The 55,779-nt window shown below is 66.4% G+C and carries 54 protein-coding genes (2 of these 54 running past the window's edge); 34 read left to right on the top strand and 20 right to left on the bottom strand.

Annotated features, from left to right (window positions below; translation table 11 throughout):
- Together N5C88_RS11160 and ompR are read right to left on the bottom strand one after the other, a co-directional pair.
- On the bottom strand, positions 1-171 hold the beginning of the coding sequence (locus tag N5C88_RS11160; RefSeq protein ID WP_059374934.1) for an ATP-binding protein. It extends 1,224 nt beyond the left edge of the window; 171 of the gene's 1,395 nt are visible here — the first part of the coding sequence; the start codon lies at positions 169-171; the stop codon falls past the left edge of the window.
- Positions 172-205: 34 nt separating this feature from the next.
- The gene (gene ompR / locus N5C88_RS11155) at positions 206-940 is read right to left on the bottom strand and encodes a two-component system response regulator OmpR (protein ID WP_013392162.1); all 735 of its coding nucleotides are present in this window, start codon (positions 938-940) and stop codon (positions 206-208) included.
- Between the two features lie 142 nt (positions 941-1,082).
- On the opposite strand from ompR, the gene tsaB reads away from it, so the two are divergent.
- Positions 1,083-2,333 carry a tRNA (adenosine(37)-N6)-threonylcarbamoyltransferase complex dimerization subunit type 1 TsaB gene (gene tsaB / locus N5C88_RS11150; protein WP_280015324.1) on the top strand — a complete coding sequence of 417 codons (1,251 nt, stop codon included), beginning with the start codon at positions 1,083-1,085 and terminating at the stop codon, positions 2,331-2,333.
- Positions 2,330-3,313: a uracil-DNA glycosylase gene (locus N5C88_RS11145; RefSeq protein ID WP_118931872.1), complete on the top strand. Its 984-nt coding sequence runs from the start codon at positions 2,330-2,332 to the stop codon at positions 3,311-3,313. Before tsaB ends, N5C88_RS11145 begins: the two co-directional genes overlap by 4 nt.
- A gap of 76 nt (positions 3,314-3,389) precedes the next feature.
- Here the strand turns inward: N5C88_RS11145 and lplT are convergent, their stop codons facing one another.
- Complete coding sequence (gene lplT / locus N5C88_RS11140) at positions 3,390-4,703, bottom strand: lysophospholipid transporter LplT (RefSeq protein WP_280015323.1); 1,314 nt, start codon at positions 4,701-4,703, stop codon at positions 3,390-3,392.
- A gap of 298 nt (positions 4,704-5,001) precedes the next feature.
- Between lplT and smc the strand changes: the two genes are divergently transcribed.
- Genes smc through ligA form a run of 3 tightly spaced genes read left to right on the top strand, consistent with a single transcriptional unit; the run spans position 5,002 to position 11,773 of the window.
- Complete coding sequence (gene smc / locus N5C88_RS11135) at positions 5,002-8,535, top strand: chromosome segregation protein SMC (RefSeq protein WP_251877447.1); 3,534 nt, start codon at positions 5,002-5,004, stop codon at positions 8,533-8,535.
- Positions 8,536-8,581: 46 nt separating this feature from the next.
- Entirely contained in the window at positions 8,582-9,664 is a 1,083-nt protein-coding gene (locus N5C88_RS11130; protein ID WP_280015322.1) for a cell division protein ZipA C-terminal FtsZ-binding domain-containing protein, read from the top strand.
- A complete protein-coding gene (gene ligA / locus N5C88_RS11125; RefSeq protein ID WP_059374912.1) occupies positions 9,665-11,773 on the top strand; it encodes an NAD-dependent DNA ligase LigA in 2,109 nt (702 codons plus the stop codon).
- A gap of 22 nt (positions 11,774-11,795) precedes the next feature.
- Here ligA and N5C88_RS11120 read toward each other — a convergent pair whose 3' ends face one another.
- Positions 11,796-12,590 carry an IclR family transcriptional regulator C-terminal domain-containing protein gene (locus N5C88_RS11120; protein WP_082400663.1) on the bottom strand — a complete coding sequence of 265 codons (795 nt, stop codon included), beginning with the start codon at positions 12,588-12,590 and terminating at the stop codon, positions 11,796-11,798.
- 149 nt (positions 12,591-12,739) lie between these two features.
- On the opposite strand from N5C88_RS11120, the gene N5C88_RS11115 reads away from it, so the two are divergent.
- Genes N5C88_RS11115 through N5C88_RS11100 form a run of 4 tightly spaced genes read left to right on the top strand, consistent with a single transcriptional unit; the run spans position 12,740 to position 16,752 of the window.
- On the top strand, positions 12,740-13,720 hold the full coding sequence (locus N5C88_RS11115) for a tripartite tricarboxylate transporter substrate binding protein (RefSeq protein WP_118931869.1): 981 nt from the start codon (positions 12,740-12,742) through the stop codon (positions 13,718-13,720).
- Between the two features lie 21 nt (positions 13,721-13,741).
- Entirely contained in the window at positions 13,742-14,890 is a 1,149-nt protein-coding gene (locus N5C88_RS11110) for a Xaa-Pro peptidase family protein (protein WP_251877443.1), read from the top strand.
- A gap of 17 nt (positions 14,891-14,907) precedes the next feature.
- Positions 14,908-15,753 (top strand): TauD/TfdA family dioxygenase, encoded by an 846-nt coding sequence (locus N5C88_RS11105; protein ID WP_280015321.1) that lies wholly within the window; start codon positions 14,908-14,910, stop codon positions 15,751-15,753.
- Between the two features lie 9 nt (positions 15,754-15,762).
- A complete protein-coding gene (locus N5C88_RS11100) occupies positions 15,763-16,752 on the top strand; it encodes an alpha/beta fold hydrolase (protein ID WP_280015320.1) in 990 nt (329 codons plus the stop codon).
- A gap of 82 nt (positions 16,753-16,834) precedes the next feature.
- Here N5C88_RS11100 and N5C88_RS11095 read toward each other — a convergent pair whose 3' ends face one another.
- The 4 genes from N5C88_RS11095 to msrB are packed head-to-tail and all read right to left on the bottom strand — an operon-like array spanning position 16,835 to position 18,931.
- The gene (locus N5C88_RS11095) at positions 16,835-17,611 is read right to left on the bottom strand and encodes a peptidylprolyl isomerase (RefSeq protein ID WP_054450534.1); all 777 of its coding nucleotides are present in this window, start codon (positions 17,609-17,611) and stop codon (positions 16,835-16,837) included.
- A gap of 17 nt (positions 17,612-17,628) precedes the next feature.
- Entirely contained in the window at positions 17,629-17,898 is a 270-nt protein-coding gene (locus N5C88_RS11090; protein ID WP_082400667.1) for a BolA family protein, read from the bottom strand.
- Positions 17,899-17,953: 55 nt separating this feature from the next.
- Complete coding sequence (locus N5C88_RS11085) at positions 17,954-18,532, bottom strand: septation protein A (protein WP_280015319.1); 579 nt, start codon at positions 18,530-18,532, stop codon at positions 17,954-17,956.
- Positions 18,533-18,931 carry a peptide-methionine (R)-S-oxide reductase MsrB gene (gene msrB, locus N5C88_RS11080; RefSeq protein ID WP_118931865.1) on the bottom strand — a complete coding sequence of 133 codons (399 nt, stop codon included), beginning with the start codon at positions 18,929-18,931 and terminating at the stop codon, positions 18,533-18,535.
- A 52-nt stretch (positions 18,932-18,983) separates the two neighbouring features.
- Between msrB and N5C88_RS11075 the strand changes: the two genes are divergently transcribed.
- The 7 genes from N5C88_RS11075 (at position 18,984) to N5C88_RS11045 (ending at position 26,039) form a co-directional block, all read left to right on the top strand.
- Positions 18,984-19,661 carry an ABC transporter ATP-binding protein gene (locus tag N5C88_RS11075; protein WP_280015318.1) on the top strand — a complete coding sequence of 226 codons (678 nt, stop codon included), beginning with the start codon at positions 18,984-18,986 and terminating at the stop codon, positions 19,659-19,661.
- Positions 19,658-20,254 (top strand): energy-coupling factor transporter transmembrane protein EcfT, encoded by a 597-nt coding sequence (locus N5C88_RS11070; RefSeq protein WP_059374900.1) that lies wholly within the window; start codon positions 19,658-19,660, stop codon positions 20,252-20,254. The genes N5C88_RS11075 and N5C88_RS11070 overlap by 4 nt, the downstream gene beginning before the upstream one ends.
- 39 nt (positions 20,255-20,293) lie before the next feature.
- Positions 20,294-20,851 carry a biotin transporter BioY gene (locus N5C88_RS11065; protein WP_059374897.1) on the top strand — a complete coding sequence of 186 codons (558 nt, stop codon included), beginning with the start codon at positions 20,294-20,296 and terminating at the stop codon, positions 20,849-20,851.
- 242 nt (positions 20,852-21,093) lie between these two features.
- Positions 21,094-22,257, top strand: coding sequence for an ABC transporter substrate-binding protein (locus tag N5C88_RS11060; RefSeq protein WP_059374895.1), 1,164 nt, complete (start codon positions 21,094-21,096; stop codon positions 22,255-22,257).
- 151 nt (positions 22,258-22,408) lie between these two features.
- The gene (locus N5C88_RS11055; protein WP_059374894.1) at positions 22,409-23,446 is read left to right on the top strand and encodes a branched-chain amino acid ABC transporter permease; all 1,038 of its coding nucleotides are present in this window, start codon (positions 22,409-22,411) and stop codon (positions 23,444-23,446) included.
- A 5-nt stretch (positions 23,447-23,451) separates the two neighbouring features.
- On the top strand, positions 23,452-25,287 hold the full coding sequence (locus N5C88_RS11050; RefSeq protein ID WP_059374892.1) for a branched-chain amino acid ABC transporter ATP-binding protein/permease: 1,836 nt from the start codon (positions 23,452-23,454) through the stop codon (positions 25,285-25,287).
- A complete protein-coding gene (locus N5C88_RS11045) occupies positions 25,287-26,039 on the top strand; it encodes an ABC transporter ATP-binding protein (RefSeq protein WP_054450551.1) in 753 nt (250 codons plus the stop codon). Before N5C88_RS11050 ends, N5C88_RS11045 begins: the two co-directional genes overlap by 1 nt.
- 49 nt (positions 26,040-26,088) lie before the next feature.
- Here N5C88_RS11045 and N5C88_RS11040 read toward each other — a convergent pair whose 3' ends face one another.
- The 5 genes from N5C88_RS11040 to N5C88_RS11020 all read right to left on the bottom strand — a co-directional run bounded on the left by N5C88_RS11040 (position 26,089) and on the right by N5C88_RS11020 (position 31,805).
- Complete coding sequence (locus tag N5C88_RS11040) at positions 26,089-26,487, bottom strand: ASCH domain-containing protein (RefSeq protein WP_059374890.1); 399 nt, start codon at positions 26,485-26,487, stop codon at positions 26,089-26,091.
- On the bottom strand, positions 26,484-28,628 hold the full coding sequence (locus N5C88_RS11035; protein ID WP_280015317.1) for a phospholipase C, phosphocholine-specific: 2,145 nt from the start codon (positions 28,626-28,628) through the stop codon (positions 26,484-26,486). The genes N5C88_RS11040 and N5C88_RS11035 overlap by 4 nt, the downstream gene beginning before the upstream one ends.
- Positions 28,629-28,671: 43 nt before the next feature.
- A complete protein-coding gene (locus tag N5C88_RS11030) occupies positions 28,672-29,388 on the bottom strand; it encodes an IclR family transcriptional regulator C-terminal domain-containing protein (RefSeq protein ID WP_059374886.1) in 717 nt (238 codons plus the stop codon).
- A gap of 18 nt (positions 29,389-29,406) precedes the next feature.
- Entirely contained in the window at positions 29,407-30,303 is an 897-nt protein-coding gene (locus N5C88_RS11025) for an NAD(P)-dependent oxidoreductase (protein WP_280015316.1), read from the bottom strand.
- A 77-nt stretch (positions 30,304-30,380) separates the two neighbouring features.
- On the bottom strand, positions 30,381-31,805 hold the full coding sequence (locus tag N5C88_RS11020; protein ID WP_280015333.1) for an aldehyde dehydrogenase: 1,425 nt from the start codon (positions 31,803-31,805) through the stop codon (positions 30,381-30,383).
- 202 nt (positions 31,806-32,007) lie between these two features.
- Between N5C88_RS11020 and N5C88_RS11015 the strand changes: the two genes are divergently transcribed.
- The 18 genes from N5C88_RS11015 (at position 32,008) to N5C88_RS10930 (ending at position 49,069) form a co-directional block, all read left to right on the top strand.
- Positions 32,008-32,976, top strand: a complete 969-nt coding sequence (locus N5C88_RS11015) for a tripartite tricarboxylate transporter substrate binding protein (RefSeq protein WP_059374874.1) — start codon at positions 32,008-32,010, stop codon at positions 32,974-32,976.
- 74 nt (positions 32,977-33,050) lie between these two features.
- The gene (locus N5C88_RS11010; protein ID WP_059374871.1) at positions 33,051-34,031 is read left to right on the top strand and encodes a tripartite tricarboxylate transporter substrate binding protein; all 981 of its coding nucleotides are present in this window, start codon (positions 33,051-33,053) and stop codon (positions 34,029-34,031) included.
- Positions 34,032-34,078: 47 nt separating this feature from the next.
- The gene (locus N5C88_RS11005) at positions 34,079-35,626 is read left to right on the top strand and encodes a carboxyl transferase domain-containing protein (protein ID WP_251877429.1); all 1,548 of its coding nucleotides are present in this window, start codon (positions 34,079-34,081) and stop codon (positions 35,624-35,626) included.
- A gap of 20 nt (positions 35,627-35,646) precedes the next feature.
- Positions 35,647-37,011 carry a biotin carboxylase N-terminal domain-containing protein gene (locus N5C88_RS11000; RefSeq protein WP_280015315.1) on the top strand — a complete coding sequence of 455 codons (1,365 nt, stop codon included), beginning with the start codon at positions 35,647-35,649 and terminating at the stop codon, positions 37,009-37,011.
- Between the two features lie 15 nt (positions 37,012-37,026).
- The gene (locus tag N5C88_RS10995) at positions 37,027-37,239 is read left to right on the top strand and encodes an acetyl-CoA carboxylase biotin carboxyl carrier protein subunit (RefSeq protein WP_059374865.1); all 213 of its coding nucleotides are present in this window, start codon (positions 37,027-37,029) and stop codon (positions 37,237-37,239) included.
- A gap of 7 nt (positions 37,240-37,246) precedes the next feature.
- The gene (locus N5C88_RS10990; RefSeq protein ID WP_280015314.1) at positions 37,247-39,334 is read left to right on the top strand and encodes a 3-hydroxyacyl-CoA dehydrogenase NAD-binding domain-containing protein; all 2,088 of its coding nucleotides are present in this window, start codon (positions 37,247-37,249) and stop codon (positions 39,332-39,334) included.
- Positions 39,335-39,378: 44 nt separating this feature from the next.
- Positions 39,379-39,783, top strand: a complete 405-nt coding sequence (locus N5C88_RS10985; RefSeq protein ID WP_280015313.1) for a Zn-ribbon domain-containing OB-fold protein — start codon at positions 39,379-39,381, stop codon at positions 39,781-39,783.
- The gene (locus tag N5C88_RS10980) at positions 39,783-40,955 is read left to right on the top strand and encodes a thiolase (RefSeq protein WP_059375343.1); all 1,173 of its coding nucleotides are present in this window, start codon (positions 39,783-39,785) and stop codon (positions 40,953-40,955) included. Before N5C88_RS10985 ends, N5C88_RS10980 begins: the two co-directional genes overlap by 1 nt.
- Before the next feature lie 37 nt (positions 40,956-40,992).
- Complete coding sequence (locus N5C88_RS10975; RefSeq protein ID WP_280015312.1) at positions 40,993-41,685, top strand: 3-oxoacid CoA-transferase subunit A; 693 nt, start codon at positions 40,993-40,995, stop codon at positions 41,683-41,685.
- Entirely contained in the window at positions 41,675-42,346 is a 672-nt protein-coding gene (locus tag N5C88_RS10970) for a 3-oxoacid CoA-transferase subunit B (protein WP_251877421.1), read from the top strand. Before N5C88_RS10975 ends, N5C88_RS10970 begins: the two co-directional genes overlap by 11 nt.
- A gap of 113 nt (positions 42,347-42,459) precedes the next feature.
- On the top strand, positions 42,460-42,846 hold the full coding sequence (locus N5C88_RS10965; protein WP_059374855.1) for a hypothetical protein: 387 nt from the start codon (positions 42,460-42,462) through the stop codon (positions 42,844-42,846).
- Positions 42,843-43,691, top strand: coding sequence for an alpha/beta hydrolase (locus tag N5C88_RS10960; RefSeq protein WP_280015311.1), 849 nt, complete (start codon positions 42,843-42,845; stop codon positions 43,689-43,691). Before N5C88_RS10965 ends, N5C88_RS10960 begins: the two co-directional genes overlap by 4 nt.
- 51 nt (positions 43,692-43,742) lie before the next feature.
- Positions 43,743-44,906: an ABC transporter substrate-binding protein gene (locus N5C88_RS10955; protein WP_059374851.1), complete on the top strand. Its 1,164-nt coding sequence runs from the start codon at positions 43,743-43,745 to the stop codon at positions 44,904-44,906.
- A 22-nt stretch (positions 44,907-44,928) separates the two neighbouring features.
- The gene (locus N5C88_RS10950; protein ID WP_059374849.1) at positions 44,929-45,798 is read left to right on the top strand and encodes a branched-chain amino acid ABC transporter permease; all 870 of its coding nucleotides are present in this window, start codon (positions 44,929-44,931) and stop codon (positions 45,796-45,798) included.
- 3 nt (positions 45,799-45,801) lie between these two features.
- On the top strand, positions 45,802-46,776 hold the full coding sequence (locus tag N5C88_RS10945) for a branched-chain amino acid ABC transporter permease (protein ID WP_059374846.1): 975 nt from the start codon (positions 45,802-45,804) through the stop codon (positions 46,774-46,776).
- Positions 46,773-47,555: an ABC transporter ATP-binding protein gene (locus tag N5C88_RS10940; RefSeq protein WP_280015310.1), complete on the top strand. Its 783-nt coding sequence runs from the start codon at positions 46,773-46,775 to the stop codon at positions 47,553-47,555. Before N5C88_RS10945 ends, N5C88_RS10940 begins: the two co-directional genes overlap by 4 nt.
- Entirely contained in the window at positions 47,542-48,255 is a 714-nt protein-coding gene (locus N5C88_RS10935) for an ABC transporter ATP-binding protein (protein ID WP_280015309.1), read from the top strand. Before N5C88_RS10940 ends, N5C88_RS10935 begins: the two co-directional genes overlap by 14 nt.
- 1 nt (position 48,256) lies before the next feature.
- Positions 48,257-49,069, top strand: a complete 813-nt coding sequence (locus N5C88_RS10930; RefSeq protein WP_280015308.1) for an N-acyl homoserine lactonase family protein — start codon at positions 48,257-48,259, stop codon at positions 49,067-49,069.
- A 39-nt stretch (positions 49,070-49,108) separates the two neighbouring features.
- On the opposite strand, the gene N5C88_RS10925 is transcribed toward N5C88_RS10930, so the two are convergent.
- From N5C88_RS10925 to N5C88_RS10895, 7 genes are all read right to left on the bottom strand, one after another.
- Complete coding sequence (locus N5C88_RS10925; RefSeq protein WP_118931856.1) at positions 49,109-49,954, bottom strand: branched-chain amino acid aminotransferase; 846 nt, start codon at positions 49,952-49,954, stop codon at positions 49,109-49,111.
- Positions 49,955-50,040: 86 nt separating this feature from the next.
- A complete protein-coding gene (locus N5C88_RS10920; RefSeq protein ID WP_280015307.1) occupies positions 50,041-51,066 on the bottom strand; it encodes an ABC transporter substrate-binding protein in 1,026 nt (341 codons plus the stop codon).
- Positions 51,067-51,171: 105 nt separating this feature from the next.
- The gene (locus N5C88_RS10915; protein WP_059374833.1) at positions 51,172-52,155 is read right to left on the bottom strand and encodes a branched-chain amino acid ABC transporter permease; all 984 of its coding nucleotides are present in this window, start codon (positions 52,153-52,155) and stop codon (positions 51,172-51,174) included.
- Positions 52,152-53,039: a branched-chain amino acid ABC transporter permease gene (locus N5C88_RS10910; protein ID WP_118931855.1), complete on the bottom strand. Its 888-nt coding sequence runs from the start codon at positions 53,037-53,039 to the stop codon at positions 52,152-52,154. Before N5C88_RS10910 ends, N5C88_RS10915 begins: the two co-directional genes overlap by 4 nt.
- 114 nt (positions 53,040-53,153) lie before the next feature.
- Positions 53,154-54,368, bottom strand: coding sequence for an ABC transporter substrate-binding protein (locus tag N5C88_RS10905; RefSeq protein ID WP_059374829.1), 1,215 nt, complete (start codon positions 54,366-54,368; stop codon positions 53,154-53,156).
- A 62-nt stretch (positions 54,369-54,430) separates the two neighbouring features.
- Positions 54,431-55,141 carry an ABC transporter ATP-binding protein gene (locus N5C88_RS10900; protein WP_280015306.1) on the bottom strand — a complete coding sequence of 237 codons (711 nt, stop codon included), beginning with the start codon at positions 55,139-55,141 and terminating at the stop codon, positions 54,431-54,433.
- On the bottom strand, positions 55,138-55,779 hold the 3' portion of the coding sequence (locus N5C88_RS10895; protein WP_059374827.1) for an ABC transporter ATP-binding protein. 132 nt of this gene lie beyond the right edge of the window; 642 of the gene's 774 nt are visible here — the last part of the coding sequence; the start codon falls outside the window, past its right edge; its stop codon occupies positions 55,138-55,140. The genes N5C88_RS10900 and N5C88_RS10895 overlap by 4 nt, the downstream gene beginning before the upstream one ends.

The raw sequence follows: 55,779 nt of genomic DNA, 5'->3' as shown, positions 1-55,779 counted from the left end.
CCGCTGCGCCATTTGATTGGCGCGCGGTCCCAGCTCCATGCTGAAGAATACTTGTAGCCACGCGCCCAGGCTGACGAGCATCAGCGCGGCGAGCAACAGGAACGTGCGGCCGAACAAGCCGAGCCGCAAACGTGATGTCAGGTTCCTGAAGGTTCTGCGCAAGCGGGGCACGAGGCTGCGCTCCTGCCCGGGGCGGGCGAGTCGGTCAGCTACCACCGTCCGGCACAAACACGTATCCGAGACCCCAGACGGTCTGGATGAATACGGGCTTGGACGGATTCGGTTCGATCAGCTTGCGCAGGCGCGAGATCTGCACGTCCAGGCTGCGATCGAAGGCTTCGTATTCGCGGCCGCGCGCCAGTTCCATGAGCTTGTCTCGCGACAGCGGGATCTTGGGGTGGCGTGCGAACACCTTCAGCACCGAGAATTCGCCGGTGGTGATGGGCACCTGTTCGCCGTTGCGCGTGAGCGTGCGGGTGGACAGGTTCAGCGTGTAGGGGCCGAAGGCGATGGACTCGTTTTCCTGGCTGGGGGCGCCGGGGTGTTCCTCGGTGCCGCGGCGGCGCAGGATCGCGTTGATCCGCGCCAGCAGTTCCCGGGGGTTGAACGGCTTGGACAGGTAGTCGTCCGCACCCATTTCCAGGCCGACGATGCGGTCGATTTCTTCCGCCTTGGCCGTCAGCATGATGATGGGGGTATTGTCGTGACCACCGCGCAGCCGGCGACAGATGGACAGGCCATCCTCTCCAGGCAGCATCAGATCCAGCACGAGCAGGTCGAAATGCTCGCGTTGCCAGAGTTTGCCCATCTCTTTGGCGTCTTCGGCAACGAAAACGTTGAATCCCTGTTCGGATAAGTACCGACGCAGCAAATCGCGCAAGCGCGGATCATCGTCGACGACGAGGATTTTTCGGGTGGGGGTGGTGTTTTGCGTATTCATGGCCGGAAATGTAACAGTGGCAAGAACCAGCGGCTAGTGGGCGTTCACAAGATATTACACATTGCGAACCATGGTTGAAATCCCCCTCGCATCCCCCTGATAACCGGGGGCGGAGTCGCGGTATTTCGTACAATCTGCATCTATGGAACTAAACCTGCTGGCTTTGGAAACTTCTTCGTCCCGTTGCGGCGTGGCTCTGTTGCGGGCGGTCGATGGCCGCCTGGAGGTCAGCGTCAGGGAACATGAAGGCTCCCAGGAGCACGCGGAACGGCTCCTGCCCATGGCCAACGAGTTGCTGGCGGCGTCCGGACTGGCGCCAGCCGCCTTGCACGCGGTGGCTTTTGGCCAGGGTCCGGGCGGATTCACCGGCCTGCGAGTGGCCTGCGGAGTGGCGCAAGGCATGGGCCTCGGCCTGGGCATCCCCGTTGTTCCCATTGTCTCTCATCAGGCGGTCGCCGCACAGGTGGAGACCACCCCGGCGGGCGCGATCGTGGTTGCGCTGGACGCCCGCATGAACGAGGTCTATCTGGCCGTCTACCGCCAGGCGAACATTTCAGATGGCGAAATCTCTTGGGAAGTCCTGCAGGCGCCCTTGCTGATCGCGGCGGCCGAAGTCGTGCCATGGACCGCACATCACCTGCCGGCCTGGTCGGCGCGCGCGGGCCTGCCGCTGGAACCGGTATTGGCCGGCGATGCCTGGGATGCCTACGCGTCCGAAATGGAATATCCCGGCGCCTGGCGCCGCGCGGACGCCAGGCGCCCGGAAGCGGCCAGCGTCGCCCGTTTGGGGCGGCAGGGCTGGTTGCAGGGCGAGGCCGTGGCGCCCGAGCTGGCTGCGCCGCTCTACGTGCGCGACAAGGTGGCATTCACCACGGCCGAGCGCATGCGCGGCGAAGGCGGTAATCCGAAAGCCCGGCCTTCGCTGGTTCCCTCGGTGCCTCAACCGATGACCGACGCCGACCTGGACGAGGTCGTGGCGCTGGAGGCGCACGTGCAGGCCTTCCCCTGGACGCGCGGCAATTTCGCGGACGCCCTGGCGGCAGGCTACGGCGCCTGGGCGCTGCGGCGCGAAGGCAAGCTGGCGGGGTTTTGCGTGCTCATGTTCGCGCCCGACGTGGCGCACCTGCTGGTGATCGCGGTGGCCAAACCGCTGCACCGCCAGGGCCTGGGCGGCTTGCTGCTGGACTGGTGCGAGCAGCAGGCGCGCGAACGCGGCATGGAGGGCGTGCTGCTGGAGGTGCGCCCCTCCAATGAGTCGGCCATCAGTTTCTACAAACGGCACGGGTATCTGCAAATCGGCGTGCGCCGAGGCTATTACCCGGCCGAGAAAGGCGGCAGGGAAGATGCCCTGGTCATGCAGAAGCGCTTTGCGGCGGATGGAGCGGCGGCATGAGCCAGCCCAACGCAGCGCCGCCGCCGGCCGCGCCCCGGGTCAATCCGCTGCAGCGCATCTGGTTGCGCGAGATCGGCATGGAGCGGCTGTGGCTGCGTCCGGCCCCTGCGCCCAGCAGGCCGACGGCCGAGACGCAAGTCCTTGTTTCGACGCCAGTTTTGCCGGCTGCGGCGCAGATTCCCGTAGCTGAGGCGCCGATTGCGCCGCAGCCTGTTGCGGCTGTCGCGCCGGTCGCTGCCGTCCCGGCGCGCGAGGCAGCGCCCGCCGCCGTAGCGGCGCCTGCGGAACCGACTCCTGGTCGTGCCGGAATACCGACGTCGATCCTGAACCGCAAAGGCCCGCCGCCGCCGCCAGCTCCCAAGGCCGAGGCCGAGGCAGCGCTTCCGCCTCCCGTGCCGGTGGCAGAAGCGATCCGGAATTCCACGCTGGAAGAAATGCACGATCAGGTCGTGGCCTGTTCCGCCTGCGGGCTGTGCAAGGGCCGCCGCAACGCGGTCTTCGGTCACGGCGGCCAGCCCACGCGCTGGCTGGTGGTGGGCGAGGCGCCTGGCGAGCAAGAGGACCGGCAAGGGCAGCCCTTCGTGGGCCGCTCGGGCCAGTTGCTGGACGCCATGCTGTCGTCGGTGTCCATGAGCCGCGAGCGCGACGTGTTCATCACCAACGTCATCAAGTGCCGGCCGCCTGGCAATCGCAATCCCAAGCCCGAGGAAATCGCGGCCTGCAGTCCCTACCTGATGCGCCAGATCGCGCTGCTCAAGCCGGAGCGGATCCTGGTGCTGGGCCGTTTCGCGGCCCAGACGCTGCTGGGCACGGACGCGACCATCGGCAGCCTGCGCGGCCGTATCCACCAGTTGAAGACCGACGAAGGGCGGGAGATTCCGGTGGTCGTCAGCTACCACCCCGCCTACCTGCTGCGCAGCCCCAGCGAGAAGGCGCGCGCCTGGCAGGACCTGCGCCTGGCCGTGGCGCAATTGGCCTGAGCCTGGCTCCATGGTCGTGGGGCAATGAAAAAACCGGGCGCAAGCCCGGTTTTTTCATTGCAGCGGAATTGCGCGCCTAGTGCGTGGAGTCCAGCGCGCGCCCGTGGCCTTCCTGGCCGATCTGGTCGTGCAGTTCGGGATTGGCCTGCAGGTTGCGCTTGCTCCAGCGCATGAAGACCACCATCAGCACCGCGACCACGGTGCCGAAGATCACGATGATGATGTTGATGGGCAACTGCAGCCACAGCAGCAGCGTGTACATGGCCACCATCAGCAGGATGTTGAGCTGTTCGTTGAAGTTCTGCACGGCGATGGAGTGGCCGGCCGACAGCAGCACGTGGCCGCGGTGCTGCAGCAGCGCGTTCATCGGCACCACGAAGAAGCCGGCCAGGCCGCCCGTGATCAGCAGCAGCAGGTAGACGCTCCAGGGCGAGTAGACCAGCGGCATCAGCAGCACGACCAGGCCCATGGCGGCGCCGACCGGCAACACGGCCAGCGCGCGGCGCAGCGGAATGCGGCCCGCCAGGATGGAGCCGACGACGGTGCCCAGCGCGGCCACGCCCATCAGCATTGAGGCCTTGTCCAGTTGGTATCCGAGGTGGCTGCGGCCCCATTCGATGACGATCAACTGCAGCGTGGCGCCCGCGCCCCAGAACAGGGTGGTGACGGCCAGCGAGATCTGGCCCAGCTTGTCTTTCCACAGCACACGGACGTAGCCCCAGAAGGTGCGGATGAGCCGCACCGGGTTCTTCTGCTGCGGCGGGTAGCGCACGTGGGTGTGCGGAATCAGCAGGTTGCACAGCGCCGCCAGCAGGTACACGAAGGCGATGACCAGGATCGCGGCCTCGGCCGGGGTGTGGACCAGCTTGCCGATGAAGGAGTGGCTGAGCAGGGCGGTGGAAACAGAGGACGAGATCAGCAGGCCGCCCAGCACCGTGCCCAGGATGATGGAGAAGACGGTCAGGCCCTCGATCCAGCTATTGCCCTTGACCAGCATGGCCGGGGGCAGCATTTCCGTGACGATGCCGTACTTGGCGGGGGAGTAGGCCGCGGCGCCGATGCCGACGATGCCGTAGGCCGCGCAGACCAGGTAGGTCTGGTACTCGGAGGCGACGCCGATGCTGGCATACGAGAACATCAGCATGCAGCCGGTCACTTTCAGGGCATTGGTGGAGAACATCACGCGGCCCTTGGGGAAGGAGTCCGCCAGCGCCCCGACAAAGGCGGCCAGCACCACATAAGCCAGCGCGAACGACCACTTCATCATGGGCGCCATCCAGTCCGGCCCATGCAGTTCCTGTATCAAGGCGATGGCTGCGATGAACAGCGCGTTGTCCGCCAATGACGAGAAGGCCTGCGCGGCCATGACCAGATAGAAACCACGTTTCAAGAATGTCCCCGTTCTCAGGCCTGGCCCCGGCCAGTCCGCGTGAAAATTTATGTGTCGTGCAAAAAAGTGTCAGGGAGTATAGCCGGACCCCAGGCGGCGGCCATTGAGCGTTTGCCCGCGGGTTGACCGCCGGCAAGCCTTAGGGACAACACGCCTTGACCCTTGCTGACGTTCGGGGACAGACTGCCTGCGGTATCATACGACCCATGTGTAAGCCGGCCCCCCAGGGGCCGGTTTGCAATCTGTGCGGCAGGTCCGTTAACGCCTTTCGTTCAACCCACCCCGTCGTCATCGTATTGTGCGTCTTACTCAGCTAAAACTCGCCGGCTTCAAGTCCTTCGTCGATCCCACCGTGATTCCCGTGCCCAGCCAACTGGTGGGCGTGGTGGGTCCCAATGGCTGCGGAAAATCGAACATCATTGATGCCGTGCGCTGGGTGCTGGGTGAGGCCAAGGCCTCGGAACTGCGCGGCGAGTCCATGCAGGACGTCATTTTCAACGGCTCCGGCAACCGTAAGCCTGCTGCGCGGGCCTCGGTGGAAATGGTGTTCGACAACAGCGAAGGGCGCGCCGCCGGCCAGTGGAGCACCTACGCGGAAATCGCCGTGCGCCGGGTGCTGACCCGCGACGGCACCAGCAGCTACTTCGTCAACAACCAGCAGGTCCGCCGCCGCGACATCCACGACATCTTCCTGGGCACCGGCCTGGGCGCCCGCGGCTACGCCATCATCGGCCAGGGCATGATCAACCGCCTGATCGAGGCGCGTCCCGAAGAACTGCGGGTGTTCCTGGAAGAGGCGGCAGGGGTGTCGCGCTACAAGGAACGGCGCCGCGAGACCGAGAACCGCCTGTCCGACACGCGCGAGAACCTGACCCGCGTCGAAGACATCCTGCGCGAACTCAATAATCAGCTGGAGAAGCTGGAAGCGCAGGCCGAAGTGGCCACGCGCTACCGCGAACTCCAGGCCGACGGCGAAAAGAAGCAGCATGCGTTGTGGTTCCTGAAGGAAACCGGGGCGCGCGAAGAGCGCGCCAAGAAAGCCCAGGAGATGGCGCAGGCCCAGAATGAACTGGAAGCCGCCATCGCCGGCTTGCGGGCGGGCGAAGCCGCGCTGGAGTCCCGCCGCCAGGCCCACTACGCCGCCAGCGATGCAGTGCATACCGCCCAGGGCGGGCTGTACGAGGCCAACGCGCAAGTCAGCCGCCTGGAAGCCGAAATCCGTCACGTGGTGGATTCCCGCAACCGCCTGCAAGCGCGCCGCGATCAGCTGCAGCAGCAGATCGGCGAGTGGACCGCCCAGCGCGAGCATTGCACCGAACAGATCGCCCAGGCCGAGGAAGACCTGGCCGCCGGCGCCGCCCGCACGGAAGAGGCGCGCGCCAAGGCCGAGGACGCCCAGGCCGCGCTGCCGGCCGTGGAGCAGCGCGTGCGCGAAGCCGCCTCCGGGCGCGACGAGATGCGCGCCGCGCTGGCCCGCGTCGAACAGAATCTCGCCCTGGTGGCCCAGTCGCAGCGCGACGCGGACCGCCAGATGCAGGCGCTGGAGCAGCGCCGCGAACGCTTGCAACAGGAACTGCGCGAACTGCACAGTCCCGATCCAGTGCGCCTGGAGCAACTGGCTGGCGACCGCGCCGCCGGCGAGGACCAGCTCGAGGAAGCCCAGGAAGAGCTGGCTACCCTGGAAGGCCGCGTGCCGGAAGCGGATGCCGAGCGCAGCCGCGCCCAGGCCGCCGCCCAGACCGACGTGCAGAACCTGGCGCGCCTGGAAGCCCGCCTGTCGGCCCTGGTGAAGCTGCAGGAAGACGTGCAGAAGCAGGGGGCGCTGGAACCCTGGCTGGCCAAGCATGAACTGGCCGGTCTGTCGCGTTTGTGGCAGAAGCTGCACATCGAACCGGGCTGGGAAACCGCCCTGGAAGCCGCACTGCGCGAGCGCATGGCCTCGATGGAAGTGCGCAACCTGGATTGGGCCCGCGCCTTCGCCGAGGATGCGCCGCCGGCCAGGCTGGCCTTCTACCAGCTGCCGGCCGCCGCGCCGACGCCCGCCGCGCCGGCCGGCCTGACCTCGCTCGCCAGCCTGCTGCGCATCACCGATCCCGACCTGCGTACGCTGCTGAATGAGTGGCTGGGCGGCATCTACACGGCCACCGACGTGACCCAGGCGCTGGCCATGCGCGCCAGCCTGCCCGCGGGCGGGGCCTGCGTGGTCAAGGCCGGCCATCTGGTCGACGCCCACAGCGTGCGTTTCTATGCGCCCGATTCCGAGCAGGCCGGCCTGTTGGCGCGCCAGCAGGAAATCGAGAACCTGCAACGCGAGATCAAGGCCCAGCAACTGATCGCCGACCAGGCGCGCGCCGCGGTCGCCCGCGCCGAGGCCGCCTGGCAACAAGTGTCCCAGGCCATCGCCCCGGCGCGCCAGCGCGTGGCCGAGGTCACCCGCCGGGTGCACGACATCCAGCTGGAACACTCGCGCCTGCAGCAGCAGGCCGAGCAGTCCGGCGAACGCGCCTCGCGCCTGCGCCAGGACCTGGAAGAGATCAAGGTCCAGGAAGAAGACCTGCGCGCCACCCGCGAAGAGGCCGAGGCCCGCTTCGAGGCGCTGGACGAGGAGCTGGCCGAACACCAATCCCGTTTCGCCGACGCCGAGATCGACGGCGAAACCCTGGCGGCCCAGGCTGAAGCGGCCCGCGCCGGCCTGCGCGAACTGGAACGCGCCGCCCAGGAAGCCGAATTTGCCGAACGCGGCATCCAGGTCCGCATTACCGATCTACAGCGCAACCAGCAATTGGCGGCCGACCAAAGCCAGCGCGGCAGCGTCGAACTGGAGCAGCTGATGGTGGACCTGGCCGAGCTGGACGCCTCGGCGTCCCAGGCCGGCCTGCAGGACGCCCTGGAAGCGCGCGCCGAGCGCGAGGAAGCGCTGTCGCGCGCGCGCCAGGAACTGGAAAATCTGGCGGCCCTGCTGCGCGGCGCCGACGAAGACCGCCTGCAGCAGGAACAGACGCTGGAGCCGCGGCGCGCCCGCATCATGGAACTGCAGCTGCAGGAACAGGCCGCCCGCCTGGCCGAAGAGCAGTTCACCGAACAATTGAACGCGCGCGAGGTCGACCGCGAGGCGCTGGCCCAGGATCTGGCCAACCAGCCCGATGAATGGCGCCGCGCCAGCTGGCTGCAGTCCGAAGTCAGCCGCATTTCGCGCCAGATCGAAGCCCTGGGCTCGGTCAACCTGGCGGCGCTGGATGAATTGAACACCTCGCGCGAGCGCAAGGGCTTCCTCGATTCGCAGCACCAGGACCTGATGACCGCCATCGAGACCCTCGAGGACGCCATCCGCAAGATCGACCGCGAAACCCGCGAGCTGCTGCAAGAGACCTTCAACGTCGTCAACGGCCACTTCGGTGAGCTGTTCCCCAAGCTGTTCGGCGGCGGCGAGGCCAAGCTGACCATGACGGGCGAGGAAATTCTCGACGCTGGCGTGCAGGTCATGGCCCAGCCTCCGGGCAAGCGCAACAGCACCATTCACCTGCTGTCCGGCGGCGAAAAGGCCCTGACCGCGACCGCCCTGGTGTTCGCGCTGTTCAAGCTCAACCCTGCGCCGTTCTGCCTGCTGGACGAGGTGGACGCGCCGCTGGACGACGCCAACACGGAGCGCTATGCGAACCTGGTCGCCAACATGAGCGAGCAGACCCAGTTCCTGTTCATCTCGCACAACAAGATCGCGATGCAGATGGCCAAGCAACTGATCGGTGTAACCATGCAAGAGCAAGGGGTTTCGCGTATCGTTGCGGTAGACATAGACTCGGCCGTCCAGATGATGGCCTCCGAAGCGGCATAAACCCAATATTCAGAAGGGCGTCGGGGTTTCGGCGCGGGATTTATACATGAGTGATTTGCAGATCGGGCTGATAGCCCTGGGCGTATTGCTGATACTGCTGGTGCTGGGATTCAACTGGTGGCAGGACCGGCGCGTCCGGCGCAAGATGCAGACCCATTTCCCCTCCACCGAACAGGATCCGCTGTTGGGGGCGGGGGCGGCATCTGCAGGCGCTGCGCCGGCCGCGGGCGCAGCGGCGTCGCGCCGCGAGCCCGGCATGGGCGGCGAGAGCGCCCGTGCCCAGTCCGGTCAGCCGGAGCCGGTCGATGCCGGCAGCGATGCCGACGATACCGAAGAACCCGATCCCGCCTGCGAGGTGGTCATCGAGATCAACTTCGCCGACACCGTGCGCGGCGCCGACCTGCTGCCCTACATGCAGAGCCTGCGCCACGTGGGCCGCAAGCCCATGCGCGTGTTCGCCGAAACCGATCAGCGCCGCCACCGCGCGCGCGTTCACGCCGGCGAATCCTATGCGTCCATGCAGCTGGCCGTGCTGCTGGCCAACCGCAGCGGTCCGCTGACCGCCATCGAATGGTCGCAGGCCTGGGCCCGCGCCCAGGACATGGCCGAGCGTTTCGACGCCACCATCGAAGGCCCGGACCAGCAGGCCGTGCTGGAGCAGGGCGCCCGATTGGACGACACCTGCGCCGCCCTGGACACCCAGGTTGGCCTGACCCTGCTGCTGGGTACGGCCCAGCCCGCCGCCGAAGTCCTGTCCGTGGCGCGCGACCTGGGCTTTGTCGCCGACGGCAGCCGCCTGGCCTGGCCGGCGGACAACGGCATAGCCCGCTTCACGCTGGCGCGCGGCGACGGTGCGGCATTCGATGCCGGCATGGGCGGCATCGAACGCCTGTACCTGCTGCTGGACGTGCCCTGCAGCCCGGCGGACGAGCGCGCTTTCGGCCGCATGGTCGATGTGGGCCGCGATCTGGCTGCCCGTCTGCGCGCGGACCTGGTGGACGACCAGGGCAAGCCGCTGGCCGATGGTTCGGAAACGGTCATCGACGAGCGTCTCCAGGTGCTGTTCGGCCAGCTCGAACAAGCGGGCCTGCCCGCTGGCAGCGAGCGCGCCCTAAGGGTGTTTGCGTAAATGAGCGGCGCGTCTGGCGGTGAAAACGCGGCGCAGGCCGCGGCGCGCTTGCGCGCCGAAATCGAACAGCACAACGTCCGCTACTACGTCTACGACGATCCGTCGATATCGGATGCCGAGTACGACCGGCTGATGCGCGAACTGCAGGCCCTGGAGGCCGAGCATCCGGAGCTGGTGACGCCGGAGTCGCCGACGCAGCGCGTGGGTGCGGCGCCTGTTTCGGCATTTGGCAGCGTGCGTCACGTGGTGCCGATGCTGTCGCTGGGCAACGCCTTCGACGAAGAAGACGTGACGGCCTTCGACCGCCGCGTCACCGACACGCTGCGCGGCGCGGGCCTGCTGGGGCCGGCGCAGCAAGCCGATTACTTCTGCGAGCTCAAGCTGGACGGGCTGGCAATCAGCCTGCGCTACGAAGACGGCCGCCTGGTGCAGGCCGCCACCCGCGGCGACGGCCAGACGGGTGAAGACGTCACCTCCAATATCCGCACCATCAAGGCGATTCCGCTGCAGCTCAAGGGGGCGTACCCCAAGGTGCTGGAAGTCCGCGGCGAAGTCCTGATGAATCGCGCCGACTTTGAAAAGCTGAACCAGGCCCAGGCCAAGCGCGACGAGAAAGTCTTCGTCAATCCGCGCAATGCCGCCGCGGGCAGCCTGCGCCAGCTGGATCCGCGCATCACCGCCAAGCGGCCGCTGCGCTTCTTCGCCTATGGCTGGGGCGAAGTCCAGGGCCTGGCGGGTTCGCAGGGCGGCTTGTTCGCCGAAGCGTCGGCTGGCGTGGCCGAGGCCTCGCAATTGCCCGAGAAATCCCACGGCGCCATGCTGGACTGGCTGGCCTCGCTGGGCCTGCCGGTCAACGTCAAGCACAACCACCGCGCCAGCGGCGCCGAGGGCCTGATGGCTTTCTACGCCAAGGTCGGCGCGCTGCGGCCCGACTTGCCCTACGACATCGACGGCGTGGTCTACAAGGTGGATTCGCTGCCCGCGCAGAAGGTGCTGGGTTTCGTCGCGCGCGCGCCGCGCTTCGCGCTGGCGCACAAGTTCGCCGCCGAGGAAGCCACCACCACCTTGCTCGACATCGAGGTGCAGGTGGGCCGCACCGGCGCCATCACGCCGGTGGCGCGCCTGAAGCCGGTGTTCGTCGGCGGCGTGACCGTCACCAACGCCACGCTGCATAACGAAGACGAGATCCGCCGCAAGGACGTACGCATCGGCGACACGGTCATCGTGCGCCGCGCGGGCGACGTGATTCCGGAAGTACTGGGCCCGGTGCTGGAAAAGCGCCCGGACGACGCCCGCGAATTCGTCATGCCCACGGCCTGTCCGGTTTGCGGCTCCGCCATCGAACGCCTGGAAGACGAGACCATCGCGCGTTGCACCGGCGGTTTGTTCTGCGGCGCGCAGCGCAAGCAGACGCTGTGGCACGCCGCCAGCCGCAAGGCGCTGGACATCGAAGGCCTGGGCGAAAAACTGGTGGATCAGTTGGTCGACAGTGGCCGGGTCAAGACCCTGGCCGACCTGTACAGCCTGCGTCCGCTGGAATTGGTGGGCCTGGACCGCATGGGCCAGAAATCCGCCGACAACCTGGTGGCCGCCATCGACAAGGCGCGCGCGCCCGGCTTGAACCGCCTGCTGTACGCGCTGGGCATCCGCCACGTGGGCGAGACCACGGCGCGCGACGTGGCGCGCCATTTCGGCAGCATCGACGCCATCATGGACGCCGATGAAGACGCCTTGTCCTCCGTACCCGACGTGGGCCCGGTGGTGGCGGCTTCGATCCGCCGTTTCTTCGCCGAGCAGCACAACCGCGACGTGATCGAACAACTGAAGTCGCAGGGCGTGAATCCCGTGGCCGAGGCGGCGCCGCAAGCCACGACGCTGGCCGGCAAGACCTTCGTGTTGACCGGCACGCTGCCCAATTGGACGCGCGAAGAAGCCTCGATGCGCATCCAGGCGGCGGGCGGCAAGGTCAGCGGCTCGGTGTCCAAGAAAACGGCCTATCTGGTGGCCGGCGAGGATTCCGGCAGCAAGCTCGCCAAGGCCCAGGAACTGGGCGTGGCGGTGCTGGACGAGGACGGCCTGAAGGCCTTGCTGGGCGAGCAGGGCGGCTGAGGCCGCCCGGCCAGGCACCGAATCAGATGGTGCTGCGCGGCATCATGTCGCGGATGGCGGCGGCCGCGCGCTGCAAGGCCGGCAGATGCTGTTGCTTCAATTCGTCGGGCTGGCGGGAGCCCAGCACCATGCTGACGCTCAGGCCTGCCACCGCGCGGCCTTCATGGTTGTACAGCGGCACGGCCACGCCCGCGAAACCATCCACCAATTCGCTGACCGAAATGCAGTAGCCGTCCTGGCGCACCTGCCGGATCAGCTTGCGCAGGGCGCTGCGCGACACAGTCGTGTAGGGCGTCAGGCGCTTCAGGTCCGCGCTTTCCAGATAGGCGTCGAGCGCCTCGTCATCCAGGGTCGATAGCAGCGTGCGGCCCAGGGAATGGGCGTAGGCGGGCAGGCGGCTGCCCACCGACAGGTCCAGCTTGAGCAGCTTGGGGCCTTCCTCGCGCGCCAGGAACACGACATGTTGCCGGTCCAGCACGCCCAGCGAGCAGGTTTCCCCCACGGTCTGCGCGACTTCGCGCATGGTCGCGCGGGTCAGCTTGGGCAGGCTCAGCGAAGCGAAATACGCATAGCCCAGGTCCATGACCTTGGGCGTTGGCGAGAAATTCCTGCCGTCCTGCCGCACATAGCCCAGTTTTTCCAGCGTCAGCAAAATGCGCCGCGACGCCGCGCGGGTCACGTCCAGTTGTTCCGCGGCTTCCTGCACGGTCACGCTGGCCACGCCGGTGGCGTAGATCTGCAGCAGTTGCAGGCCGTTGGCCAGGCTGTCGAGAAATTCCTCTTTCCTTTCTTTCGGTTCCGGCAATGTCGTGTCCATGTGTCGGCAGTCTTGTCTTTGGAGGCTCGATTGTAGTTTGACATCCGCGCCAATCTCCATAAAATGCCAATTAGCGAACAATTGTTCGTTAATTAGATGGGTCGGCCAGGGCACCCGCCCGGTACGTCCCGCAATAACGGAGACATGCCATGTGCAGGAGACTATTGCGCGCCTTGGGCGCATGCGCCCTGGCGGCGGGTGTGGCGGCCAGTTCCGCCGCCAGCGCGGCCGAGGCCTATCCCAGCAAACCTATCCGCTTCGTCGTACCCGCCGCGGCTGGCGGGCCCACTGAAATCGTCACCCGGCTGCTGGCCGAACGCATGACGCAGAGCATGGGCGTATCGGTCATCGTCGAGGCCAAGCCCGGGGCGGGCGGCAACATCGGGGCGGACGCCGTGGCCAAGTCGGCCCCGGACGGCTACACGATCCTGATGGGCACGATAGGCACCAACGCCATCAACCAGACCCTCTACAAGTCCATGCCGTTCCAGCCGCTGAAGGACTTCACGGCGGTAACGCAGGTCGTGTCGTATCCGCTGGTGGTGGTGGTCAACCCCAAGCTGCCGATCCACTCGGTGGCGGACCTCATCGCCTATGCCAAGGCCAATCCCGGCAAGCTCAACCGCGCCTCGGGCGGCAGCGGCACGTCCATGCACATGTCGGGCGAGCTGTTCAACGAGATGGCCGGCGTGCAGATGCAGCACATCCCCTACAAGGGCAGCCTGCCCGCGCTCACGGACGTGATCGGCGGACAGGCTGACCTGGCCTTCGACAGCCTGGTCATCGCCCAGCCCCTGATCAAGTCCGGCAAGCTGCGCGCGATCGCCGTGACCGGCCCGGAACGCTCTCCGGCCGCGCCGGATATTCCGACCGTGGCCGAAACCCTGCCGGGCTATGCCATGACGTCCTGGATCGGCGTATTCGCGCCCGCCGGCACGCCGCGTCCCATTGTCGAACGCCTGCAGCAGGAAATCGCCCGGGCGCTGGCCGATCCCCGGGTGCGCGAGCAACTTGTTTCCCAGGCCGCAGATCCGGTGGCCAGCAAGCCCGACGACTTTGCCCGCTTCACAGCGGATGAAACCGAGAAATGGGCGCCGGTCGTCAAGGCCTCCGGCGCATCCGTTTCCTGAATTCCCAAGGAGGAGAGACACATGCAGTCCATCGATTTTCAGGCCCGCCGCAAGCGCGTCGCCCAACACGCGCGCGAACTCGGCTTTGACGCCTACCTGGGTACCCGCCAGGGCGCGCTGCACTACCTGAGCGGCGCATTCATGCCGTGGCGCGGCGCCGTGCTGGTCACGGCGGACGGGCATTGCGAATTCATCTACTGGGCCATGGACGCCTCGCGGGTGCGGGTGGAAGGCCATGAGATGGAGATGTACGAGTTCGAGTTTTCCGATTTTCCGCAACTGATACGCCAGCGCCTGGAGCACCACGGGCTGACGCGGGGCAAGGTGGCGTTGGACCTGTCGCACCCCGGGGCGGCGCAGGTGGCGCCGGGCATGCTGACCGCGGCCGAGTACTTCGATCTCACCAGCCATCTGCCCGACATCCGTTTCGCGAACGGCGTGGACGTGATCGACGACGTCATGCTGATCAAGGACGCCGCCGAGATCGAGCGCCTGCGCCATGCGGCAGAGGTCTCGGATTACGGTTTCGAGCAGGGCATGAACGCAGTGCGGGTCGGAGCGACCGAGAACGAGATCGCCGGCGAAATCGAGCGTGCGATCCGGCAGCGGGGCAGCACCTGGTCCTGGGCCGTGACGGGCGGCACCGAAGTCGGGGCGGGCGAACGCACGGGATTCCTGCGCGGCGTCACCCAGCAGGCCACCGACCGCGCTATCCAGCCGAACGAATTCGTGATCCTGGACCTGCACCCCTTGCTGGACCTCTACATGGCGGATACGGCTTTGCCCGTGTTCCTGGGCAAGCCCGACCCGGCCCAGAGCAAGCTGATCGATTGCTGGGAAGAGACCGTGCAGACCATGCTGGCGTCGTTGACGCCGGGCCGGCTGATAGCGGAGTGCGCCAGCCGCGGCATCGCCGTGTTCGATAAGCACGGCCTGAGCGAGTTCGGCCTGCCTCTGTTCGGCCATGGACTGGGCACCTGCGCGCGCACCCGGCCCTTCATCAACCTGCGCAGCCGCGACGTCGTGACGCCCGGCATGGTGGTGGCGTTGGGCACGCACCTGTACCGCCCGGGCGTGGGCGGCATGCGGCTGGAGTATCCGGTGCTGATCGGGGAGCACGGCGCCGAGCCGCTGGTGCGCACCGAGGCCCGCGTGCACCGTCTTCCCTGAACCTCTGCCGGAGCCTGATGATGAAAGCGATACCCCTGAGCCCGCTGATTGGCGCGGCCGTCCATGGTGTGGATCTGGAAACCCTGGACGACGCGGCCTTCGCGGATGTGAATGCGCTGTTCCTGCGTCACCAGTTGCTGGTCTTCAAGAACCAGCGCCTGTCGCCCGAGGGCCAGTTGCGCTTCAGCCGCCGCCTGGGCGAGCTGGATATCCACGTGCTGGTCCAGTACAACCATCCCGAGTATCCCGAGATATTCGTGCTGTCCAACGAGGTCAAGAACGGCGTGCCGGCGGGCATTGCCGACGGCGGTTCGTACTGGCATTCGGATTTCGCCTTCCGTGAATGTCCCGCCAAGGCCACCATCCTGAATGCGCAGCTGATTCCGCCGGAGGGCGGCAACACCTTGTTCGTCAACATGTACCAGGCCTACGAGGAACTGGACGGCGCCGTGCAAAGCCAGTTGGCTGGCCTTCGGGCGGTGCACCGCTACCGGCGCAAGAACACCAGGGCCGACGAGGGCACCCAGGTGAAGATGGATGCCAGCCAACTGGCCGGCACGCCTGACGTCGAACATCCCATCGTGCGCACCCATCCCGAGACGGGCCGCAAGGCGCTGTACGTGCATCCCGGCATGACGGCCGAGGTGTCCGGCTGGGGCGAGGCGGACAGCCAGGAATTGCTGGATCGCCTGTTCGCGCATTGCACGCAGGAGCAGTACCAGTACGCGCTGCAATGGGAGCCGGGCGACGTGGTCATGTGGGACAACCGCTGCGTGATGCACAAGGCCACCACCCGCGAATTGCCAGCCAGCATGCGGCGCACGATCTATCGCACCACGGTCATGGGCGAGCGTCCGGTCTAGGGGCCGCCGATGTCTGTCCATCAGTCCACGGATCGCGCCGCCGAGGTGACGCAGTTGCAGGCCTTGCCATTGGACGGCGGCGGGACGCTGGCGCCGGTCCGGCTGGCCTGGGCCCGCTACGGTCCGCCGCCGCACCGGGCGCGCGCCGTGGTGTTGCTGCTGCATGGCATATCCGGCAGCCACCAGGCCTTGCGGCCGGCCGAGGGGGCAGTCCATCCCGATGCGGGCTGGGCCAGTCCCTGGCTGGGGCCGGGGGCGGCGCTGGATACGCGCGATACCTGCGTGCTGGCGCCGAACGCGTTGGGTTCCAGTTTCGGCAGCAGCGCGCCGATCGGGGCCCAAGCCAGCGCATTTCCTGACGTTTCGATTGCCGATGGCGTGCGCCTGCAGGGGGAATGGCTGCGCGCGATAGGCGTCAAGCGCCTGGATGCGGTGGTGGGGTATTCCTACGGCGGCTACCAAGCCTTCCAGTGGGCCGTGGCCGCGCCGCTGCCCGTCGGGCGGGTGGTGGCGCTGGCTTCGGCGCCGCGCGGCGGCGGCACCATGGAGGACGCGCAGCGCCTGCGCCGCATCGCCGCCGCCCTCGATGCGGGCGATGCGGATGCCTGGAACGAATGGGTCGAATCGCGCTGCGCAACCTTGCGCCGCTATGGCTACGCGCTATGGCTGGCCGACGTGGGCGAACCCGACGCGGAGCAGCGTTTGCGGGCCGAGGCCCAGGCCTGGGCGGCGCGCTTTTCACCGTGGTCCATGGCGCTGCTCAGGACGTCCGCCTGCCGCTACGATGCGCGCGGCGCGCTGCTGGAAGCCGCCACGCCCGTGCGTTGGCTGCGCTGCGTATCGGACGAGCTCTTTGCACCCGACGATCCAGGCGTGGGCGCGCGGATCGCGTATCCCGCCCATATTGTCCAGACCAGCGTGGCCGGGCGCTACGGCCATCTGTCGCCGCTCCTGGAAGGCCCTCTCTGGGACGCCCATTTGCGGCAGGCGCTGGCTTAACGGGGGAGCCAACCCGGCGCCGAAACAGCCAGGCGAAAAAAATGCCCGCTTGCGCGGGCATTTTTCATCTGTGCGGCAAGGCTTACTGGATCTTGGCCTTTTCGCGCAGTTCCTTCTGGTAGTCGGCCAGGGTTTGCTGGCGCAGCATTTCTTCCAGCTGCGGACGCACCTGGTCGAGCGGCGGGAATTCCACCGGACGGGTGTCGTCGACCACGATGATGTGCCAGCCGTACTGGGTCTGCACCGGCTTGTCGACCATTTCGCCCTTCTTCAGCTGCGTCACGGCTTGCGCGAACGGCTGGACGTAGTTGGTCGGGGGAGCCCAACCCAGGTCGCCGCCCTTGTCGGCGCTGCCGGGGTCCTTGGAGTTCTTCTTGGCCAGGTCGTTGAACTTGCTCTTGTTGCTCTTGATCTGGGCCAGCAGGTCGTTCGCCGTCTTCTCGTCTTCGACGAGGATGTGGCGGACCTTGTATTCCATCTTGCCGGCCTGTTCCTTCTTGATCTTCTCGTATTCGGCCGTGACCTTGGCGTCGGACACCGGGTGCTTGGCCAGGTAGTCGGCCATCAGGGCGCGGACCAGGATGCCTTGGCGGGCCAGTTCGACTTCGGTCTGGACGTCGGCCTGCTTGGCGATGCCGCTGGATTCGGCGGCTTGCACGAAGATCTGGCGGTTGATCATTTCCTGCTTGACCTGTTCGCGCAGTTGCGGCGAATCGGTGGCGCCCTGGCTGACCAGCAGCTTGACGAATTGATCCAGGCTCTTCTGCGAGATGGCCTTGCCGTTGACGGTAGCCACGTTCTGAGCGAAAGCCGGCACGGCGATGACGCAGGCCGCAGCCAGCATGACGATGCGTTTCATGAATATCCTTTTACTTTCTATTTGGGAGCCTGGGCATCTAGCGCAAGCGCATGAATCGGATAAGGGATCAAATCTTGCAAATGATGATACACCAGCCTATGCCGCGCAACGGGCGAGAGCCCCGCGAAGCAAGGCGCTACGATGATCACGCGATAGTGGCCGGCGCCGTTTTTACTGCCTTCGTGGCCGGCATGCAAATGCGAGTCGTCCAGAATGTCGAGGCTGACGGGTTCCAGGGCGGCTAGCCGCTCCCGGATCAGGGAAATGCGGTCGGTGGTGTCTGACATGGGGAGTGAGGTTTGGTTCCGGCGCTACGCGCGCCGGCCAGGGATTCGGAGGGGATCAGGGCTGGCGGGGCGGGGTGTCGGAGGAGGGGGCCTGTTCCTCCGTCTGGATGTGCTTGCCCAGCCAGATCGACTGGCCGATCACGAAGACCACCATCAGGCCCATCAGGCCGAAGGCCTTGAAGCTGACCCATTGCGATTCGGTGAAGTGGCCGGAAAACGCCACATACAGGTTGAGCGCGCCTGCGACCAGGAAGAAGCCGGCCCAGACCAGGTTCAGCCGTTCCCAGGCGGCGTCGGGCAGCTGGATCTGCTTTTCCATCAGGCGGCGGATCAGGTTGCGGCCGAAGAGCAGGCGCGCAAAGACCAGCGCGCCGCCGAACAGCCAGTACAGCACCGTGGGCTTCCATTTGATGAAGATATCGCTGTGCAGCCAGATCGTGGCTCCGCCGAATACCAGGATGACGGTCAGGTTGATCCAGTGCATGGCCTCGGTGGCGCGGCCCGTGGCCTTCAGCCAGACGATCTGCAGCACGGCAGCCGCCATGGCGACGCCGGTGGCGATGAAAATGTCCGTGTACCGATACGCAATGAAGAAAAGGAACAGCGGAAACAGGTCGAACAGGAACTTCTTCATTCAGTCTTCTATGGGTTCAAACGTCATCGACAGGGAATTGATGCAGTAGCGCAGTCCGGTGGGCTCGGGGCCGTCGGGGAAGACGTGTCCCAGATGCGAATCGCAGACGTTGCACAGCACTTCGGTGCGGACCATGCCGTGGGTGGTGTCGCGCTCCTCGCGCACCAGTTCGGGATCCAGCGGCTGGAAGTAGCTGGGCCAGCCGCAGCCGGCGTCGAATTTGGTGTCGGAAGCGAACAGCGCCGTGCCACAGCCCACGCAACGGTAGATGCCATGAGAGAACGTATTCCAGTAACGCCCGGTGAATGCCCGTTCGGTACCCTTTTCACGGGTGACGACGTATTCTTCGGGGGAAAGCTGGGCCCGCCATTCGGCGTCGGATTTTCGTACTTTGTCCATATGAGCTCTTGGAGTCCCGATGCCCGAAATGGTTCGGGCATAATCCCGCCCCATGTTAATCGAGTTTGACCAGGCGGTTGTTTCCACGCCCCAGGCGCAAGTGCTGAATGGGGTGAGCCTGACGCTGGCCGAACGACGCATCGGCATCGTCGGCCCCAATGGCGCCGGCAAGAGCACGCTGGCGCGCCTGATCAACGGGCTGGTCCTGCCCTCTGCCGGTAATGTGCGGGTGGGCGGACTGGACACGCAGCGCGACCTGAAGGCCGTGCGCCGCCAGGTCGGCTTCGTGTTCCAGAACCCTGAAAACCAGATTGTTTTCCCCATCGTCCGCGAGGACCTGGCGTTCGGCCTGAAGCACCTGTCCCCGGACCGCCAGCAACGCGAAGCCCGCATCGATGCGCAGTTGGGCCGCCTGGGCGTTGGTCACCTGGCGGACCGGACCAGCCACACGCTGTCCGGCGGCGAACGCCAACTGGTGGCGCTGGCGGCTGTGCTGGTGATGGAGCCGGCGCTGATCGTGTTTGACGAACCCACGACCCAGCTGGACCTGCGCAATCGCAATCGCGTGCGCGACGCCATCGCGGGCTTGCCCCACGACGCCATCGTCGTCAGCCACGACCTGGAGCTGCTGGAGGATTTCGACCGGGTGGTGGTGGTGCGCGACGGCAACATCGCGGCCGACGACCAGCCGGCCGCCGCGCTGCGCTGGTACCGGGAGCACTGCGCATGATGGAGCCGCTGTATGTCGCGGGCGATACCTTTCTGCACCGCCTGCCCGCCTGGTTGAAGCTGCTGGCGCTGATGGCGGCGGGCGCGGGCCTGTTCCTGCTGCGCGACCCGCGCTGGCTGGCGCCGGCCTTCCTGGCCGCCGCCGCGCTGGTCTGGTCCACGGGCGTGGCCGCGGCTACCGTCTGGCGGCAGGTCAAGGGCTTGGCCTGGGTGCTGCTGGCCGTGGGCCTGTTCACGGCCTGGTTCCAGGGCGGCCTGGAGGCGCTGGCCGTTCTGCTGCGCGTGGGCGCGATGGTGGGGCTGGCCCTGGCCGTCACGCTGGCCACGCGCACATCCGATCTGATTGCCGTCTGCGAAAGGGCATTGATGCCGCTTGAACGCCTGAGGCTGGTCGATGCCGGCAAGGTTGCGCTGGCGTTGGCGCTGGCCCTGCGTTTCGTGCCCGAGATCTGGCGCAACTTCCAGGAAATCCGCGAAGCGCAGGCGGCCCGCGGCCTGGGCGCCAATCCGGTCGCGCTGATCGTGCCCTTGATCGTGCTGACGCTGAAAAGGGCGCAGGAAGTATCCGAAGCGATAGACGCGCGCAGCCACTGAGGCTCGCGCGCCCAGTTCCATCTCCCAAAGGGGAAAACCGTGAAATCCAGTAATACCGTGCTGATTGCGCTGTTCGCGGCGCTGATCGTCGTCCTGAGCCTGATCCCGCCGATTCCGCTGCCCGCCATACCGGTACCGGTAACGCTGCAAACCTTGGGCGCCATGCTGGCGGGTGCAATGCTCGGACCCGTCCGCGGCGCGCTGGCCTGCTTGCTTTACCTGGCGCTGGCGGCAGTCGGGCTGCCCGTGCTGCCGGGCGGCCGGGGCGGGCTGGGCGCCTTTTTCGGGCCTACTGGCGGCTTTCTCGTGGGCCTGGTGGCGGGCGCTTTCGTGACGGGCTGGCTGGCGCGCGGCCTCGCCGGCCGCGCCGCGGGCGGCTGGGCGAAGTTCGCCGGCTACGTGGCGGCATGCGTGGTGGGCGGCATCGCGGTGGTCTACGCCTGCGGCGTGCCCTGGCTGGCCGTCGTGACGAAAATGGGTTTGGCCAAGGCCGCGATGGCGGTGGCGGTGTTCCTGCCCGGCGATCTGGCCAAGGCGGTGGTGGCCGCCTGGGTGGCGTCGCGGGTGGAGCGCGTGTGGCCGATGCTGGGGCGTTGATAGGCGCGCCGCAGTCCAAGGGAATCCCCCAACTGACGGCCGCCAATCTTTTCTAGTACAAGTTCGCCATTAACGAATGCGTTTGCTGAAATGCGTTTTTCGTAGCACATCAGGGAATTACCGGAGTTGCGCATCGTCATCTGATACTGTTTTAACCCTATAATATTTTTTTCTGTATAACTTTAACTAGGCTCGCCCTGCCTCGACCGAGGCGCACAAGAGCCACCACAGGAGACAAAAATATGCGCAAGCACTTCGGCTTGTCCGCGGCGGCTGCCGCCATTGCCCTGGCCCTGCCGCTACTGGCGAACGCCCAGGTCAAGGTTGGCGTGACCGTGTCCAGCACCGGCCCGGCCGCGTCGCTGGGTATCCCCGAGCGCAACACCGTGGCCCTCCTGCCCAAGGAAGTGGCTGGCCAAAAGATCGAATGGATCGTCCTGGACGACGCCACCGACACGACGCAAGCCGTCAAGAACTCGCGCAAGCTGGCCTCCGACGACAAGGTCGACGTGCTCATCGGCACCTCGGTCACGCCGGGCTCGCTCGCCATGGTCGACGTGGCCGCCGAAGCCAAAGTGCCGATGATCAGCGTGGCCGCCAGCGCCAAGATCGTCGAACCCGTGGACGACAAGCGCCGCTGGGTCTTCAAGACCCCGCAGAACGACGCCCTGATGGCCGGCGCCCTGGCTGACGCCATGGCCAAGTCCAAGGTCAAGACCCTGGGCTTCATCGGCTTTGCCGACGCCTACGGCGACGGCTGGCTGGACGTGATGCAGAAGGCCGCCAAGGCCAAGGGCATCGAGATCGTCGCCATCGAAAAATACAGCCGCACCGATACCAGCGTGACGGGCCAGGTGCTCAAGCTGGTCGGCGCCAAGCCCGACGCCATCCTGATCGCCGGCGCCGGCACCCCGTCGGCCCTGCCGCAAAAGGAACTGAAGGCCCGCAACTACGGCGGCACCATCTACCAGACCCACGGCGCCGCCAACAACGACGTGCTGCGCGTGTGCGGCAAGGACTGCGACGGCATGCTGCTGCCGGCCGGCCCGCTGCTGGTCGCGGCCCAGCTGCCGGACAGCAACCCGGTCAAGAAGTCGGCCCTGGCCTATGTGGACGCCTACGAAAAGGCCAACGGCGCCGGTTCGACCAACACGTTCGGCGGCCATATGTGGGACGCCGGCCAGCTGGTCGTGGCCGCGCTGCCCGTGGCGCTGAAGTCGGGCGCCAAGCCCGGCACGCCGGAGTTCCGCGCGGCCATGCGCGACGCGCTGGAAGGCGTGAAGGACCTGGCCGCCTCGCAAGGCGTGTTCAACATGTCGCCGACCGACCACGCCGGCTTTGACGAGCGTTCGCGCGTCATCGTCAAGGTCGAAGGCGGCAAGTGGGTCTACCAGCCCGGCCTGTAATCCTCCTGGATCGCCCGATCCAAGGGTGCGCACAGCGCGGCGGCGCCCGCCGCGCGGCACCCCTGCAATGCTTCGCACCGGCCTTTCCGGCCGGTGTGTCGTATCAGTGTCCCGGGTGCGGCCGGAACACCAGAATAAATAAGGTTGTTAGATGGATTCCTCAATTGCGCTGATCCTGCTGCAAGACGGTGTCGTCAACGGCGCCATCTATGCCCTCCTGGGCATGGCTCTGGTGCTGGTATTCGCCGTTACGCGCGTCATTTTCATTCCCCAGGGCGAGTTCGTGGCGTTCGGCGCCCTGACCCTGGCCATGCTGGTGGACGGCAAAGTGCCGGGCACCGCCTATCTCCTGCCGCTGCTGGGCGTCGTCTGCCTGGCGCTCGAGCTGCTGCGCGCGCTGCGCACCCGCAGCGCAGCCGCCTTGCCCAAGGCCATCGCCACCTGTGTGGTTCTGCCGCTGGCGCTGCTCTGGCTGACCGTGACCTACACCGCACCCGGCAATTCGCTGTGGCTGAACATGCTGCTGACGCTGCTGCTGGTGATCCCGATGGGTCCGATGGTCTACCGCATCGTTTACCAGCCGCTGGCCGAAGCCACCGTGCTGGTGCTGCTGATCGTTTCCGTGGCCGTGCACTTCGCGCTCACCGGCCTGGCGCTGGTGTTCTTCGGCGCCGAAGGCTGGCGCACCCCGGCCTTCGTCAGCGGGCAAGTCGACCTGGGCTTCATGACCTGGTCGGCGCAAAGCCTGTTCGTGGTGGCAACCTGCGCCATCCTGATCATCGGCCTGTGGCTGTTCTTCGGCAAGACGCTGTATGGCCGCGCGCTGCGCGCCACGGCCGTCAATCGCCGCGGCGCCCGCCTGGTCGGCATCAGCACCACCATGTCCGGCAGCCTGACCTTCACGCTGGCGGTCGCCATCGGCGCCATGTCCGGCATGCTGATCGCGCCCATCACCACCGTGTACTACGACACCGGCTTCCTGATCGGCCTGAAGGGCTTCGTCGGCGCCATCATCGGCGGGCTGGCCAGCTACCCCGTGGCGGCCGCGGGCTCGCTGCTGGTGGGCGTGCTGGAATCCTTCTCGTCCTTCTGGGCCAGCGCCTACAAGGAAGTGATTGTCTTCACCTTGATTATCCCGGTTCTGGTCTGGCGTTCGTTCAGCACCCATCACGTGGACGAAGAGGAATAAACGTCATGAACCGCATTTTGCTCGTCCTCTTCCTCGTCGTCCTGGCGGGCCTGCCGATGTTGTCGGTCACGCCCGAATTCTGGGTGACGCAACTCAATTACATCGGGCTGGCCAGCCTGGTGGTGCTGGGCCTCGTGCTCTTGACCGGCGTGGGCGGCCTGACCTCGTTCGGCCAGGCGGCGTTCGTGGGCCTGGGCGCCTACACCACCGCCTACCTGACCACGCAATACGATGTCTCGCCCTGGCTGGCGCTGCCGGCCGGGCTGATCCTGACGGCCGTCGTCGCCTACCTGCTGGGCGCCATCACTCTGCGCCTCTCGGGCCACTACCTGCCGCTGGGCACCATTGCCTGGGGCCTGTCGCTGTACTTCCTGTTCGGCAACATCGACTGGCTGGGCAAGCATGACGGCATCGCCGGCATCGAGCCCATCAGCATCTTCGGCATGTCCCTGGCCAGCGGCCGCCACATCTATTACCTGATCTGGGTGTTCGTGCTGCTGGCGTTGTGGGCCACCCGCAACCTGCTGAACTCGCGTCCCGGCCGCGCCATCCGCGCCCTCAAGAGCGGCGCCGGCATGGCGGAATCGATGGGCGTGAACACCGCCGCCTACAAGGTCGTGATCTTCGTCTGGGCGGCATTGCTGGCCTGCGTGTCCGGCTGGCTCTACGCGCACATGCAGCGCGCCGTCAGTCCCAGCCCCTTCGGCATCAACTACGGCATCGAGTACTTGTTCATGGCGGTGGTCGGCGGCGCCGGCTACGTCTGGGGCGCGCTGCTGGGCTCCAGCGTCATCCTGGTGCTGAAGGACCAGTTGCAGAACCTGCTGCCCAAGCTGCTGGATACCAACGCCAACTTCGAGATGATCGTCTTCGGCGTGCTGCTGATCCTGATGCTGCAATACGCTCGCAACGGCCTGTGGCCGATTCTGGCAGGCTGGTGGGACAGCATTACCGGCGCCGATAGCTCGCGCCGCAATCTGGCGCCGCCCGCGTCTGCGCCGGCCCTGCCGACGCGCGTGCGTCCGCAAGCCGGCCAGGTGGTGCTCGAAGTCGACGCCATCCGCAAGGAATTCGGCGGGCTGGTCGCCGTCAACGATATTTCCTTCAAGGTTGCGTCCGGCGAGATCATGGGCCTGATCGGCCCGAACGGCGCCGGCAAGAGCACGACCTTCAACCTGATCAGCGGCGTGCTGCCGGTGACGCGCGGCAAGGTCACGTTCATGGGCCAGCGCATCGACAGCCGTTCGGCGCGCGATATCGCCAAGCTGGGCGTGGGCCGCACCTTCCAGCACGTGCAACTGCTGCCCGGCATGACCGTGCTGGAGAACGTGGCGCTGGGCGCGCACCTGCGCTCCGACGTCGGCGTGCTGGCCGGCGCCCTGCATTCGGACCGCGCCCGCGAGGCGCAGCTGCTGCACGAAGCCGCCGAACAGATCAAGCGCGTCGGCCTGGGCGAGTACCTGTACGAGCAGGCCGGCAACCTGGCGCTGGGCCAGCAACGCATCCTGGAAATCGCGCGCGCCCTGGCCGCCGATCCGGTGCTGCTGCTGCTGGACGAACCCGCCGCCGGCTTGCGCTACAAGGAAAAGCAGGACCTGGCGCGCGTGCTGGAACAGTTGCGCGCCGAGGGCATGAGCATTCTGCTCGTCGAACACGATATGGATTTTGTGATGCGTCTGACCAACCACCTCGTGGTGATGGATTTCGGCACCAAGCTGGCGGAAGGCGTGCCGGCCGACGTGCAAAAGAACCCGGCGGTGCTGGAAGCCTACCTGGGCGGCATCGATGACGACCTGCCCGAAGCGGATCAGGCCAAGCCCGTGTCGGCAGGAGGCGTGTGATGAGCGCTCCCGTACTCGAAGTCAGCAACCTGTCGGCCCGCTACGGCAAGGTGGGCGCGCTGGTGGGCGCTTCGCTCACCGTGCCCGCCGGCAGCATCGTCACGGTGATCGGCGCCAACGGCGCCGGCAAATCCACCATGCTGAACGCCATGATGGGCTCGTTGCCGCAGACCGGCCACGCGGCCGGCACCGTGCAGTACGCCGGTACCGACGTATCGGGCTGGCAGGTCGAGCGCCGCGTCGCGGCCGGCATGTCGCTGGTGCCGGAGCGCCGCGAACTGTTCGGCACCATGTCGGTGGAAGACAACCTGCTGCTGGGCGGCTTCCGCCGCTACCGCGCCCGCGAAAGCGGCTGGCGCGACACGCTGAACGAAGTCTTCGACCTGTTCCCGCGGTTGCGCGAACGCCGCGCCCAGCAGGCCGGCACCTTGTCGGGCGGCGAACGCCAGATGCTGGCCGTCGGCCGCGCGTTGATGGCCAAGCCCAACCTGCTGATGCTCGACGAGCCCAGCCTGGGCCTGGCGCCGCGCATCGTGCGCGAGATCTTCCACATCATCGCGCGCCTGCGCGAGACCGGCGTGGCGATCCTGCTGGTGGAGCAGAACGCGCGCGCAGCGCTGCAAGTGGCCGACTACGGCTATGTGCTGGAAACCGGCGAAGTCATCCTGCACGGCCCGGCGCGCGAGCTGGCTGGCGACCCGAAGGTCATCGAAAGCTATCTGGGCCTGGGCAAGGGCGGCGAGCAAAGCTGACCGGTCCCGAGCGCATGAAGAGCCGGACGCCGCAAGGCGTCCGGCTTTTTTATCGTTCGAAGACCTCGACCACCCGGAAGCGTTCGCACGCCAGCATCATGTCCGGCGCATAGCCGCCGTTGCGGTCGAAATAAGCGATGTGCCCCTCGCGCCAGGTCTCGTACGGGCCTTCGCCTTCGGCCAGCGCGAACGCTTCGTCCACCTGGTCGAAGCGCTGGATCAGCACGCTGATGGTCTCGATGACGCAAGCCGGGCGGCCCGAGCCGTCCAGTACCACGTCGCGCCGGCCGGCCTCGGGCACGGGTTCCTGTTCATTGAAGTCGCGCAACGCGCCGCAGGTGGCGGTCTTCGTGCCGGCCAGCACCAGGGCGAGCAGCTCATCGGCCAGCTCGGGCGAGTCGCCGAACTGGAAGGTCACGGCGTCTTCATAGGGGGCGGGTGGTTTCATGCCAGGGGTGTCCATTGCAGTATCAGCTCCTGCCCCATCGCGGGGTCGGAAGTGGAGGGCGCGCCAGTTTCGATGCGGCCGGCCAGGCGGCGTGTGTAGGCCGGGTCGCCGCTGTCGCGCACGGTCAGGTCATACCAGCCGGCGCTGCGGGCCATGTCCCAGGACAGGCTGACCGTCGCGCCGGGCGCGAGCGTGGCGCCGCCCTCCGGGGGGTAGCCATAGGCGTTGGCTTCGACCCGGAACGTGTGCGCCTGCGGGGTAGGGTTGCGCAGCGTCAGTTGCAGCGATGCGCCGGGTCCCTGATAGGCGGCCGATACTTCCAGCGAGGGCAGGCCGGCGCGGCCGGTGCAATGGCGATGGAAACCGTTGGGGCCCAGTACCCAGAGATCGTAGCGGCCGTCGTCAGCTGCGGTCTGCCACGCGCCCTCCAGATGCTTGCCGGCCTCCACGGTGTAGCGGCGCGGGCCGCGTTCCAGATGCAGCCGGTCGTAGACGTGCAGCACGGCGCCCGCGGCGCCGCTGTTCTCGAAGCGCAGCGTGACGCTTTCAGCGTCCGCGCGCGCGTGGACCTGCAGCGCATAGGGCAGGGCGCGCGAGGGGCGCATGCCGGCCTGCTGCCGCGCCAGTCCGGGCTGCAGTGGCGCAGGGGGCGTGACCGTGCCGGGCAGCGCCGAAGCCTGTCCGGCGCGTTCGGCGGTGGCCGGAAAGCCGCTGAGCAGGTCCGCACCGTCCGGCGCGGCGAAGTCGAAGATCGAGGTCAGGTCGCCGCAGACCGCGCGCCGCCAGGGCGAGATATTGGGCTCGGCCACGCCGAAGCGCTGCTCGACGAAGCGCAGCACGGACGTGTGGTCGAACACCTGCGAATTGACCCAGCCGCCCTTGGTCCAGGGCGACAGCACATACATGGGCACGCGCGGACCCAGGCCGTAGACGCCGTGCAGATGCGCCGGCGTGTCGTCTTTCTCCGCGCCGGCGACGATCTCGTGATACTCGCCGCGCGTGTCCACGGTGGACGCCCCGGCCGGCGCGCCCGAGGCCTCGCGCGAGGGTGGTGCGGGCGGCGGCATGTGATCGAAGAAACCATCGTTTTCGTCGAACATCAGCAGCAGGACGGTCTTGCTCCAGACCTCGGGGTTGGCCGTCAACGCATCCAGCACCCGGGCCGTGTAGTCGGCGCCTTGCGCCGGGCTGGACGGGCTGGGATGCTCCGAGCCGGCCTTGGTGGCGCAGATCCACGAGACCTGCGGCAGCGTGCCGTCCAGTACGTCCTGGCGCAGCAGATCCAGGTCGCGCGTGGTCAGCGCCTTGTCTTTCAACGCGGCGGCCGATCCCGGCACGCCGTGATAGGCGTCGCGATAGGCCTTGAACCCGGCGGTGGGATTCAAGGAGTAGTTGTCCGCCATGTTCTGGTAGATGCGCCAGCTGACGCCGGCCGCCTCCAGGCGTTCGGGATAGGTCGTCCAGGTGTAGGCGCGCGCCGGATCGCCACCCTTGAGCTTGTTGTAGGTATTGCCCAGCGCCGGACCGTTGCCTTGGCCCAGGCCGTCGTTGGTGCCGGTCCAGACGAACAGCCGGTTGGTGTTGGTGCCGCCGGTGAACGAGCAGTGATAGGCGTCGCAGACCGTGAAGGCGCGCGCCATGGCGTACTGGAACGGCATGTCCTCGTCCGTGAAGTACGCCATCGAATGGTTCTTCTTGGCGGCCGGCCAGTTGCCCATGCGGCCGGCGTCCCAGGCGTCCTGGGCGTTGGACCAGGTGTGCGGCGTGCTGGCCACGCGCAGGGTCTCGAAGGCCTCGCGCGTATCCAGATGGAATGGCAGCACCGTGCGTGGCGCGCCTTCATCGGGTTTGTCGTTGTATTGCGTCCAGACGGTGCGATGGCGCGCAGCGGGGCTGTCCGGCACGGGGATGGGGAATCGGTCGCCAAACCCGCGCACGCCGGCCAGCGCGCCGAAGTAGTGATCGAACGCACGGTTTTCCTGCATGAAGATGACGATGTGCTCGACGTCGCGGATCGTGCCCGTGCGCCGCGCCGCGGGGATCGCGAGCGCGCGGCGGATGGAGGCGGGCAGCAGCGCCAGGGCGCTGGCCGCGCCGGCGAGTGTCGCGCTAGCGCGCAGAAAATTGCGTCTGTTGCGCATCGCTAGTCCTTTTGTCCCGGAAGGCCGGGATGCATGCAGGCGGCTATCTGCCGGTCGGCCAGCGCCCGCCCAGGGATTGCGTGGCGGATGCCGCGGCTTCTTGCGCCAATTTGGACATTTTCTTGATGGCCGCGGGTGAGAAGCGCTCCTTCGGACCGGACAGCGATATGGCTCCGCAGATGTCGCCATCGGGGCCGAACACCGGACTGGCCACGGCCGCGCAATTGGGGTCGCGTTCGCCCATGGACGTCAGCACGAGGCCGGCTTGCGCGGGCGCCTGCTGGTCGACCAGGTAGGCCGTGATCAGCCGGCCCGCCGCGCCTTTGTTCAGCGGCAGCAGGTCTCCCACGCGTATGCGGTCTAGCGTGGAGTGATGCGAATCCACCCGCAACAGGCAGACGCGGGATTGCGCATCGTGGTAGGCGTGGAACGAGGCGCTCTCGGTGCCTTTGTCCACCAGCGCTTGCAGCAGCGGCAGGATGGTCTCGGTCAGGCGGTAGGTGGCCTCATAGGCGCGGCCGAGATGATGCGCGTACGGACCCAGGGCATAGCGGCCATCGGCGCGGCGCACGACCAAGGCTGCTTTCTCAAGCGAGGCAATGAGCCGCAAGAGCGTGCTCTTGTAGAAGCCCGTGGCCCGGGAAAGGTCGGCAAGCGTGATCGGATCGGTGCGTTGCGCGATGGCCCCGACGATGGTCAGGGCGCGTTCGACGGCGGCGACGCCGTCGGTGGAATTGTCCTGAGTAGGGGTACGACTCATTGGATGGCAGGGGAGTGATTAGGAGGTGGTTCCCGACTCCGCATCGATGACCTGGCTGATGATCGGAAAATAGCGGTTGCCGTGTCCCTGGGCGAGCGCGGTGTCGAACCAATGGTCCACGTTGCGCGCGCCTAGCGCCCGTATGCCGGTTTGATCGGCCAGCGCCAGCGCATAGCGCAAATCCTTGCGGGCATAGTCCACGGGGAAGGCTTTTTCGGGAAAGTCTGCGGGCAGAATAGCCTTTAAGCCGTGGTTGCGCAACGCGAAGCTATCGGCCGATCCACGCGTGAAAGTCTCCAGCAGGACCCGTGGATCGACGCCCGAACGGCGCGCGATGGCGCGGGCTTCGGACAGGGCCACCACGGTCTCGAACAGCACCATGTTGTTCAGGATCTTCACGACCTGGCCGCTGCCGACCGGACCGCAGTGCGTGATTTCGTTGGCGAAGGTCGAGACCAGCGGCTTGACTCGGGCGAAGGCTGCGGCGTCGCCGCCGATCATGACCGAGAGCGTGCCGGCTTCCGCTGCCGCGCGCGTGCGGGCGACGGGGGCGTCAATGAAGGTCGCGCCCTTGGCCGCGAACTCCGCCGCCAGTTCGCGCGTTACATCGACCGGCGACGTGCTCAGATCGACGATGAACTGGCCCGCGCGCGCGCCGGCCAGCAGTCCGCCTGCGGCACGCGCCAACTGCGCCACGACTTCGCCGGACGGCAGCGACAGAAACACCACGTCGCAATCGTGCATGATCTGCGCGGCGGTCGCCTCGGTCACGCCATGGGAGGCCAGGCGGCGCAGGGGGGCAGGATCGTTGTCGCAGCCCAGCACCGGCAGTCCGCATTTGACGGCCAGGTTGCGGCAGATGGGTTCGCCCATGACGCCCAGGCCAATGAAGCCGGCACGTTGAAATTCAGCCATTTGGAAAGTCTCCGATAGAAGAAGCAGGGGAGGCCGCTGGCGCGGCCCGGTTCGATGAGGAAAAGGGGCGGCTGTGGCTACATGCCGAAGTAGATGCCCTTGGATTGCTGGTACAGCCGTAGGCCGCTCACGCCTTTTTCACGGCCGATGCCGCTTTGCTTGAAGCCGCCGAACGGGGTCGAAATCGAAAGCTGCTTGTAGGTGTTGATCCACACGCTGCCCGCCTCCAGGCGCTTGGCGATGCGCCAGGCGCGGCGGTAGTCCGCTGTCCAGATGCCGGAGGCCAGGCCGTAGGCGCTGTCGTTGGCCTGATCGACCAGGTCGTCTTCGTCCTCGAACGTCAGCGCGCACAGCACCGGCCCGAAGATCTCCTCGCGCACCACATGCGCGTCACGCGCCAATCCCGCCAGCACGGTAGGAAGATAAAACGCGCCCGTCTGCAGCCCGGCGTCGTCGGGGCGTTGTCCGCCCAGCAGCACCTGGGCGCCTGCGCGGCGGGCAGAGTCCACCATGGCCTCGATCCTGCCGCGATGGCCGAACGATGCGATCGGTCCCATCTGCGCGCCTTCCGCGTCGGGCAGGTCTACCTTGAGTGCGCTGGCGCGGGCGACCAGCTTCGCGATGAAGGACTCGGCGATGCTGCGCTGGACGTAGAGCCGCGAGCCCGCCACGCAAGACTGCCCGCTGCCTTCGAAGATGCCGCCGATGACGCCGTCTATCGCCGCGTCCTGATCCGCGTCCGCGAACACGATGTGCGGCGATTTGCCGCCGAGTTCCAACGCTACCGGCATCAGCTTCTCGGCGGCGGCATGGGCGATGGCGCGGCCGCTGGCGGTGCCGCCGGTGAACGACACCATGCGCACGCCGGGGTGTTCGACCAGGCGGCGGCCCACGGTCGAACCCAGGCCCGTCAGTACGTTGAGGATGCCCGGCGGCAGGCCGGCCTCCAGCGCGATGCGGCCCAGTTCCAGCGCCGGCGACGAGGTGACCTCGGACGGCTTGAGGATGACGGCGTTGCCGGCGGCCAGGGCAGGCGCGATCTTTTGCGCTTCCATCGTAAGCGGTGAATTCCAGGGCGTGATCGCCACCACCACGCCATACGGATCGTATTGCGTCATCGACAGATAGTTGCCGCGCGGCGGCGTGACTTCGGCTCCCAGCGTTTCGCAGACGCCCGCGTAGTAGCGGAAGGTGGCCGCGGCGCTGGCGACCTGGGCCTTGCATTCCGCCCAGACCTTGCCGTTCTCGATCATCTGCAGGCGCGCCAGCAAGGGCGCGTTGGCGTCCATGCCGTCGGCAATGCGTCGCAGGATCGCCGCGCGCTGGTGAGGCAGCATGTCGCGCCAGGCCGCGCGCCGCTGGGCTTGCCAGGCCGCATCCACAGCCTGGTCGACCTGCGCGTCGGACGCGGCGCTGATGAAGTAGTTGCGTGCGCCGGTGGCGGGGTTGATGGACTCGAAAGCATGGTCGCTTTGCGTAGCCCACTCCCCGTCGATCAGCATGGATTTCAGGGTTTCCGGGGTATCGGACATGAAGTTCTGTTCCTCTCTTGATGGCACGCCGCGAATGGGGCCGTGGCGTCGGACGAGCATTTATTCGTTGACATGCTCTGGCCGAAAAAATATAAAATAGAATAAACGTTCTGTCTAGAGGAACGATAAAAATATACCGCACGTCAATCGAAGGACAAGAGGAGACATCACAATGCAACGCAATTGGCTGCGCGCCCTGGCTTGTGCCGCGGCGCTGTTTGCGGGCACGGCACAAGCCGCGTCCTATCCGACCAAACCCGTGACCATGGTCGTGCCCTATCCGGCCGGCGGCGCCACCGATGTGGTGGCGCGCGCGGTGGCGGAAAAACTCACGCAGTCCTGGGGGCAGACCGTCATCGTCGAGAATCGCGCAGGCGCGGGCACGACGATCGGCGCCAGCGCGGTGGCGCGTGCGCAGGGCGACGGCTACACGCTGTTCATGACCACATCGGCGCACACGATCAGCGGCCATCTCTACGCCAAGCTCAACTACGACCCGGTCAAGGACTTTGCGCCGATCACGCTGGTGACCAAGGTGCCGCTGGTGCTGGTGGTCAATCCGTCCATCCCCGCCAAGAATCTGCAGGAATTTCTGGCCTATCTCAAGCGGGATGGCGCTTCGGTCAACTTCGCCTCTCCCGGCAACGGCACGGCCCAGCATCTGAGCGGCGAGCTGTTCAAGATCGCCACGCACTCCTCCATCACGCATGTGCCGTACCGCGGCGACGCGCCGGCCTTCACCGACCTGGCCGGCGGCCAGGTCCAGATGATGCTGGCCACCATCACCTCGGCCCTGCCGCTGATCGAATCCGGCAAGCTGCGCGCGCTGGCGGTGGCCAACGGCAAGCGGGTGCAGGCGCTGCGCGACGTGCCGACCTTCGCCGAGGCGGGCATGCCGGGCTTCGAGGCCGCCACCTGGTTCGGCCTGCTTGCGCCGGCGTCGCTGCCCGCGCCGCAAGCGCAACGCATCTATCAGGACGTATCGAAGATCGTGGCGACACCCGAGATGCAGGCGCGCATCGAAGGCTTGGGTGGAGAAGTGGTCAACAGCACGCCGCAGGCCTTCGCGGCCTTCATGGCGCAAGAGCAGGAGAAGTGGGGCCAGGCCGTCAAGGCTTCCGGCGCCGTCGCCGCGCAATAACGGCGAAGAGGTCCGCAGCCGCGCGTCCATGTAGCGCGCGGCGCGGAATCCGACAACAACGGAGGAGACACATCATGCAAGTTTCGAAATGGCTCGCGGCAGGTTCGTTTGCTTTGCTGGCATTTGGTCCCCAATGGGCAAGCGCCACCGGCTATCCCAACGCGCCGGTGAAATTCGTGGTGGGCTTCAGCCCTGGCAGCACCATCGACACGGTGGCGCGCATCATGGGCGAGGCGCTTTCCGCCCGCATGGGACAAACGTTCGTGGTGGAGAACAAGACCGGCGCCAACGGCATGATCGCCGCCCGTGCCGTGGCGCAGGCCAAGCCTGACGGCTACACCATCCTGGTCAGCAACTCCAGTTCGATCACGGTCAATCCCTTGCTCTACAAGGATATGCAGTACGACCCGCTCAAGGATTTCGCGCCGGTGACCACCGTGGTTTCGGTGCCTTTCATCCTGACGATCAATGCGGAGAATCCGCGCGTGGCCGGCGTGGTCGACGTCAAATCGCTGGTGGACCTGGCGCGCCGCAATCCCAATACCGTCAGCTACGGTTCGGCCGGCAACGGCAACCTGATGCACCTGGCAGGCGCCCAGCTGGCGACCATGTCCGATACGCAGATGCTGCATGTCCCGTACCGGGGCGCGGCGCCGATGGAGGCGGGGTTGATGTCCAAGGAGGTGGATTTCGGCTTCGACACCTTGTCTGGCGTGCCGCTGATCAAGGCGGGCAAGCTGAAGGCGCTTGCCGTGTCCACGGCGCAGCGCTGGCATGACTTGCCTGAGGTGCCGGCAGTGGCGGAGCTGGGCTATCCGGGCTTCGACATTTCCTTCTGGGTCGGCATTTTTTCCCCAGCCGGCACCCCGCCCGAAGTGGTCGAACGGCTGAACAAGGAGATTGCCCTGGCGGTCAAGGATCCCGCCGTGCGCGCACGTCTGGCGCCTCAGGGCAATCCCTTGACGCAATCGCCGCAGGCTTTCCGGCAGAAGATCGCCGATGAACTCAAGCAGAACGAAGCGCTCATCAAGCGCGCCAACATCAAGATCGATTGAGCCGGCGGCAATGGGCCGGTTCGGCAACAGGCAGAAGGGAGCATACGGTGTCCTGGGAAAAAGAACTGCGGGAATTGGCGCTGCGCAAGGAGTTGGCGGCGCGCATGGGCGGCGAGGCGAAAGTGCGCCGGCATCGGGAGGGCGGCAAGCTGCCGGTGCGTGAGCGCATCCAGAAGATGGTCGATGCGGAATCGTTTCGCGAGGTCGGTGCGCTGGCCGGCAGCGGGGAATACGACGATCAAGGCCAGCTGACGGACCTGACGCCGTCGAATCTCGTGATCGGCCGCGCCAAGGTGCAAGGGCGGCCGGTCGTGGTGTGCGCCGACGATTTCACCGTGCGCGGCGGCGCCAATGACGGCGCGGTCGGCGACAAGCTGATGGAGGCCGAGCGCATGGCCCAGGATCTGCGCCTGCCGCTACTGCGGCTGGTGGATGGCACCGGCGGTGGCGGCTCGGTGCGCAACATCGAGATCAAGGGCCACACTTTATTGCCCAAGTTGCGTATGTGGCCGCTGATGACGCAGAACCTGGCCACAGTTCCAGTCGTGTCGCTGGCGCTGGGCTCGGTGGCCGGCCTGGGCGCCGCGCGTGTGGCGGCAAGCCACTATTCCGTCATGGTGCGCGAGACCTCGCAGTTGTTCATCGCGGGGCCTCCCGTGGTGGCCCGTATCGGTCAGACGCTGGACAAGAATGAACTGGGCGGCAGCGACATCCACACCCGCAATGGCGTGGTGGATGACGAGGCCGACTCGGAAGAAGCCGCTTTTGCGATGGCACGGCGCTTCCTGTCCTACTTGCCCCGATCCGTGCACGAACTGTCGCCGCGCGCCGAGGGCGGAAGACGTCCAGGCGGCGGGCAGGACTGGCTGCGCGGCGTCATTCCCGCCGACGCGCGTGCCGTGTACAAGATGCGGCCCATTGTGGACGCGCTGGTGGACGAAGGCTCGTTCATGGAGATTGGCCGCCGCTGGGGGCGCGCGATGATCACGGGCCTGGCTCGCATCGACGGTTGGCCGGTGGCGGTCTTCGCCAGCGATCCCTACCACTATGGCGGAGGCTGGGACGGTCCTTCCGCCGAGAAATTCACCCGGCTGCTGGACCTGGCCGAGACCTTTCATCTGCCGGTCGTCAATCTGGTGGATGTGCCGGGCTTCCAGATCGGCCTGAACGCGGAGAAGGCCGGCGCCATGCGCTATGGCGTGCGCGCGCTGAGCGCGGTGGCGCAGTCCACCGTGCCATGGTGTTCGATCATCGTGCGCAAGGCGTTCGGCGTGGCGGCTGGCGGTCACCAGAGCGCGGGAAGATTCAATTTCCGCTATGCCTGGCCGTCCGCGCAATGGGGGTCGTTGCCGGTCGAAGGTGGATTGGAGGTCGCCTACAAGGCCGAGATCGAGGCCGCGGCGGACCCCGAGGCCAAGATGCGGGAGATCGAGGCGCGGGTACGCGGCCTGACCTCGCCGTTCCGCAGCGCCGAGGCTTTCGTGGTGGAGGACATCATCGACCCGGCCGCCACGCGCAACGTGCTGGAGGAGTTCGTGGAGTTGGTGGCGCCCTTGCGCGAAGCCGGCCCGCGCGCCTTCGGCTACCGGCCTTGATTCGCCACATGGAGCCTCTGATGAAGCGAGTGCTTGTTGCCAACCGGGGGGCTGTTGCCCGCCGCGTCATCCGGGCGCTGCGCACGCTCGGCATCGAATCCGTGGCGGTCTACTCCGAGGCGGACCGGGATTTGCCTTACCTGAGCGAGGCCGATGTCGCGCTCCCCATCGGCCCGGCGCCGGCGTCGCAGAGCTACCTGAACCGTGACACTCTTTTGCGGGTGGCGCGAGAGTGCGGCGCCGATGCCTTGCATCCCGGCTATGGCTTTCTTTCCGAGAACGCGGACTTTGCCGAAGCGGTGGAGCAGGCGGGCATGGTCTTTGTCGGTCCGTCCCCACGCTGGATTCGCATGCTGGGGCACAAGACCCAGGCGCGCGACGCGATGCGGGCGCTGGGCATGCCCATGGCGCCCAGCAGCGCCGTGCTGGGATGCGATCTGGAGGCCGTGCGGCAGGCCGCCGAAACCCTGGGCTATCCGGTGCTGATCAAACCTGCAACGGGCGGGGGCGGTATCGGCATGATTCCCCTGGCCTGCCCGCAGGATGTGGACACCGAATGGGGCCGGGCGCGGCTGATCGCCGAGCGCAGCTTCGGCGGTTCGGAGCTGTACCTGGAGAAGCTGCTGCGCGATCCGCGTCACGTCGAGTTCCAGTTCCTGGCCGACCGCCATGGACAACTGCGCTGCCTGTACGAACGCGATTGCTCGACCCAGCGCCGCCATCAGAAGGTGCTCGAAGAGGCGCCTGCTCCAGGCCTGGAGCGCGCCGCGCTGCAAGACATGGCCGCACGGTTGGAGGCCATGTTATCCGGCATGGGCTACGACGTGATCGGCACGGTCGAAATGCTGTACACGCCCGAAACCGGCTTCTCGTTCCTGGAGATCAATACCCGCCTGCAGGTGGAGCACGCGGTGACCGAGTCGGTGACGGGCGTGGATATCGTCGCCGCGCAGCTGCGGCTGGCTGCCGGCGAGCGCATGGCCGATGTGTTGCCGCTGGTTCCGCCCTTGAGCGGCCACGCCATCGAGGCGCGGGTCTATGCAGAGGATCCGGTGCGCTTCCTGCCTTCGCCGGGCGTGCTTCAGGAGTTTGCTCCGCCCGCGATGGCGGGGGTGCGCATCGAGACAGGCTACGCGACGGGATGCCGCGTTTCCAGTCACTACGACCCCATGCTGGCGAAAGTGATCGCCAGCGCGCAGACCCGCAGACAGGCGCTGGACCTGTTGAAGGCCGCCTTGGCTCAGTTCCGTGTGGGGGGCGTCAAGACCAACATTCCGTTCGTCCTGCGTCTGCTGGACGACCCTGAGTTCCGTGCGGGCCGCGTCTCCACCGGGATGGTGGCACGCATGCTCGAAGAATCGCGCGCGACCGCGCACGCCGCATAAATCAAGGAGATGACGATGTTCAAAGTGGAAACCCCCGTAGTCGGCCGAGTGGTCGCCGTAACCGTCCGACCGGGCCAGCGCGTGGAGGCTGGCGACAGCGTCGCCAAGGTGGAATCGATGAAGATGGAGATCCCAGTCGAGGCCGAGCGCGCGGGTACGGTCGTTCGCGTGCTCGTGGCGGAAGGCGACGAAGTGGACGAAGGCCAGATCGTCGTGGAACTGGAATGAGATGGCCATGTTGATCCATACCGAGCGGATGGAATCGGGGCGCGTGGCGGTATTACTGCTGCGCAATCCACCGGTCAATAGCCTGGGCGCGGAGCTGCGGACGCGATTGCATGCAGCGATCGAAGCCGCGCTGGCGGATGCCAGCGTGCGCGCGCTGGTGTTGGCGGGAGATGGCGACTTCTTCTGCTGCGGCGCCGAGATCCGCGAATTCAATACTCCCATGTCCACGCGCGAACCGACGCTGCGCTCGGTCATTGCGTTGCTGGAGGGCGCGACCAAGCCTGTCGTGGCGGCAATACACGGCGCGGCCCTGGGGGGCGGGTTGGAACTGGCGCTGGGCTGCCACTACCGCGTGGCCCTGGAAGGGACGTCGCTGGGCCTGCCTGAAGTGAAGCTGGGAGTGCTGCCCGGGGCGGGGGGCACGCAAAGGCTTCCGAGAATCGTTGGCGTCGAGCGGGCGTTGACCATGATCGCGCAGGGCGATCCGGTCGATGCGGCCACGGCAAGGGAATGGGGGCTGGTCGACGAGGTCTACGGCGACGCGCTGCTGCCGCGCGCGGCCGCCTATGCGCTGGCGGTCGCCGACGCGCCACTGGCGGATCGCAACGTTGGCGCGCGCCGGGTGCAGGCGCCGCCGGACACGGCAGTCTACGACCGCGCGCGTGCGCAGGCTGCCCGCCGCTACCGCGGCTGCGTGGCGCCGCTGGCTTGCGTGGCCTGCGTGGAATATGCGGCCGGGTCGGCGCTGCCGGACGGGCTGGCCTTCGAGCGCGAGCGCTTCCTGGAACTGGTCAACGGCAGCCAGTCCAAGGCGCAGCGCCACCTGTTCTTCGCGGAACGGGCGGCGCTCAAGCTGCCCGCGGATTGGCAGGCTGGCGGCGGCATCGCCAGGGTGGGCGTGGTGGGCGCCGGCACCATGGGCGGCGGCATAGCCATGAGCCTGGCCAATGCCGGCCTGGATGTGGTGCTGGTCGAACGCGATGAGCAGGCCTTGGATCGCGGGTGGTCGGCCATCAGGAATCACTACGCGGCGACCGTGGTCAAGGGAAAACTGTCGGCTGCGCAGGAGGCCGGACGCCTGGCGCGCATAAGTCGCAGCCTGGACATGGCGGCGCTGTGCGACGTCGACCTGGTGATCGAGGCGGCGTTCGAGGACATGGACGTCAAGCGCCAGATATTTTCCGCGCTGGATCGGATCTGCAAGCCCGGCGCCATACTCGCGTCGAACACGTCGCGGCTGGATATCGACGAGATCGCCGGATACACCAGCCGCCCCGCGCAGGTGCTGGGAACTCATTTCTTCAGCCCCGCCCATGTCATGCGGTTGCTGGAGGTAGTGAAAGGGCGCGCGACCGATGGCGCGGTGGTTGCGACGGTGTTCCGGCTGGCGCGCAAGATGGGCAAGCTGCCCGTGCTGGTAGGCGTCTGCGACGGCTTCGTCGGCAACCGGATGGTCAGCCCCTACACGCGGGAAGCGCATTTCCTGCTGGAGGAGGGCGCGTCGCCGTCGCAGGTGGACGGCGCCTTGCAGCGCTTCGGCCTGGCGATGGGGCCTTTGCGCATGGCGGACATGGCCGGACTGGATATCAGCTGGGCCTTCCGCAAGCGCATGGCGCCCACGCGGCCCGCGCATCTGCGCTACTCGCGCGTGGCCGACCGCCTGTGCGAACAAGGGCGTTTTGGCCAGAAGACGGGTAGCGGGTTTTACCGCTATGAACCCGGCAGTCGGGAGCCACTGGAGGATCCTGCCGTGCATGCGCTTATCGAGGCTTGCGCGCGGCAGGACGGCATCAGCCGGCGGGAGATCTCGGATGACGAGATCGTGCAGCGCACGGTATACGCGCTCGTCAACGAGGCGGCGCACATCCTGGACGAAGGCATCGCCGCAAGAGCGTCGGACATCGATGTGATCTACGTCCATGGCTATGGATTCCCGGCGCACCGGGGCGGTCCCTTGTTCTACGCGGATCAGCAGGGGCTGCCCGCCGTGCTGGCCGCGGTCCGGCGCTTCCACGAACAGCACGGCGAACAGTGGCGGCCGGCTCCCTTGCTGGAGCGGTTGGCGGCCGAGGGGCGGTCCTTCGCGGATTTGTGACGACAGCGGCGCAGCGCCGCGAACAAAGAAGAATGGAGACAAGCATGGTCACCGAAGAGAACGACGGCGCCGCGGCTCGCGGCCCGCAAGAACAGTATTTTTCCAGCCTGGCGCAAGGCCGGTTCCTGATCCAGCGCTGCGCATCTTGCGGCGCGCACCAGTTTTTTCCCCGAGTCCTGTGCATGCATTGCGGCGCCACCGAGCTGGAGTGGACCTCGCCGGCCGGCACGGGCACGGTCTATTCCTACAGCGTCGTGCGCCGCAAGCCGGAGGCCGGCGGCGACTACAACGTGGCGCTGATCGACCTGGAGGAAGGCGTGCGCTTGATGAGCCTGGTCGACGATATCGCGCTGGATCGCCTGCGCATCGGCTTGCCGGTACGTGCGCGGGTGCGGCGCGACGACGGCCAGGTGGCGATGCTGGTGTTCACGCCCGCGGAGGACGCATGATGACGCTGGAGTCGTTGCGTGGCCAGGTCGCGATAGCCGGGGTGGGGCATGCGGGCCTGGGCGAAGCCCATGGGTATACCGAGATGGAGGTACTGGCGCAGGCGGCGACGCGGGCGGTGGCCGATGCGGGCCTGTCGATGCGGGATATCGACGGCCTGGCGACATGCAGTTCGTCGGCCACCATGTGGAGCATGCCCGTAGCGGAGTACCTGGGGCTGCGGCCGCGCTATATCGAAGCCTCAATGTTGGGCGGTTCCAGCTTTGTGTCGCACTTGCTGCCATCCGTGATGGCGCTGGCTTCGGGGCAGTGCGACGCAGTGCTGGTGTGCTACGGCAGTACCCAGAAGACCGCCGTCTTCGGCCGCAAGGAGGGCGTCAAGGCGCGGGCCTTGCTCGATCCGCAGCCTTTCGAGCATCCATATTCGCCAATGCAGCCGGTCACGTCCTACGCCTTGGCAGCCGCCCGCCATATGTATCAGTACGGCACCACGCGGGAACAACTGGCCGAGGTGGCCGTCGCCGCCAGGGCCTGGGCCAGGCTGAATCCCGAAGCCGCGATGCGCGAACCGCTGTCGATCGAGGACGTGTTGCGGTCGCGTCCGGTCTCGGACCCCTTGACGGTGCGCGACTGTTGCCTGGTAAGCGACGGCGGCGGCGCGTATGTGATGGTGCGCGCCGATCGCGCCCGCCATTTGAAGCAGGCGCCCGTCTACGTGCTGGGCAGCGCCACGGCTGTCTGGAACCGGCAGATCTCGTCCATGGAGGACCTGACCGTCACCGCTGCGGCGGAATCGGGCAAGCGGGCGTTGGCCATGGCGGGCCTGGGCATCGCCGACGTGGACGTGGCCGAACTCTATGATGCCTTCACCATCAATACGCTGCTGTTCCTGGAGGACCTGGGCTTTTGCAAGAAAGGCGAGGCCGGTGCCTTCGTGCAGGGAGGCGGCATTGCCCCTGGCGGGCGGCTGCCCGTCAATACCAATGGCGGCGGACTGTCCTGCGTGCATCCTGGCATGTACGGCATCTTCCTGGTGATCGAAGCCGTGCGCCAGCTGCGCGCCCAGGCGGGAGAGCGCCAGGTTCCCGGGGCCGATATCGCGCTGGTGCATGGCAACGGCGGCACGTTGTCCAGCCAATCGACCGCCATTCTTGGCGGCCCGGCCACTCGTTGAGCGGGCCGCCTTCATCATAGGCAGGGAGAAAGAGCCCATGCTGGACAAGATAGTCAATACGCTGGAGGCCGCGGTGGCGGGCGTGCCGGATGGCGCGGTGATCCTGATCGGCGGCTTCGGCGCCTCGGGCGTGCCGACGGAGCTGGTGTGCGCGCTGCTGGACCAGGGCGCGCGTGAACTCACCATTGTCAACAACAACGCCGGCAATGGCCCAAGGGGCCTGAGCCAGCTGGTGGAAGCGGGACGCGTGCGCAAGATGATCTGTTCCTTCGCGCGTTCCTCCGACCGGAAGAACCCGAATGCGGCGGCTTTCGCGGACGCCTACCGCGCCGGGAGAATCGAGCTGGAGTGCGTGCCCCAGGGCACCATGGCCGAGCGCATGCGCGCCGCGGGCGCCGGGCTGGGACCGTTTTTCACGCCCACCGCCTACGGCACGCCGCTGGCGGCCGGCAAGGAGACGCGCGTCATAGATGGCGTGGGCTATGTGCTGGAAGCGCCTTTGAAAGGGGACTATGCCTTCGTCAAGGCCCGCATCGCGGACCGTTGGGGCAACCTGATGTACCGCTACGCGGGCCGCAATTTTTCCCCGGTCATGTGCATGGCCGCCGCCACCACGGTGGCGCAGGTCGACGACATCGTGGACCTGGGCGGCATTGCGCCCGAGCACGTCATGACGCCGGGCATCTTCGTCAAGCGGGTGGTGCGGACAGGAGCTGGCCATGGCATTTGAAAAACTCACGCGGCAGCAGATCGCGCGGCTGGTCGCGGCCGATATCGAGGATGGCGCCTACGTCAATCTGGGCATCGGCATCCCCACGCTGGTGTCGGCGTTTCTACCGCCCGGCCGCGACGTGATCCTGCATACCGAGAACGGCATTGTGGGCATGGGGCCGGGCGACGCCGAGGCGCCGCTGGACCTGGATCTGATCAACGCCAGCAAAGAGCCTGTCACCCTGCTGCCGGGAGCGTCCATCACCGATCACGTGGTGTCGTTCGCCATGATGCGTGGCGGCCATCTGGATTTGACGGTGCTGGGGGCATTTCAGGTGTCGGAGCGGGGCGATCTGGCCAACTGGGACACGGGCGCGCCGGGCACGATACCCGCCGTGGGCGGCGCGATGGACCTGGTGGCGGGCGCCCGGCAGGTCTACATCACCATGGAACACGTCACCAAGGACGGCCAGCCCAAGATAGTCCGCGAATGCTCCTATCCGCTGACGGGCACAGGGGTGGTGGATCGCATCTATTCCGATCTGGCGATCATCGACGTTTCGCCTGCCGGGCTGTCGGTGAGGGCGATGGTGGCGGGCCTGGATTTCGAGGTCTTGCAGGGACTGACCGGATGCCCGCTGAGGCTGGCCGCTGATTGCCGGACGCTGACGGTCAGATAGGCATTTCTCCGGATTCTCGCCATGTTGACACCGGGACTTTTCAATATATAGAATGTTCTTACAGAAAGAATAAATGTTCTGTCTGTAAGAACAAAAAAGAAAGCGGAGAGACAATGGAACCAGTTGCCAAACCTGCCGATGGCGCGCGGCTGGCGCAGCGCTTCAGTGCTCGCGCGCTGTCGTTTTCGCGCCAGCGCCAGGTCGATATGAATCTGCTGCTGCGCTTCGGGGCCAGCCCCGTGCTGGTGGGCGTGCGCGGCGGGCGGGTGGTGGCGGCCGCCGCGCCCGCCACACCCATGCCGTCCTGCGATTTTTCCTTGAGCGCGTCCGCGGATGCCTGGTCGCGCTTCTGGCAGCCGGTGCCGCCGGCAGGCTGGCATGACCTCTTCGCGCTCAGCAAGCGGCGCGAGCTGACCATCGAAGGCAACCTCCAGCCGCTGATGGCGCATCTGCAATTCATCAAGGACCTGCTGGCCACGGGCCGGGAGACGCAAGCATGAGCGCCGCTCTGGAACCCATCGTCGGCCGTTATGTGTCGTTGAACATCGCCGGCAGGAGCAACCGTGTCTACTTCGAAGAGGCGGGCGAGGGCATACCGCTGGTCTGCTTGCATACGGCGGGCGCGGACAGCCGGCAATACCGTCACATGATGTGCGATCCCGACATCACCTCGCGTTACCGGGTCATTGCGTTCGACCTGCCATGGCATGGCAAGTCCTATCCCCCCGAAGGTTGGCAGGACGAGGAATACCGGCTTTCCACTGAACTCTACGTGGCAACCATACTCGCCTTTTGCGACGCGCTGGCGCTGCCGCGGCCCGCCCTGATTGGCTGCTCGATAGGCGGTCGCATCGTGCTGCAGCTTGCCCACCAACATGCCGAGCGCTTCCGCGCGCTGATCGGCGTTGAAGCCGCGGACTTTCAGGAACCGTGGTACGACACCGCCTGGCTGCACCGCGGCGACGTGCATGGCGGCGAGGTATGCGCCGCTCTGGTGTCCGGTCTGGTTGCGCCGCAATCGCCGGCCGTGCATCGGCACGAAACGCTCTGGCAATACATGCAAGGCGGGCCAGGCGTATTCCGCGGGGACCTGTACTTCTATCGCGTCGACGCGGACCTGCGGGGAGAGCTCGAAGGCATCCGCACCGATCTGTGTCCGCTCTATCTGCTGACGGGGGAATACGACTTTTCCTGCACGCCCGAAGACACCTTGCGCACGGCCGCTGGCATCCCCGGCGCGCAGGTCGCCGTGATGCGCGAATTGGGACATTTCCCGATGAGCGAAAACCCGCGGCAGTTCCGTCGCTACGTGCTGCCAGTGCTTGACGCCATCGCCCGCCTGTAGAGCGGGCGCAACAGACGGGCAGGCACTGCCCGCGTACTCACAGGAGACATCATGCGTTATCCGATCATTCTGGCTGGCCTCGTTGCCTTGGGGGCCGCGTCCGCGGCACAGGCCCAGGAGACCCTGAAACTGGGCGCGCTGGTTACGCTGTCCGGCGCCGGGGCCGCGTGGGGGCAAGGCATGAAGAACGCCGCCGAGGTCGCGGCGGACCAGGTCAATGAGGCCGGCGGCCTGGACGTCGGCGGCAAGAAGTATCGGGTGCAGGTTGTCGCCTACGATGACAAGTACCAGGCCAACGAGGCCGTGACCGTCGCCAATCGCTTGGTATTCGAGGACAAGGTCCGCTACATCGTCGGGCCCGTCGGTTCGGCGCCCGTGCTTGCCATCCAGCCGATTACGGAGAAGAACAAGGTCATTCTGCTGACGCTGGGCTTTACCGCCAAGGCGTTGGCCGCGGACAAGCCCTATACCTTCCGCCCCAACGTCACCACCGCCGAGGTTTCGCAGCCGCAGATAGACTGGCTGGTCAAGTCGCAGGGGCTGCGCAAGGTGGGGGCCTTGTTTCCCAATGATGAAACCGGGCAGCAGATCGCCCTCGATCTGGAGGCCGCCTACAAGAAGGCGGGCGCGGCGCTGTCCGCCAAGGAATTCTTCGAACGCGACCGAGTGGATTTCGTGCCGCTGCTGACCCGCATGATGGCTCGCGGCATCGACGCCATCGAGCTGGACGGCAATTCGCCCGCCACCGCGGGTCTCATCGTCAAGCAGGCGCGCGAACTCGGTTTCGAGGGGCGCATCGTGCGCACGGGCGGACCTGCCACGCAGGAAATCGTGAACGTGGCGGGCAAACAGGCGGCCGAAGGCATGCTGGTGCATACGCCAATCGACCCGCAACTGGCCGCCACCAAGGCCTACGCGGACCGCTATGCGGCCAAGTACAAGCATCCGATGAACGGCTTCAGCCCGGCTTTCTACGATGGCACGCAGATGCTGTTCGAGGCCATGCGCCGCGCCGGCAGCGTGGAAGACACCGAGCGCGTCCGTGTCGAATTGGAAAAGCTCGATGGCTTCGAGGGTGCGCTGGGAAAACTGAGCTGGACTGGGCGGGCCATGTACGGGATCGATCACCAGCTCAACGCGCCGTTCTACGTAGCCGAGGTCAAGGACGGCCTCGAGGTGATCCGCGCGCGCTGCACCGTGGCGGAGTGCCGCTAGCGCGGCCCGGGGGGAGCGCGACGTGGATTGGAGCATTTTGCTGGCGCAGGCCACGGTCAACGGCTTGATCGTGGGGCTGCTGTATCTGTTGATGGCCGTGGGTTTCACGCTGGTGTTCGGCGTGATGCGGATGGTGAACTTCGCTCATGGCGAGTTCTACATGCTGGGGGCATTCGGCGCGTACTACCTGACGACCCAGGCGGGCTTCTCGTTCCTGCCGGCCGTGGCGCTGACCTTCGTGTTTGCGGTGGCGGGCGGCGCGGCGCTGGAATGGGGCGTGCTGAAGCCGTTTCGGCGCGATGAACTCAACGGCATGATCGCGACCATCGGGCTGGCGATGATCTTGCAGAACCTGGCGCTGATGTTCTTCGGCCCGGATCCGCTTTCCATGCCGGCCGTGGCGCGGGGCACGGTGCGCCTGGACAAGCTGGTCGTGCCGCTGTCGCGCGTCTACGTCGTCGCTTTCGCCTTGTTGGCGCTGGCGCTGCTGTATGGGTTCCTGCGTTATTCACGGCCGGGACGGGCGCTGCGCGCGGTGGTGGAGGATTTCGAAATCGCGGCGATCCAGGGCATACGCTCGCGCATGTATTACCCCCTGGGTTTCGGCTTGGGCGTAGGGCTGGCGGCGGTGGCGGGCGCGTTGATGGCGCCCTTGTTCTCGGTGTCGCCGTTCGTGGGCGCAACGCCGTTGCTCAAGGCGTTCATCGTGGTGATCCTGGGTGGGCTGGGCAGCATCCCGGGCGCGGCGGTCGCCGGACTGGCGCTGGGGCTGGCGGAGAGCTACGGCAGCCTGCTGTTTGAAAGCAGCACGGCGGACATGCTCATCTTCGCCGTGGTCATCGTGATGTTGGTGGTGCGGCCCAAGGGGCTGCTAGGCCGCGGGGAGGCATAGGCCATGACAGAACTATCGCTTGAATCCGGCTTGCCGCGGCCCGCGCCGTTGCGTTGGCTGCTGTGGGCCATGCTGGCCGCGGTGGCGGCGGCGCCCTGGTTCGCCGGGCCCTTTGTTCAGCATCTGGCGGTGCTGACCTGCCTGAACGTGCTCATCGTCAACGGTCTGGCGCTGATCTCGCGTTGCGGCCAGCTGTCGCTGGGACATGCCGCTTTTGTCGCCATAGGCGCCTATGGTTCGGTGCTGGCGGGACGCTACCTGGGCTGGAGCTTTCTGCCCGCCGCGTTGGCGGGAATCGCCTTGACGGCGTTGGTTGCGCTGGCCCTCGGAGCGGTGATCCTGCGGCTCAAAGGCGTGTATTTCGTGCTGGTCACTTTCGCGTTTGGCGAGCTGCTGCGCCTGATCCTGCTCGACGGTTCATCGTGGTCGGGCGGCGCCAATGGCATCGCCGGGATCGAGCCTGCCGCGTTGGCGGGCCTGGTGTTCGACTCGCGCGCGCGTTTCTACGGATTGGCGCTGTGCGCTGCGCTGGGCTCGGTGGCACTGCTGAGCGCCTTGGCGCGACGGCCATTCGGACATGCCATCGACGCCGTGGCCGACAACCCGGCACTGGCCGAATCCACCGGCCTGAGCGTGCGCCGCATCCAGCTATGCGCTTTCATTGCCGGCTGCGCCCTGGCTGCGGCAGGAGGCTCGTTGCTGGCGCGCTATGTCGGCTACGTGTCGCCGGAATCCTTCAACGCCAGTATTTCCATCGGCTTCATCATCATGCTGGTCATCGGCGGGCGACGTTCGGTGTGGGGAGGCCTGATCGGCGCCATGGTGTTGACGCCGCTGCCTGAGCTGTTTCGTGGCGCGGTGCAGACGCAGCATATTTTCTACGGCGCGGCGTTGATCCTCATCCTGCGCTTTCTGCCCGCGGGCCTGGCCAGCTTGCCGGGGCCCTGGCAGGCGCGTCGCCGCAAGGAGTCCCAATGAACCAAGCGCTGCTGCAAGTGCAGGGCCTGTCGCGCAGTTTCGGCGGCCTGGCCGCCCTGAGGGAGCTGAGCTTTTCTGTCTCTCAGGGCGAGATCGTCGGGTTGATCGGTCCTAATGGGGCGGGCAAGACCACGGCGTTCAACGTCATCAGCGGCACCATGCCGCCGACCTCCGGTAGTGTGCGGTTCGATGGCCGCGATATCGCTGGCGGTCCACCCAGCCGAGTGGTCGTGCAAGGGCTGGCACGCACGTTCCAGTCCACCTCGACTTATCCCGACGTCTCGGTGGCCGAGAACATCCGCCGCGGCATGCTGGCGCGCGCGCGGCAATCATGGTTGCGCCGCTTGGCAGGGCGCAGCCACGACCTGCTTACCGACACGCAGATCGCACAGGAGGTCAACCGGCTGTTGAGCCTGCTGGACCTGCAGGCCTGGCGCGATGCGCCGGCTGGGGCGCTGGCCTATGGCTTGCAGAAGAAGTTGGGGATCGCCGTGGCGCTGGCTTGCCGCCCGCGCATGCTGCTGCTGGATGAGCCAGCCGCCGGGCTGAATCACGAGGAATGCAACGAGTTGGGAAGGCTGTTGCGCCGCCTGCAGTCGGAAGAGGGGTTGACCATGCTGCTGGTGGAGCACCATATGGCGCTGGTCATGGAACTCTGCCACCGCATCGTGGTGCTGGTCCAGGGCGAGAAGATCGCCGAAGGCGCGCCGCAGGCCATCCGCGAGAATCCCGCCGTCATTGAAGCCTATCTGGGAGCGCCCGATTATGCCCATGCTTGAAGTCCAGGATATGAGCGTGCGCTACGGCCAGTTGGAGGCCGTGCGTGGTGTCAGCTTTGCGGTGGAGACAGGCCAGATCGTGGCGCTGGTCGGTTCCAACGGCGCGGGCAAAAGTTCGACCTTGAAGGCGCTCATCGGGTTGGCGCCGGTTGCTGGCGGCCGCATTCTCCTCGATGGCCGGGATCTGGCGCGGCAAGGCTCTGCCGCCCGTGTCGCCGCCGGCCTGTCGTTGTCGCCCGAAGGACGCCGCCTGTTCGGGCGCATGAGCGTGTTGGACAACCTGATGGCGGGTGCGCATGCGGTGCGTTCGCGCCCGGCAATACGTCGCCGGCTGGACGAAATCTATGCTCTGTTTCCCAGAGTGCGGGAGCGGCGTTCGCAACTGGCGGGGTCGTTGTCGGGCGGAGAGCAGCAGATGGTCGCCATCGGGCGGGCGCTGATGGCGCAGCCGCGGCTGTTGATGTTGGATGAACCCTCGTTGGGCATCGCGCCCAAGATCGTGGCGGAGATCGCCGGCGCCATCGAGCGCATCAACCGGGAAAGCGGCATTGCCATCGTTCTGGTGGAGCAGAACGCCCGCCTGGCGCTGCGCCTGGCTCACCAGGCGCACGCATTCGAGCATGGCGTCGTGGTGCGCAGCGGCAAGGGGTCCGAACTGCTGGAGGATCCGTTCGTGCAGAAAGCCTATTTGGGAGTTTGATATGGGCGATCCAAGGCGGGATGTGCTGCCGGAATACGAGGTGTACGCCATCCGCTACGCGCGCATGCCGCGTCGGCGGCGCGACAATTTTCTGGGTGGCGACCCCCACGACGCCGACATGCCGATGGACTTCTTCGTCTGGCTGGTGCGTGGCGCCGGACGCGTCGTGCTGGTCGACACCGGATTCAATGCCGAGACGGCGCATAAGCGCCGCCGCGAGCTGATCCATTGTCCGATAGCGGCCTTGGCGCCGCTGGGCGTGCGGCCCGTGGACGTTCAGCACGTGGTCCTGACCCATCTGCATTACGACCATGCCGGCAATCTGGATCGTTTGCCGCGGGCGCGTTTCCATGTGCAGGATGGCGAAATGGACTACGCGACCGGCCGCTGCATGTGCTTCGAGCCGTTGCGGCATGCCTATGCCGTCGAGGACGTGGTCAGCCTGGTCCGGCATGTCTACGAGGACAGGGTCGTATTCCACGATGGCGATTCAGCGCTGTTGCCCGGCATCGGGCTGCTGAAGATCGGCGGCCATACCAAGGGCTTGCAGGCCGTGCGGGTGCACACCGCGAGAGGCTGGGTGGTGCTGGCATCGGATGCCAGCCACTACTACGAGAACATGGACGCGGGCCGCCCTTTTCCCATCGTCTACAACACGGCGGAGATGTTGTCGGGATACGCCAGGCTGGTCGGGGCCGCGCAATCGGAGGAACACGTCGTTCCGGGCCATGATCCTCAGGTGCTGGAGCGCTATCCTTCCTGGCAGGGTTCGCCGCATGTGGCGGCGCTGCATCTGCCGCCACGGGCGGACTGATTCCAGCCCTGATCCCGCCCGTGGCGTGAGCCGCGAGCCTCAATGACGGCCGGTTTGCTCCGCGTAATCCATATACAGCTTGTGCGCGCGGCGGGCCATGGGGCCGTATTCGAGCTTGCGGTCTTCCACGCGGTTCACGTGCACCACCTTGCCGTAGTTGCCGGACGAGAATACTTCGTCGGCTTCCTCGATGTCGGCGCGGGTCAGGCTGCGTTCCTGCACGTCGACGCCGTCGGCCTTCAGCAGCGCCAGCACGCGGCGGCGCGTGATGCCATTCAGAAAGGTGCCGTTGTCGGCCGGCGTGGACACCACGCCGTTCTTGGCGATCCACAGGTTGCTGGTGGCGAACTCGGCGATGTTGCCCGCGCCGTCCAGCATGATGGCGTTGTCGAAACCCTTCTCGGCGGCTTCGCGGATGGCGCGCTGGCCGTTGGGGTACAGGCAGGACGCCTTGGCGTCGGTGGGCGCCATGTTGGGCCAGGAACGCGCAAAGCTGGAGAAGCAGGCGGAGAAGCCCTGGTCGCCCGGCATCGGCACCTTGAACACGTGCAGCACGAACTGGGTCTTGTCGGCGTCCGGCAGCAGGAAGCCGTCGGCGCAATAGAACATGGGCTTGATGTAGAGTTCGCTGCCCTGCGGGAATTTCGCCACCGCCTGCAGGCAGAGCTTTTGGATCTCTTCCCAGCCGATCTGGGGCTTCATCAGCATTTTTTCGGCCGAGCGCACCACGCGTTGGCAGTGCAGATCCAGGTCGGGCGTCAGGCCGCGGAATGCGCGCGCGCCGTCGAACACCATGCTGGCCATCCAGAAGGCGTGGTCGGCGGGGCCGAGCAGTTTGGGGTTTTCAGTGGTCCAGTGACCGTTGTGCCAGAACAAGGCATCCATGGTTGTCTTCCTTCACTTGAATTGGGGTGGCGCTATCGGCGCGCCGAAACGTCAGGATACATGAGGCGGCTGCCGGCTTCCCGGCATCATTCGCGCGCCAGCGCCGCTTGCACGCGGTCGGCTGCCTGGGCCGGCATCCATTGCCGCCAGACCGGGCCGTATTGCCTGAGGAAATAGCGCGCGGCGTCCTCGGGTTCCTTGCCTTCGTTTTCCAGCCAGCCCAGGGTGGCGTCGATGGCGTCGCCGGGCACCGTCAGCTTGCCCAGGAATTCGGCGATCTGCGGCGCCTGTTTCGCGAACTCGGCATTCACGCCCGTGACGACGGGGTTGGGTTTGAACTCGGTGGGCACGGGATTCGCGCATTTGGGATCGGTCATGCAGGTGTAGGCGGCCTGGTCGAACGCGGGCAGTTCCAGCTTCACCAGATCCAGCGCGCCGACCAGCGAAGTGGGCGTCCAGTAGTAGAAAACGATGTCGCGCTTGCGCTTGTAGGCGGACACGATGGCGGCTTTCTGCGCAGCGCCGGAGCCGGGCGCGAACATCGCATAGTCCTTTTCAAGCTTCAAGGCGCGCAGCAGGTTCTCGTTCAGGGTGCCGCAGGCCCATCCTGCCGGACAACCGTAGATCCGGCCGCGGCCGGGTTCCTCGGGATCGGCGAAGACGTCCTTGAAGCGTGCCAGGTCGGCTGCCGACTTCAAGCCGGGATGGCGCTCGACGGTGTAGCGGGGCACGTACCAGCCTTCGCCGGCGTCGTAGACGTGGCCCACGCCCAGCACCTTGCCGCTGGCCAGGGCCTTCTTCCATGCGCCCTCGATCTGGCCGGGCCACACTTCCGGGGTGACGTCGACGTCACCGCGTTGCAGCGCCGCCAGCATGGGCAGGGTTTCGCCGATTTCGACCGTGGTCTTGCAGCCGTAGCCGTGTTCCAGCACGTAGCGTTCGATGCCGGCCAGCACCAGGTTGGATTCCCAGTTCAGGCCGCTGAAGCGGACCGGCCGTTTGACTTCGCATACGGGCGCGGCGGCATCCGCGGCTTGCGCAGCCGGGGGAAGAAGGGCGGCGGCCAGCGCCAGGGCGCCAAGGACGGGGGCGAGCGGATGCGGTTTGCGCATGGTCAGGCACCTGTTTGGTTGGGTGCCGTTCATTGTACGGGCGGCAGCGGCCTCGCCAAATGAAACGGGGCCGCATAACGCGGCCCCGTGCTTGCGCTGCCAGGATCAGGCGCGGGCGGCGCGCCGGCGATCGATGAAGGCGCCGACCTCGCCCACGATGCCGCGGCGGAAGGCCAGCACGCAGATCACGAAGATCAGGCCGATCACGATGGTGACCGATTCGCCCAGGCGCAGGAACCAGTCCACGCCGGTCAGGTTGGCCATCATCTGGCCGAAGTCGCCCACCTTGTTTTCCATCAGCACCACGATGAAGGCGCCGAGGATGGGACCGGTCAAGGTGCCGAGTCCGCCGATCAGCGTCATCAGGATGACCAGGCCGGACATCTGCCAGGTGGCATCGGACAAGGTGGCCGACACGAAGACCAGGGTCTTGGTGGCGCCCGCCAGGCCGGCCAGCGCTGCCGACAGCACAAAGGCCAGCAGCTTGAAGCGGTCGACGTCGTAGCCCAGCGAGATGGCGCGCGGTTCGTTTTCGCGCAGCGCCTGCAGCACCTGGCCGAAGGGCGAGTTCACCGTGCGCCAGATGATGAAGTAGCCAATGATGAAGATGGCCATCACCACGTAGTACAGGTTCAGGTCCTTGGACAGGTCGATCAGCCCGAACAGGGTGCCGCGCGGCACGCTCTGCAGGCCGTCCTCGCCGCCGGTGAACTTCGCCTGGAGGAAGAAGAAGAACACCATCTGCGACAGGGCCAGGGTGATCATGGCGAAATAGATGCCGCTGCGGCGGATAGCGATGGCGCCCATCGCCAGACCCAGCAGCCCCGCCACGGCCACGCCGAACAGCAGGCCGATCTCGGTGGGGAAGCCCCACACCTTGAGCGCGTGGCCGGTGGCGTAGGCCGCGCTGCCCAGGAAGGCGGCGTGGCCGAACGACAGCAGCCCGGTGAAACCCAGCAGCAGGTTGAATGCGCAGGCGAAGAGCGCGTAGCACATGATCTTCATGGCGAAGATCGGATAGACCCCGATGAAGGGAAGAATGGCCACCACGATGGCCAATACCGCATAGCCCAGGAATTGACGATTCATTTTTCTTTTCCGAACAGCCCGGCCGGGCGGATCAACAGAACGATGGCCATGATGATGAACACGACCGTGCTGGAGGCCTCGGGCCAGAACACCTTGGTCAGTCCTTCGATCACGCCCAGGCCCAGACCGGTCACGATGGCGCCCATGATGGACCCCATGCCACCGATCACGACCACGGCGAACACGACGATGATGAGGTTGGAGCCCATCAGCGGAGAAATCTGCAGCACGGGCGCGGCCAGCACGCCGGCAAAGCCCGCCAGCGCCACCCCGAAGCCATAGGTCAGGGTGATCATGCGCGGCACGTTCACGCCGAAGGCCTCGACCAGGCGGGGGTTTTCGGTGCCGGCGCGCAGCAGGGCGCCAAGGCGGGTGCGTTCGATGACGAACCAGGTTGCCAGACACACTGTCAGGGAGGCTGCCACGACCCAGCCGCGGTAATTCGGCAGGATCATGAAGCCCAGGTTGGTGGCGCCGCGCAGCGCGTCAGGCGTGGGGTAGGGCTGACCCGAGACGCCGTAGAAGCTGCGGAACAGGCCTTCTATCAGCAGCGTCAGGCCGAAGGTCAGCAGCAGCCCGTACAGGTGATCCAGCTTGTACAGGTGCCGCAGCAACAGCTTTTCTATGATGATGCCGAACAGCCCGACGACCAGCGGCGCCAGGATCAGCATGATCCAATAGTTCAACCCCAGGTACGACAGCCCCATCCAGGCGATGAACGCGCCCAGCATGTAGAGCGCGCCGTGCGCGAAGTTGATGACGTTCAGCAGCCCGAAGATGACGGCCAGCCCGAGCGACAGCATGGCGTAGAAGGAGCCGTTGACCAGGCCTAGCAATAGCTGGCCGAACAAGGCCTGTATGGGGATGCCGAAAATGTCAGTCATCTTATGAAAATCCTGCGCGTACGGAGGGAAGCGAGCTAATCAAAACGCGGCCCGGCCAAAACGCGGCCCGGCGCATAGGTTCGCCGGGTCGCGTCTGGGGGCACGTGGGCTGGATTACTTCTTGACCAGCTTGCAGGTGGACTCGGACAACTTGGTGTAGACCTCGTCGCCAGGCAGCGTCGCCACGACCTTGTAGTAGTCCCACGGGGCCTTGGATTCGGCCGGCGTCTTGACCTGCATCAGATACATGTCGTGGATCATGCGGCCGTCTTCGCGCACGTAACCGCCTTGCGCGAAGAAGTCGTTGACCTTGTTCGACTTCATCCACTTCATGACGGCGTCGCCGTCGTCCGTGCCGGTGGCCTTGATGGCGTTCAGATAGAAGGCCGTGGCCGAATAGTCGCCCGCCTGCAGCATGGAAGGCTTGCGGCCGACCTTGGCTTCGAACTTCTTGGACCAGGCGCGCGAGGCGTCGGATTGGTCCCAGTACCAGCCGTCGGTCAGGTACATGCCTTGCGTGGCTTGCAGGCCCAGCGCGTGGACGTCGTTGATGAAGACCAGCAGGCCGGCCATCTTCATGGTCTTGGTCACGCCGAATTCATTGGCGGCCTTGATCGAGTTGATGGTGTCGCCGCCCGCGTTGGCCAGACCCAGGATCTGCGCCTTGGAGGCTTGCGCCTGCAGCAGGAAGGACGAGAAGTCCGAGGCGCCCAGCGGCGCCCGCACCTGGCCCTTGACCTCGCCGCCCGCGGCCTTGACCACGGCCATGGTGTCGCGCTCCAGCGCGTGGCCGAAGGCATAGTCGGCGGTCAGGAAGAACCAGCTTTTGCCGCCGTCTTTCACCACGGCGGAACCGGTGCCGCGCGCCAGGGCGACGGTGTCGTAGGCGTAGTGCACGGTATAGGGCGAACACTGGGCGTTGGTCAGGTCCGACGCGCCCGCGCCGATCGCCATGAAGGGCTTCTTCTTCGCGGCGGCCACGCCGGCCATGGCCAGGCTGGTCGACGAGTTGGTGCCGGCGATGATGACGTCCACCTTCTGCTCGTCGAACCATTCGCGCACGCGCGCCGAGGCAACGTCGGCCTTGTTCTGGTGGTCCGCGGAGACGACTTCGATCTTCTTGCCGTTGATCGAACCGCCGGCGTCCTCGATCGCCATGCGCACGGCTTCCAGACCGGCCTTGCCGTCGATGTCCGAATACACGCCGGACATGTCAGTGATGAAGCCGATGCGGATGACATCGTCGGAGATACCTTGCGCGTGGGCGGGTGCCCCAGCAAATCCCAGGCCCGCCATGGCCAGTGCAGCAGTGATGGTGTGCAGCTTCATGGGATGACTCCTCTCTTCCCTACGGTGTAGTGTTGCCGGAATTCCGGCGGATGACACAGGTTCTAGACGCCCAGCAGTTCGTTGAGCGTGTCCTGTTTTTCTGAAAGTTCTGCGGCTTCGAAGTGCTCGACGATCTGGCCGTGCTCCATGACGTAGAAGCGGTCGGCCAAGGGCGCTGCGAAGCGGAAGTTCTGCTCCACCATGACGATGGTGTAGCCGCGCTGCTTCAGCGCCGTGATCATGCGAGCCAGCGCCTGCACGATGACAGGGGCGAGGCCTTCGGAGATTTCGTCGAGCAGCAGCAGGTTGGCGCCGGTGCGCAGGATGCGCGCCACGGCCAGCATTTGCTGTTCGCCGCCAGACAGGCGCGCGCCGGGAGAATTCCGGCGCTCCTGCAGATTGGGGAACATGTCGTAGATTTCGGCCAGCGACATGCCGCCGCCCAGCGAACCGACGACCGGAGGCAGCAGCAGGTTTTCTTCGCAGGACAGGCTGGCGAAGATGCCGCGTTCCTCGGGGCAATAGCCCACGCCCAGATGGGCGATCTTGTAGGTGGGCAGGTCGATGGCTTCGGTGCCATGGATGCGTACCGAACCCTTGCGCGATCCCGTCAGGCCCAGGATGGCCCGCAGGGTGGTGGTGCGCCCGGCGCCGTTGCGTCCGAGCAGCGTGACCACTTCGCCTTGTCCAACGCGCATATCCACGCCGTGCAGGATATGCGATTCCCCGTACCAGGCCTGCAGGCCCGAAATTTCCAGTGCCGGGGTGCTCATGCGTGCGCTCCTTGAAGTTCGCCCTCGGTGGTGCCCATGTAAGCCTGCATCACGGCCGGATGGCGGGAGACTTCGGCGTACGATCCTTCGGCCAGCACGCTGCCGCGCGCCAGCACAGTAATGGTGTTGGCGATGGAGGACACGACATTCATGTTGTGTTCCACCATCAGGATGGTGCGTCCGGCGCTGACGCGCTTGATCAGTTGCGTGACGCGGTCCACGTCCTCGTGGCCCATGCCCTGCGTGGGCTCGTCAAGCAGCATCAGTTCGGGTTCCATCGCCAGCGTGGTGGCGATTTCAAGCGCGCGCTTGCGGCCATAGGGCAGGTTGACGGTGGTTTCGTTGGCGAAGGCGCCCAGGTCCACTTGTTCCAGCAGGTCGCGCGCCGGTTGATTCAGCACGGCGAGCTGCTTGTCGCTTTTCCAGAAATGGAACGACAGGCCGGTCCTGCGCTGCAGCCCGATGCGCACGTTCTCCAGCACGGTCAGGTGCGGGAACACCGCCGAGATCTGGAATGAACGGATCACGCCGCGGCGCGCGATCTGCGCGGGGCGCTCGCCGGTAATGTCGATACCGTTGAACTTGATGCTTCCCGACGTGGGAGAAAGAAACTTGGTAAGCAGGTTGAAGCAAGTGGT

The organism is Achromobacter sp. GD03932, from assembly GCF_029839485.1.
In the GTDB taxonomy this organism is placed as follows: Bacteria; Pseudomonadota; Gammaproteobacteria; order Burkholderiales; family Burkholderiaceae_B; genus Achromobacter; species Achromobacter bronchisepticus_A.
The sequence above is the reverse complement of the archived record's forward strand: the minus strand, read 5'-3'. Positions and strand labels throughout refer to the sequence as shown.

Excerpts from the sequence above, each read along its gene's own strand:
- ompR (WP_013392162.1), bottom strand. The coding sequence starts at position 940 with ATGAATACGCAAAACACCACCCCCACCCGAAAAATCCTCGTCGTCGAC.
- tsaB (WP_280015324.1), top strand. The coding sequence starts at position 1,083 with ATGGAACTAAACCTGCTGGCTTTGGAAACTTCTTCGTCCCGTTGCGGC.
- N5C88_RS11145 (WP_118931872.1), top strand. The coding sequence starts at position 2,330 with ATGAGCCAGCCCAACGCAGCGCCGCCGCCGGCCGCGCCCCGGGTCAAT.
- N5C88_RS11130 (WP_280015322.1), top strand. The coding sequence starts at position 8,582 with ATGAGTGATTTGCAGATCGGGCTGATAGCCCTGGGCGTATTGCTGATA.
- ligA (WP_059374912.1), top strand. The coding sequence starts at position 9,665 with ATGAGCGGCGCGTCTGGCGGTGAAAACGCGGCGCAGGCCGCGGCGCGC.
- N5C88_RS11120 (WP_082400663.1), bottom strand. The coding sequence starts at position 12,590 with ATGGACACGACATTGCCGGAACCGAAAGAAAGGAAAGAGGAATTTCTC.
- N5C88_RS11115 (WP_118931869.1), top strand. The coding sequence starts at position 12,740 with ATGTGCAGGAGACTATTGCGCGCCTTGGGCGCATGCGCCCTGGCGGCG.
- N5C88_RS11110 (WP_251877443.1), top strand. The coding sequence starts at position 13,742 with ATGCAGTCCATCGATTTTCAGGCCCGCCGCAAGCGCGTCGCCCAACAC.
- N5C88_RS11105 (WP_280015321.1), top strand. The coding sequence starts at position 14,908 with ATGATGAAAGCGATACCCCTGAGCCCGCTGATTGGCGCGGCCGTCCAT.
- N5C88_RS11100 (WP_280015320.1), top strand. The coding sequence starts at position 15,763 with ATGTCTGTCCATCAGTCCACGGATCGCGCCGCCGAGGTGACGCAGTTG.
- N5C88_RS11095 (WP_054450534.1), bottom strand. The coding sequence starts at position 17,611 with ATGAAACGCATCGTCATGCTGGCTGCGGCCTGCGTCATCGCCGTGCCG.
- N5C88_RS11090 (WP_082400667.1), bottom strand. The coding sequence starts at position 17,898 with ATGTCAGACACCACCGACCGCATTTCCCTGATCCGGGAGCGGCTAGCC.
- N5C88_RS11085 (WP_280015319.1), bottom strand. The coding sequence starts at position 18,532 with ATGAAGAAGTTCCTGTTCGACCTGTTTCCGCTGTTCCTTTTCTTCATT.
- msrB (WP_118931865.1), bottom strand. The coding sequence starts at position 18,931 with ATGGACAAAGTACGAAAATCCGACGCCGAATGGCGGGCCCAGCTTTCC.
- N5C88_RS11075 (WP_280015318.1), top strand. The coding sequence starts at position 18,984 with ATGTTAATCGAGTTTGACCAGGCGGTTGTTTCCACGCCCCAGGCGCAA.
- N5C88_RS11070 (WP_059374900.1), top strand. The coding sequence starts at position 19,658 with ATGATGGAGCCGCTGTATGTCGCGGGCGATACCTTTCTGCACCGCCTG.
- N5C88_RS11060 (WP_059374895.1), top strand. The coding sequence starts at position 21,094 with ATGCGCAAGCACTTCGGCTTGTCCGCGGCGGCTGCCGCCATTGCCCTG.
- N5C88_RS11055 (WP_059374894.1), top strand. The coding sequence starts at position 22,409 with ATGGATTCCTCAATTGCGCTGATCCTGCTGCAAGACGGTGTCGTCAAC.
- N5C88_RS11050 (WP_059374892.1), top strand. The coding sequence starts at position 23,452 with ATGAACCGCATTTTGCTCGTCCTCTTCCTCGTCGTCCTGGCGGGCCTG.
- N5C88_RS11045 (WP_054450551.1), top strand. The coding sequence starts at position 25,287 with ATGAGCGCTCCCGTACTCGAAGTCAGCAACCTGTCGGCCCGCTACGGC.
- N5C88_RS11040 (WP_059374890.1), bottom strand. The coding sequence starts at position 26,487 with ATGAAACCACCCGCCCCCTATGAAGACGCCGTGACCTTCCAGTTCGGC.
- N5C88_RS11035 (WP_280015317.1), bottom strand. The coding sequence starts at position 28,628 with ATGCGCAACAGACGCAATTTTCTGCGCGCTAGCGCGACACTCGCCGGC.
- N5C88_RS11030 (WP_059374886.1), bottom strand. The coding sequence starts at position 29,388 with ATGAGTCGTACCCCTACTCAGGACAATTCCACCGACGGCGTCGCCGCC.
- N5C88_RS11025 (WP_280015316.1), bottom strand. The coding sequence starts at position 30,303 with ATGGCTGAATTTCAACGTGCCGGCTTCATTGGCCTGGGCGTCATGGGC.
- N5C88_RS11020 (WP_280015333.1), bottom strand. The coding sequence starts at position 31,805 with ATGCTGATCGACGGGGAGTGGGCTACGCAAAGCGACCATGCTTTCGAG.
- N5C88_RS11015 (WP_059374874.1), top strand. The coding sequence starts at position 32,008 with ATGCAACGCAATTGGCTGCGCGCCCTGGCTTGTGCCGCGGCGCTGTTT.
- N5C88_RS11010 (WP_059374871.1), top strand. The coding sequence starts at position 33,051 with ATGCAAGTTTCGAAATGGCTCGCGGCAGGTTCGTTTGCTTTGCTGGCA.
- N5C88_RS11000 (WP_280015315.1), top strand. The coding sequence starts at position 35,647 with ATGAAGCGAGTGCTTGTTGCCAACCGGGGGGCTGTTGCCCGCCGCGTC.
- N5C88_RS10995 (WP_059374865.1), top strand. The coding sequence starts at position 37,027 with ATGTTCAAAGTGGAAACCCCCGTAGTCGGCCGAGTGGTCGCCGTAACC.
- N5C88_RS10990 (WP_280015314.1), top strand. The coding sequence starts at position 37,247 with ATGTTGATCCATACCGAGCGGATGGAATCGGGGCGCGTGGCGGTATTA.
- N5C88_RS10985 (WP_280015313.1), top strand. The coding sequence starts at position 39,379 with ATGGTCACCGAAGAGAACGACGGCGCCGCGGCTCGCGGCCCGCAAGAA.
- N5C88_RS10980 (WP_059375343.1), top strand. The coding sequence starts at position 39,783 with ATGACGCTGGAGTCGTTGCGTGGCCAGGTCGCGATAGCCGGGGTGGGG.
- N5C88_RS10975 (WP_280015312.1), top strand. The coding sequence starts at position 40,993 with ATGCTGGACAAGATAGTCAATACGCTGGAGGCCGCGGTGGCGGGCGTG.
- N5C88_RS10970 (WP_251877421.1), top strand. The coding sequence starts at position 41,675 with ATGGCATTTGAAAAACTCACGCGGCAGCAGATCGCGCGGCTGGTCGCG.
- N5C88_RS10965 (WP_059374855.1), top strand. The coding sequence starts at position 42,460 with ATGGAACCAGTTGCCAAACCTGCCGATGGCGCGCGGCTGGCGCAGCGC.
- N5C88_RS10960 (WP_280015311.1), top strand. The coding sequence starts at position 42,843 with ATGAGCGCCGCTCTGGAACCCATCGTCGGCCGTTATGTGTCGTTGAAC.
- N5C88_RS10955 (WP_059374851.1), top strand. The coding sequence starts at position 43,743 with ATGCGTTATCCGATCATTCTGGCTGGCCTCGTTGCCTTGGGGGCCGCG.
- N5C88_RS10945 (WP_059374846.1), top strand. The coding sequence starts at position 45,802 with ATGACAGAACTATCGCTTGAATCCGGCTTGCCGCGGCCCGCGCCGTTG.
- N5C88_RS10940 (WP_280015310.1), top strand. The coding sequence starts at position 46,773 with ATGAACCAAGCGCTGCTGCAAGTGCAGGGCCTGTCGCGCAGTTTCGGC.
- N5C88_RS10935 (WP_280015309.1), top strand. The coding sequence starts at position 47,542 with ATGCCCATGCTTGAAGTCCAGGATATGAGCGTGCGCTACGGCCAGTTG.
- N5C88_RS10930 (WP_280015308.1), top strand. The coding sequence starts at position 48,257 with ATGGGCGATCCAAGGCGGGATGTGCTGCCGGAATACGAGGTGTACGCC.
- N5C88_RS10925 (WP_118931856.1), bottom strand. The coding sequence starts at position 49,954 with ATGGATGCCTTGTTCTGGCACAACGGTCACTGGACCACTGAAAACCCC.
- N5C88_RS10920 (WP_280015307.1), bottom strand. The coding sequence starts at position 51,066 with ATGCGCAAACCGCATCCGCTCGCCCCCGTCCTTGGCGCCCTGGCGCTG.
- N5C88_RS10915 (WP_059374833.1), bottom strand. The coding sequence starts at position 52,155 with ATGAATCGTCAATTCCTGGGCTATGCGGTATTGGCCATCGTGGTGGCC.
- N5C88_RS10910 (WP_118931855.1), bottom strand. The coding sequence starts at position 53,039 with ATGACTGACATTTTCGGCATCCCCATACAGGCCTTGTTCGGCCAGCTA.
- N5C88_RS10905 (WP_059374829.1), bottom strand. The coding sequence starts at position 54,368 with ATGAAGCTGCACACCATCACTGCTGCACTGGCCATGGCGGGCCTGGGA.
- N5C88_RS10900 (WP_280015306.1), bottom strand. The coding sequence starts at position 55,141 with ATGAGCACCCCGGCACTGGAAATTTCGGGCCTGCAGGCCTGGTACGGG.